The following is a 57,646-nucleotide window of genomic DNA, read 5'->3' on the forward strand; positions in this document are numbered from 1 at the left end:
GGTTCGCGGTCAGGTAAGACATGGCGTTGCAGCCGCCGGAGGCGATGGTGACGATGCGGTGTCCGGGTTCGATGGCAAGCGCTGCCATATCCACTTCCGGGTCTTCCCAAATCTGCGGATAGACCAGCCCCTTGAACAGCCAGGCAAACAACCTTTCCGAAAATCCGGCCTTCGAAAGGGCGCTGTTTCGGGTTACCGCACGCTTGAGAATTGTGCCGCCTGCTGCACCGTCTGTCATCAAAAAGTTCCCCTTTAGGACGAATCCCGACTTCAGTTTTGCGAAGTTAAACACCGTCCAATGACAGGGGCGTGACGAAATAATTGCGGTTTTTTAAACCTGCCGAATATGCCTTTAATCCTTTGATACTGCCGTTTTATTACGTTCGGTAAGACTAATTGAGAGAACTTTTCCGCCGTGTTGCCGTTTTCCTGTGTGACGGTCGAGGTCAACGGGATTCCTGTGCCGACAGACGACCGTAAAGGTGATTGGCCGGGCAAACCGGTCAGGCACGGAGAAACAGAGAGGCGCTTTGGCAATGTCGCCATTTGATGCCTGAAACCGGGTCACGGCCAAATGAGGCCGGATAGCCTGAACTAGGAAGGAGAGCCAACGTGAAGAAGTTTCTGATTGCTTCTGTCGCCGCCGTATCGCTTCTCGGTCTTGCAGCCTGCAACGACAAGAACGATGACACGACCAACGCACCGGCACCGTCCACGCCGGCGGCGCCGTCGAACAATGATACGATGACGACACCTGCACCGACCGATCCGGCACCGTCCACGCCAGACACTGGCACGACGCCTTCCAACTGACGTTACGAAGTCGTCGGGGGATATGTGCCGCGTCTATCGTTGATGGCGATCCGGTTTCCGGGTCGCCATTTCCGCCCTCGGACCAGTTAAGAACATGCCTGGAAGTTGTAGATCGAAATGAACGTGAACACAGCGAAGTTGGGAAAAGACGGGCATTCTGCGTTTTCCGTGTTTAAACGCAGGGTCGGTTCGGTTATGGCTTTTGTCATGAACCGCAACTTTCTGTTTTTCGTGTCCGCCATCGTGCTCGTTGCGCTTGCCGCATGTGGCAAGGGTGACGAGGAGACCGCTGCCACGACGACCGGTACCGAGACGACCAGCACCGACAAGGGGGCCGCCGTCTCGCCGCCCGCGCCGGTGGCCGACAACGGGAACGCCGAAAAGGGACCGGATCTGGTCAAGTCCCTTCGCGAAAATGCGGGCGTGACGGGCCCGGAAGAAAAAGCCGCCGCCATTGAGCGTGCGCGCGGCAATGCCGTTGCGGCGGCGAAGTCAGTCGGTCAGACGGACGAACAGGCGCAGGCTGCCGGGGAAGCGGCGGCGGCGACCGCGCAGCGTTCGTTCGAGGAACGCGAGCCACAATAAGCGCGCGATTTTTCAAGGGAGGCCAGCCGGGCGATGTTCGTCCGGCAAGATTATGAGGCTTCCTGCGCATTTCTTTCTAAATAATTGTTTTTTCGACTTTAGCGCGTCTGTATGGTTTTCAGCCCATTTGGAATTCTATAGAAAAGACCCATGTCGATTTGGGTTCGCATTGGTGAATTTGTCACTTACGTGGCGTCGAATGCCGTTACCGGCGTTATCGAAGCCGTGCGCACCGTTTTCGAGGGCGATGCCGATACCCGCCGGCGCGTCGCCTTTTCCATCGCAATGATTGCGCTTTCCGCGAAAATGGCCAAGGCGGATGGCGTTGTAACGCAGGACGAGATTCGCGCTTTCCAGGATATATTTGCCGTGCCGAAGGAAGAAGCGGCGCATGTCGCGCGGCTTTACGATCTCGCCAAACAGGACGTCGCGGGTTATGAATCCTATGCGCGTCAACTGGCTGGTCTGTGCAGCGAAGGGCAGACCGACTGCCATTTGCTGGAAGATATTCTGGATGGGCTTTTCCATATCGCCAAGGCCGATGGCTATGTTCACGAAAAAGAACTTTCCTTCCTCGCCAGTGTCGGAGACATTTTCGGCTTCGATGAGGTTCGTTTCGACCGGATAGCCCTTCGGCATATCCAGCGGGGCGAAGACGATCCCTATGCAATTCTTGGGCTTGAACGCGGTGTTCCCTTCGAGATTGCCCGCAAGCGCTATCGCTCGCTGGTCAAGGAGCACCACCCCGACCGGCTTGTGGCGGAAGGCCTTCCGCTGGAGTTCATAACGATTGCCAACAAGCGCCTTGCGGCCATAAATGCAGCCTGGGCAAGCATAGAGAAGAATCTGGAGGCTGCATGAGCGGCGTGAGCGAAATCGAAACCGGACCCTTTCCGGAGTTGATGCTGGAGCAGGCGGACCATGCAGGCGCATCGCTCGACCCGTCGCCGAATTTCGGTCCGCGCCGCGACGGCAAGGTACCGGCCTTCCTCATTCTTCATTATACGGGACTTCCGACAGCCGAAGAAGCGGTCGAGATTTTGAAGTCGCCTGATAGGGAGGTCTCGGCACATTATCTCGTTCATGAGGACGGGCGGATCGTGCAGATGGTTTCGGAAAAGGCGCGCGCATGGCACGCGGGCAAGAGTTTCTGGAAGGGCGAGACCGACATCAATTCCGCCTCCATCGGCATCGAGATCGTCAATCCCGGCGATCTTGAAGATTATCCGCCTTTCAAGGACAGGCAGATTGAGGCGGTCATCGGCTTGTGTCGCGATATATGCGAGCGCCATGCGATAAGGCCGGAAAATGTTCTGGCCCATTCGGATATTGCGCCAGCGCGCAAGACCGACCCCGGCCATAACTTTCCGTGGAAGCGGCTGCACGAGGCAGGTATCGGCCATTATATCGAGCCGACACCGATCCGCGGCGGTCGTTTTCTGGCGCTGGGCGAGCGTGGCCAACCGGTTGAGGCGCTGCAGTCAATGCTGGCACTTTACGGCTACGGAATAGAGGTCACCGGCGTCTTCGATGACAGTACCGAGACCGTGATCAAGGCCTTCCAGCGCCATTTTCGGCCACAAAAATTGGATGGCGTGGCCGACGTATCGACCATAGACAGCCTCTACCGGTTAATTTTTTCCTCGCAAAATGTTACCGCCTGACGGGACGTCTGCGGGTAAGTCCGCCATTCTGCACTGATTCGAATTTTAGTAATGGTTTCAGAAAAATAGATCGATCCAGCTGCAATGATCGCGGGTCTGGAAGGGAAACATCGCGCTTCCGCGCATATCGGAAATGTTGCAACCTGTAAGACTATTTTACTTTTTTTACCAATCTTCAGCTGCATTTTCCCGCCACTCCAACGCTCAATCCCAGTGGAGACGGGGCCGACGCAAACGGGCCTGATCATCCGAGCGGGGGCAAGAAAAACAGGATCGTCTCCCCAGGACGGGCGATCCGAAAAAGAAAAGTTTCAAGACGGTAGGTTATGAAAATAAAATTTGTTGTTGTTTGCGCCCTTGTCGGCGCGATGAGTTCGTTTGGTCTGAATCCTGCGCTGAGTGCTCCTTCGACTGAACCGACCAACCTCGCAGCCCTCTTCAAGGCACGCCAGCAGAACAAGACTGCCGAGGCAAAAAAATCCACCGCCGCGCCAAAGAAGGCATCGGTTATCACCCGCCGCGCAGCGCCTGCCCGGAAAGGTTCGACCGGCAAGCATTCGCACTCTAAGCGCAAGACCACCCGCAGTGTCAGCCACGGCGGCGCCTATTCCCGCATCATCAATCGTTATGCTGCGACCTACGGTGTGCCTTCCGCACTTGCTCATGCCGTGGTCCGTCATGAAAGCAATTTCCAGCCGAACGTGCGCGGCAGCGCCGGTGAAATCGGCCTGATGCAGATCAAGCTCTCGACGGCCCGGGGCCTCGGCTATACCGGTTCGGCCAAGGGACTTTACGAACCTTCCACGAACATCCAGTTCGGCATGAAATATCTTGCCATGGCACAGAAGCTCGGCGGCGGCAGCACCTGCGGCACGATCCTGAAATACAATGCCGGTCATGGTGCAAAGCGCATGAACCCGATCTCGGCAAAATATTGCAGCTCGGTCAAGGCCTATATGCGCGCCTTTTGAGTTTTCATGTTCGACCATTTGCATCGGCGGTCGCGTAGCGTAGAGGCCGTCTGATGTGAACGAAAAGCCGGTAGCGGTCTCGCCACCGGCTTTTCTGCTGTCTGGGCACAGTTTTTTTCGAATTTCGGTTCCACTGCCCTGTTATCGTTGCTATATGCGCGCTGTCAGTCGGTCGGGCAGCCGCGCCTGTCATAGGCCGAAAGGCGGCAGGTGAGGAAAGTCCGGGCTCCATGGAAACACGATGCCGGGTAACGCCCGGCGGGGGTAACCCCAGGGAAAGTGCCACAGAAAGCAGACCGCCCCGTCTTTCGTACCGTTTCGACCAAACGGCAGGGATGACGGGGTAAGGGTGAAAGGGTGGGGTAAGAGCCCACCGCGCCGGCAGCAATGCAGGCGGCACGGTAAACCCCATCGGGAGCAAAACCGAATAGGGACGGCGCGTCGGCTCGAAAGGGCTGGCAATCGGTTTCCGGATCAGCCGTCCGGGTGGGTTGCAAGAGGCGGGTGGCGACATCCGTCCCAGATGAATGGCTGCCACGCCGGGCGTAAGCCCGGCCATACAGAACCCGGCTTACAGACCGGCTGACAATTCTTCCATCTTGCCGGTGGCGATGCTTCAGATCGGCGCGCCGGTGGAGAAATCGTAGATCAGTTTCAGGTTCAGCACCACGATGATCGCCGCCGTAACGGCCGCGAGGATCGTGACCCAGCGTGCGGCGACCAGCGATCCCATCTTCTTTTTCTGCGCTGTGAAAATCACCAGCGGTATGATTGCGAAGGGAAGCTGGAGGCTCAGAACCACCTGGGAGAGAATGAGAAGCTCGGTCGTTCCCTGCGAGCCGTAAAGGATGGTGACGACGGCTGCGGGCACGATGGCGACAAAGCGCGTGATGGCGCGGCGCAGCCAGGGCTTCAGGCGGATATCGATGAAGCCTTCCATGACGATCTGTCCGGCCATGGTCGCGGTGATGGTCGAGTTCAGGCCGCAGCAGAGCAGGGCGATCGCGAAGAGTGTCGGGGCAAGGGCGGAGCCGAGCAACGGGTTCAGGAGGGCATGGGCCTTGTCCAGATCTTCGACGCCCACATGACCGGTCGCGTTAAAGCTTGCTCCCGCGAGAATGAGGATCGACGCATTGACCACCAGGGCAAACGTCAGAGCGATGGTGGAATCGAGCGTGGCATAGCGGATTGCCTCGCGCTTTTCGGCGGTTGTGTGGCCGAAGTCGCGGGTCTGTACGATACCCGAATGCAGGTAGAGATTATGCGGCATGACCGTCGCGCCGATGATGCCGAGCGCGATATACAGCATGTCCGGGTTGCGTACGATCTCGGTGGTGGGCGCAAAGCCCCTTATGACCTCGCCCCAGTTGGGCTGGGCCATCAATATCTGGATGAGAAAGCAAAGGGCGATGACGCCGAGAAGCGTGATGATGAGCGCTTCGACCCGACGAAAGCCCTTGTTCTGCAAATAGAGCACCAGAAGCACGTCGGCCGCGGTGATGATGACGCCGATCTCCAGCGGAATGCCGAACAGCAGGTTGAGGCCGATTGCGGTGCCGATGACTTCCGCAAGATCGGTAGCGCAAATGGCAAGTTCCGCCAATAGCCAGAGCGGCCAGGCGAGAATACGCGGATACGCGTCGCGGCAGGCCTGTGCCAGATCGCGGCCCGTCGCGACCGCAAGCCGGGCGCAAAGCGCCTGCAACAGAACCGCCATGATGTTGGAGAGCAGGACTACCGTGAGGAGGGCATAACCGAAACGGGAGCCGCCAGCGAGCGATGTCGCCCAGTTGCCGGGGTCCATATAGCCAACGGCGACAAGATAGCCGGGGCCGAAGAAGGACAGTGCACGGCGGAATTTCGAACTGGACCGGCTGACCCTGATGGAGCGGTGGACGTCCGACATGGAAGCTTCGCCGCGATCCCGCCGCCACCCTTCGAATGTAACTTCAGCGGTTTCGGAAGGGCCTGCTCCATGGGGCGTCATGATAAATGCCTTGGTTTCTTTATGCAGTTGCAAACTATTTGCATTAAATAATGGCTTCCGGACTGTGAGTCAACGGGGGGGAAGAAGGAGGGGAGTAAGGGAATAGGGGAATAGGGGAATAGGGGAATAGGGGAATAGGAAGGGAACTCCTGGCCGAAAAAATCTCTTGCGCGGAGCGAGTGGCCGGGATCACCCTCCCTTACTCATTTTCCCTAGTGTTCATGCAAAGGATAACGCTTCATTAAGCTTAATATCCGATAACTGGCGAACGAATCCGTCATGATGGCAAGTTGACGGCAAATGGCCGGAATCCACGTGCTTGAAACGAAATGATTAAAGCGCCAAGCGCTTTAGGTAACGGGCCGCGTACCCGAGAAAGGAACGGAATGATGGCAAGCCTCGGCGGGGACAATTCTCAAGCCGAAGGGGCTGAAGTCCGTCACGTTCCGGTGCTGATCGCCGAAGTGATCGATGCCCTGAAGCCGGTACCCGGTGCGGTGATCGTTGATGGCACGTTCGGCGCGGGCGGCTATACGCGCCGCATTCTGGAAGCGGGCGCGAATGTGATCGCAATCGACCGCGATCCGACCGCGATCGAGGCCGGACGGGCAATGGAAAAGCAGTTTCCGGGCAGGCTCACTCTGGTCGAAACCCGGTTTTCCGCGCTCGACGATGCGGTTTCGCAGGTCACGGGAGCGGGCAGCAAGGTGGACGGCGTCGTGCTGGATATTGGCGTTTCGTCGATGCAGATCGATGAAGCTGAGCGAGGATTTTCCTTCCAGAAGGACGGTCCGCTCGACATGCGCATGTCGAACAAGGGGGCGAGTGCCGCCGATGTGGTCAATCGCCTGAAAACCGGCGATCTGGCCCGCATCTTCAATTTTCTGGGCGAGGAGCGTCATGCGGGGCGTATCGCACGCATGATCGACAAGCGTCGCGTAGCGCAGCCCTTCACGCGAACGCTCGATCTTGCCAACGCCATCGAGGCGCTGGTCGGGCGCAATCCGAAGGACCGCATCCATCCGGCAACCCGCGTGTTTCAGGCGTTGCGCGTCTATGTGAATGAAGAATTGAGCGAACTGGCACGGGCGCTGCTCGCAGCCGAGCGTGTCCTGAAGCCCGGCGGTCGGCTGGTGGTGGTGACATTCCACTCGCTCGAAGACCGCATGGTGAAGCGCTATTTCGCCGACCGTGCTGGCGGCAGCGCCGGATCGCGCCATTTGCCGGCGGCGCATGTGCGCCTGCCGAGCTTCACGCCTGCCGTCAAGGGCGCGGTCGGCCCGACGCTCGAGGAAGAAGAACGCAATCCGCGCGCGCGCTCGGCGAAGCTGCGCGCCGGAATAAGGACGGATAATCCGCCACTGGAAGACGATTTATCGCTTTTCGGGTTGCCGAAGCTGCCCGAGACGAACGAACTGGCCCGGAGTTGAACGAGTGCTGCGTACTTTCGACATCATCATGATAGCGGCGATGCTGGTGGCGGCGACCGTCACCTACACGATCAAATATGACGCGGAAAAACAGATCGCCGTCATTGCCAAGCTGAAGCGCCAGATCGATTCCGAAAAAGACACGATCACGCTTCTGCGCGCCGACTGGGCCTTGATGACCCAGCCGGGCCGTCTGCAGAGCCTTGTTGGCGTCTATGAAAAGGAACTCAACCTTCAGCCGATCGAGGCCGAACAGCTTGTCATGGGCGTGGACGAAATTCCCGAACGCCCGATCGACGACATCCAGAAGATCATTTCCGGCAGCGACGAACTGCTCGCAAGCGGCGTGCTCGAAAGTGACGCGATCACCACCGGCAGCGTCAGGAAAAACGGGGCGAGGCACTGATCATGCGGCTGAAACTCGGACTCTCGGAAAAGAAGCACGCACAGGTGAACGGCAATGACGGGCCAGTCGGCGATGAAAAGCCTGCTGGCAACATGGCTTTTGTCGGCTCGCGCAAGAAGCACGGCAATCGCGCCCGCAACCGCCTATGGATGGCCATTGCCTGCTTTGTCGGCATTTATGGCGTTATCGGCGGCAAGCTCGTCTATTTCGGCGTTATAGGCGGCGAAAACCAGGATACGGCGGGCCCCGTTATCAATCAGCTTGCATCGCGCCCCGATATTCTCGACCGTAACGGCGAAATTCTCGCGACCGATATCAAGACTGCGTCGCTTTATGCCGAACCGCGCAAGATCGTGGACCCGGATGAAACCATCGAGATGCTGTCGACGGTGCTGCCGGATCTCGACTGGGAAGCGACCTACAAGCGCCTGAAGAGCGGCGCCGGGTTCGTCTGGATCAAACGCGGGCTGACGCCGAAGCAGCAGAGCCAGATCATGGCGCTCGGCGTGCCGGGCGTCGGTTTTCGTACGGAAAAACGTCGCTTCTATCCCGGTGGTCCTACCGCCTCGCATATTCTCGGTCTTGTCAATGTCGACAATCAGGGCATTGCGGGCATGGAGAAATATATCGACAGCCAGGGCCTGACCGATCTTCGCTCGGTCGGTCTTGCGACGGGGCAATCGCTGGAGCCTGTTCACCTTTCCATCGATATTCGCGTGCAGCACATCATGCGCGATGTACTGGTCAAGGCGATGGAACGCTACCGGGCGATTGCCGCCGGTGCGGTGGTGCTGAACGTCAAGACCGGCGAAGTGATCGCCATGTCGTCCGTGCCGGACTTCGATCCGAACAATCCGGTTCATGCGCTCGACAAGGATCGCCTGAACCGCATGTCGGCGGGCACTTATGAAATGGGCTCGACCATCAAGAGCTTCACGACGGCGATGGCGCTCGATTCCGGCAAGTTCAATCTGAATTCGCGTCTCGATGCGTCGCGTCCGCTGGTGTTCGGTCGCCAGACCATCCGCGATTTCCACGGCAAGGGTCGTGTGCTGACGCTGCCGGAAGTCTTTATTTTCTCGTCGAATATCGGTTCGGGCCGCGAGGCCGATGCCGTGGGCATTGAAGGCCATCGCGCCTTTCTGAAGAAGATCGGCCTTCTCGACCGGTTGCAGACGGAACTGCCGGAAGTGGCGCGCCCCGTCGAGCCGCGTGTCTGGAAGAAGGTTCATTCGATGACCATTTCGTTCGGTCACGGCATGATGACGACGCCGCTGCAAACGGCGGTTGGCGCCGCGGCCCTGATGAATGGCGGCAAGTTGATGCCGCCGACATTCCTGATGCGCACGCAGGCCGAAGCCAACAAGGTCGCCAGGCAGGTGGTTCATCCACAGGTCTCGGCGGATATGCGTTACCTCTATCGCTTGAACGCGACCGCACCGGGCGGGTCGGGCAAGCGCGCCAAGGTTCCGGGCTATCGCGTCGGCGGCAAGACAGGCACTGCGGAAAAGGTCGTCAATGGCCGCTATTCGAAGGACGTGCGCTTCAATGCATTTCTGGCATCGTTCCCGATGGACGATCCAACCTATGTCGTGCTGACGATCATCGATGAACCGAAGCCGGAAGAGGGCAAGTTCAGCGCTACCGCCGGTCTCAATGCCGCCCCCATGGTGGCAGAGATCATTCGCCGCTCGGCGTCGTTTCTGGGGGTTAGCCCTGACTTTCGGAAGGAAGCTTTGCCCGCAACGGTGGAAAATGTCAGCAGCAGGCCCGATTTTAAACAGGAAGTACCGCCAGCGATGGCTTCCAACGAATACGATTGATTCGCCCAAGGCAGTCTTTGTATTGACGCGCACGCAACTGAATCTGGATTTGGTATGACCATGAAACTGAAGGAAATCGCTCTTTTCAAGGAACTGGCCTCCGGCAAAGCCGGCGAGGTGGAGATTACCGGCGTCACGTCGGATTCCCGCAAGGTCGAACGCGGTTTTCTTTTCGCGGCGCTGAAAGGCGTGAAGGCGGATGGCGCGGCTTTTGCCGCCGATGCCGCCAGACGCGGTGCAAGCGCAATCGTTGCAGGCAAGGATACGATCATCGCCGATGCGGGCGTACCGGTTCTGCATGTTGACGACCCGCGCCATGCGCTGGCGATTGCATCGGCCCAGTTCTACGGCAAGCAGCCACAGATCATGGTCGCGGTCACAGGCACGAGCGGCAAGACATCGGTGGCGTCCTTCACTCGCCAGATATGGGCCTATGCAGGATTTCCCGCAGCCAATATCGGTACGACCGGCGTCTTCTCCCCGACCCGAAGCGACTATAATTCGCTGACCACACCCGACCCGGTGGAACTGCATCGCGTACTGGCCGAACTTGCAGACGAGGGCGTGACCCATGCGGCCATGGAAGCCTCGTCGCACGGCCTCGACCAGCGCCGCCTCGACGGTGTCCAACTGACCGCAGGCGCGTTCACCAATCTCGGCCGCGACCATATGGACTATCACGCCACCGTCGAAGAATATCTGGGTGCAAAGATGCGCCTGTTCGATACGCTTTTGCCCAAGGGCGCGCCCGCGATCATCTACGCCGACGATCATTTTTCGGCGCAGGCGATCGAAGCTGCGACGGCTGCCGGATGCGATGTGAAGACCGTTGGGCGCAAGGGAAATTTCATCGCGCTGAAGCGTGTGGAGCACGAGCGTTTCCGCCAGCATGTGGAAGTGCGCATCGGTGACGACATTTTCGAAATCGAACTGCCGCTTGCCGGTGATTTTCAGGTCGCAAATGCGTTGGTGGCGGCGGGGCTCGCCATGGTGACGGGCGTTCCCGCTGCTGCCGCCATGCGAGCGCTGGAGCGCCTGAAAGGCGCGCCGGGGCGTCTCGACCTGGTGGGGGCGACTGAAGACGGCGCACCAGCCTATGTCGACTACGCCCACAAGCCGGAAGCGCTTGAAAATGTACTGACCTCGGTCCGTCCATTCACGACGGGCCGCGTGATCGTGGTTTTCGGTTGCGGCGGCGACCGCGACAAGGGCAAGCGTCCGATCATGGGCGAAATCGCCTCGCGTCTGGCGGATGTGGCTATCGTCACCGACGACAATCCGCGCTCGGAAGTCCCCGCACATATCCGCGCCGAAATCATGGCTGCGGCACCGGGTGCGACGGAGATTGGCGACCGCCGCGAAGCCATTTTCACCGCCGTTTCCATGATGCAGCCCGGCGACACGCTGGTGGTCGCGGGCAAGGGACATGAAGAAGGGCAGATCGTCGGCAATATCACCCTGCCGTTTTCCGATCACGCGGAAGTTGCCGCCGCTCTTGTCGCCCGCCTTGAGGAGCCGCAGAAATGAGTGACTGGCTCTGGACATCCAACGACATGGTCGAAGCCATGGAAGGCAGGCCCTTCGGCTCGCTTCCAGATGGAATTACCGGCATTTCCATCGACAGCCGCACCCTGAAACCGGGCGAGGCTTTCTTCGCCATAAAGGGCGATCAGTTCGACGGGCATGATTTCGTCACCGCCGCCATGGCCGCACGCGCTGGCCTGCTCGTGGTGGCGGAACACCGTCTGCCCGCTTTCGGCAATTCCAAGGTGCCGATGATCGTGGTTGAGGATGTGCTTGAAGCCCTGACGAAGCTTGGCATCGCCTCGCGTACACGCTCCAGGGCGCAGATCATCGCCGTGACAGGTTCGGTCGGCAAGACGACGACCAAGGAAGCGCTGCGTCATGTGCTTTCGAATGTCGGTAAGGTTCACGCTTCGGTGGCGTCGTTCAACAATCACTGGGGAGTGCCGCTGACGCTGGCGCGTATGCCTGCCGATACCGACTACGGCATCTTCGAAATCGGCATGAATCATCATGACGAAATCCGTCCGCTGGTGAAGATGGTGCGTCCGCACGTGGCGCTGATCACATTGATCGCGCCCGCCCATCTCGGTCATTTCGCCAATCTGGAGGAAATCGCCGTCGCGAAGGCGGAAATTTTCGAGGGTATCGTGCCCGGCGGCTATGTGCTTTTGAACCGGGACGACAAGCGCTTCAAGCAGCTTGAAGAACTCGCGACGAAAGCGGGTGTCGAGCACATCGCGACTTTTGGCGAGAATGCGCGATCCGACTATCGTCTGCGCGAAGTGAAACTGCATCCGACCTGCTCCTGCATGACGGTGAAGATCGGGACGCATGAAGCGGCGGTCAAGGTCGGAATGCCGGGACGCCATATCGTGCAGAACATGCTGGCCGTCCTCGGCGCCGCCCATCTGGTGGGGGCGGACATTGCAAAGGTGACGATGGCGATGGCAACGGTTCCTGCCGAAGGCGGGCGCGGCGCGCGCCATGTGCTGCGGCACCCGGAGGGAACGTTCACGCTGATCGACGAGAGCTACAACGCCAATCCCACCTCCATGCGCGCGGCGCTGTCGCTGCTGCATTCGACGGTGCCGGAAGGATCGCGCGGCCGACGCATCGCGGTGCTTGGCGATATGCTGGAGCTTGGCCGCCAGTCGGGCAAGCTTCACGCCGACCTGGCGCGTCCGGTTGTCGATGCCGGGGTGAATGCGCTCTTTATCGGTGGACCGGACATGTCTGTGCTCAAAAATGCCTTGCCGGTTGAAATTCAGACCGAGTACAGGCAGGGCACCGACGAATTGTTGCCGCTGGTGGTCAAGGCGGTCCGTCCGGGCGATGTTATCATGGTGAAGTCGTCGAAGGGGATCGGCTTTTCCAGAATCGTCAAGGCGTTAATTAGCCAATTTCCGCCGGTGGAGCCGGCGGAGTAAGCGGTATTTGAGGGATTTTTCTCTACGATGTTGATGTTTCTCACCTTCTTCGCCGAACATATGACACCGCTCAATGTGTTCCGCTACATCACTTTCCGCACGGGCGGCGCGATGATTACATCGGCGTTGATCGTGTTTCTGTTCGGCCCGGCGATCATCAATTCGCTGCGTATGCGGCAGGGGAAAGGCCAGCCGATCCGCGCCGACGGTCCGCAGACTCATTTCAAGAAGGCCGGCACGCCCACCATGGGCGGTCTCATGATCATGACCGGCATTCTTGCCTCGTGCCTGCTGTGGGCCAACCTCTCCAGCGTCTATGTCTGGGTTGTGCTTCTGGTTACGGTGGGTTTTGGCGCTATCGGCTTCTACGATGACTATCTGAAAGTGACGAAGCAGTCCGACAAGGGGTTTTCGGGCAAGGCGCGTCTCGGCATCGAATTCCTGATCGCAGCAATCGCGGCCTTCACCATCATGCGGGCAGGGCAGGAGCCGTTCTCATCCTCGCTGACTTTCCCCTTCGCCAAGCAGTTTGTCATCAATCTCAGCTGGTTTTTCATTCCGGTCGCAGCCTTTGTCATGGTTGGCGCGGGCAATGCCGTAAACCTGACCGACGGTCTCGACGGGCTGGCCATCGTGCCGGTCATGGTGGCTGCCGCCTCTTTCGGCTTCATCGCCTATCTGTCCGGTAACGCGATCTTCGCCGATTATCTGCAGATTCACTTTGTGCCGGGCACAGGCGAACTGGCCGTCGTCCTGGGCGCGGTCATCGGGGCGGGCCTTGGCTTCCTGTGGTTCAACGCGCCGCCTGCCGCCATTTTCATGGGCGATACCGGTTCGCTGGCGCTCGGCGGAATGCTCGGCACGGTAGCCGTCGCCACCAAGCACGAGATCGTACTGGCCATCATCGGCGGTCTGTTCGTCGTGGAAGCACTTTCGGTCATCATTCAGGTCGGTTCGTTCAAGCTCACCGGCAAGCGCGTGTTCCTGATGGCCCCCATTCATCACCATTTCGAAAAGAAGGGCTGGACCGAGAGCCAGGTCGTGATCCGTTTCTGGATCGTTGCGATCATTCTCGCAATGATCGGCCTTTCCACATTGAAACTCAGATAGCAGGCACAGCGAATGATCCCGATCACTGCCCTTAAAGGTAAGACAATCGCCCTCTTCGGATTGGGCGGGTCGGGCATTGCCACCGCAAAGGCCATCGTTGCAGGTGGGGCGAAGATCATTGCCTGGGACGATAATCCCGACAGTGTGGCTCGCGCGCAAAGCGCGGGTATCGCCACAGGCGATCTGCGGCAGGCCGACTGGTCGGAGATCGGTAGCTTCGTGCTTTCTCCCGGCGTTCCGCTGACCCATCCCAAGCCGCATTGGACGGTGGAACTGGCGCGTGCCGCCGGTGTCGAGATCGTGGGCGATGTGGAACTGTTCGTTCGCGAGCGCAGCATGACTGCGCCCGATTGCCCGTTCATCGCCATCACGGGCACAAACGGCAAGTCGACCACCACGGCGCTCATCGCCCATATCATCAAGGCATCGGGCCGCGACATGCAGCTTGGCGGCAATATCGGTACTGCCATCCTTACGCTGGAGCCGCCGCGCGCTGACCGCTTCTATGTGGTTGAATGCTCATCCTATCAGATCGATCTGGCGCCGTCGCTCAATCCTTCGGCCGGCATTCTTCTGAACCTGACGCCCGACCATCTCGATCGCCATGGCTCGATGGAAAACTATGCCGCCATAAAGGAACGGCTGGTGGCTGCAAGCAGGACGGCAATTGTCGGCGTCGATGACGCTCACTGCGAAGCCATTGCAGACCGGCTGCATCGCGACGGTGTTCATGTCGCGCGGATTTCCAAGGAAAAACGTCTCGACAGGGGGTATTTCGCCGAAGGTGCGAAGCTGTTCTGGGCGCATGAGGAGGGGATTGACGAAATCGCCTCGCTGGATGGGATCGGCTCGCTGCGCGGGAGCCATAATGCGCAAAACGCGCTTGCAGCAATCGTGGCTTGCCTGTCGGTCGGCCTGAGCCTTGAAGAAATTCACGCGGGGTTGAAAAGCTTTCCCGGCCTTGCCCATCGCATGGAACAGGTGGGGCGTCGCGGCAAGGTTCTCTTCGTCAACGATTCGAAGGCCACCAATGCGGAAGCGACCGCGCCCGCCCTGTCTTCGTTCCCAGGAAACATCTACTGGATCGCGGGCGGTGTGCCGAAAGTGGGCGGGATCGCTTCGCTGGCAGGTTTCTTTCCGCGTATCGCGAAAGCCTATCTGATTGGTGAAGCCGCCGCGCAGTTTGCGGCGACGCTCGGCGACGCGGTGTCGTTCGAGATTTCCGACACGCTGGCCGTAGCAACCGAACATGCGGCGCGCGATGCCGGCAACGATGCCGCGCCGGAGCCGGTGGTGCTGCTGTCGCCTGCCTGCGCGAGCTTCGACCAATTCCAGAATTTCGAAAAACGCGGCGATGCGTTCCGCAGCGCTGTTCTGTCGCTTCCGGGCGTCGAGCCGATAGGAGGGAAAAGCTGATGGTAAGCCGTGCCGATCGCGGTCCTGTCGCCAACTGGTGGTGGACGATAGACCGCTTCTTCCTCGCCGCATGTCTGGCCCTGATGGGGCTTGGCATTCTTTTGTCCTTTGCGGCCAGCCCCGCCGTGGCGTCGCGCATCGGCCTCGACAGTTTCCATTTCGTCGAACGCCAGATCGTCTTCATGGTCCCCGCGGTCCTGGTGATGGTCGGCGTATCCTTCTTTTCGCCCCGGCAAATCCGGCGATTTGCGTTGATATTGCTCGGCGTCTCCATGGTATTGATGGTCGCCGCACTGTTCTTCGGCATCGAGGTCAAGGGCGCGCGGCGCTGGGTCAGCCTGGCAGGAATTTCCATTCAGCCATCGGAATTCATGAAGCCTGCTTTCGTGGTTGTGTGTGCGTGGCTTTTTTCGGAGCGTGAACGCGGCAGTGAAATGCCCGGCAATTTTCTCGCGATGCTACTGTTCGGAACCGTTGCGGCCCTGCTCGTTCTCCAGCCCGATCTTGGTCAGACCATGCTGACTACGGGAACCTGGGGCGCGATGTTCTTTCTTGCCGGTCTGCCGATGTTCTGGATTCTCGTGCTCGGCGGTCTTGCGGTGTGCGGCGGCGTTTCAGCCTACTTCATGTTCGATCACGTTGCCGGTCGTATCAACCGCTTCCTGACCGGTGAGGGCGACACATTTCAGGTCGATGCGGGCCGCGAAGCGATCCTGCGCGGCGGCTGGTTCGGACAGGGGCCGGGCGAAGGTACGGTCAAGCGGATCATCCCCGACAGCCATACGGACTTCATCTTTTCCGTAGCTGCCGAGGAATACGGGATCATTCTCTGTATCGTCATCATGCTGCTATTTGCCTTCATCGTCGTGCGCGGGCTTTCCATTGCGCTGAAGGAGCGCGATGCATTCACACGCCTTGCCGTGTCGGGCATCGTGATCCTGTTCGGCTTCCAGTCGATCATCAATATGGCGGTGAATCTCCACCTGATGCCTGCCAAGGGCATGACGCTGCCATTCATTTCCTATGGCGGTTCCTCGCTCGTGGCCATTGCAATCACGATGGGCATTCTGCTGGCGCTGACACGCCGCCGCCCGGAAGCGCGCATGACCCATACGTTGGGAATGGGCACGGAAATGGGCAAACGTATTCCTGCGCTGTGAGGGGTTGATGGGCAATCTGGCTAATCGGGGCGTAATCGTACTGGCCGCCGGTGGAACGGGCGGTCATCTGTTCCCGGCAGAAGCGCTGGCGCATGAATTGCAGGTGCGTGGCTGGGACGTGCATCTGGCCACCGATGCGCGCGCGCAGCGTTTTGCAGGGGCTTTCGCGCCAGATCATGTGCATGTGATCCGCTCGGCAACGATTGCGGGCCGCAACCCGATAGCGCTTTTGAAGACTTTCTGGTCGCTGTGGCAGGGCAATCTCGATTCCCGCAAATTGTTCCGTCGGCTGAAACCGAAACTCGTCGCGGGTTTTGGCGGTTATCCGACACTGCCGCCGCTCTATGCCGCGAGCAATATGCATATCCCGACCATGGTTCACGAGCAGAATGCCGTCATGGGCCGGGCCAACAAAGGACTTGCCGCGCGGGTGAAGGCGATCGCGGGCGGCTTTCTGCCTGAAACAGGCGGAGCTTATCCCGAAAAGACGGTGACAACCGGCAATCCGGTGCGCCCGCCGGTGCTGGAGGCTGCGAGCGCACCCTATAGCCCTGCGAAACCGGATGAGCGTTTCCGCCTGTTGGTTTTCGGCGGCAGTCAGGGCGCGCAGTTCTTTTCGGCTGCCATTCCCGCTGCCGTGGCTCTATTGCCGGAAAAGGAACGCGCCCGGCTGTTGATCACGCAGCAGGCGCGCAAGGAAGATGAAGCCGCCGTGCGCGAGGCTTATGAAAATCTCGGAGTTCCCGCCGATGTGGCTCCGTTCTTCAACGACATGCCCGCACGCATGGCCGATGCGCATTTCGTGATTTCGCGCTCCGGCGCGTCAACGGTTTCGGAAATTACCGTAATTGGCCGTCCGGCCATTCTGGTGCCGTTTCCCCATGCGCTGGATCACGACCAGGCGGCCAATGCAGCGGCGCTCGCCGCTGCGGGTGGCGGAGAAGTGGTGCGTCAGGCCGATCTTTCGCCCGAAAAACTGGCTCAGATATTGCAGGCGGCCATGAATGAGCCGGAACGGCTCGAAAAACAGGCGAAAGCTGCAAAAAGCGTCGGTAAGCCGGATGCAGCGCGGTTGCTTGCCGATCTGGCAGAGGCTATTGCATCCGCCAAAACCGTCCAGGAATTCAAAGAAGGAAACCGGCCATGAAAATGCCGCTGAACATCGGGCTTGTCCATTTTATTGGAATTGGCGGCATCGGCATGAGTGGTATCGCCGAGGCGCTGCATAGTCTGGGCTATAAGGTTCAGGGTTCCGATCAGTCGGATAGCGCCAATGTCCAGCGCCTGCGCGACAAGGGTATCGAGGTTTTTGTCGGCCACAAGGCAGAGAATCTTGGCGACGCCGAGGTGATCGTCGTCTCTACGGCCATCAAGAAGACCAATCCTGAATTTGTCGCGGCCCGTGAAAAACTCCTGCCCATCGTGCGTCGCGCTGAAATGCTGGCCGAACTGATGCGTTTCCGTCGCGCGGTCGCCATTGGCGGCACACATGGCAAGACGACGACCACCTCCATGGTGGCAGCGTTGCTCGACGCCGGTCATCTCGATCCGACCGTCATCAATGGCGGCATCATCAATGCCTATGGCACCAACGCCCGCATGGGCGATGGCGACTGGATGGTGGTGGAAGCCGACGAAAGCGACGGAACCTTCCTGAAACTGCCCGCCGACATTGCGGTCGTTACTAATATCGATCCTGAACATCTCGACCATTATGGCAGCTTCGACAACGTTCGTGCTGCGTTTGCGCAATTTGTGGAGAACGTGCCGTTTTACGGTTTCGGTGTGATGTGTCTCGATCACCCGGAAGTGCAGGCGCTGGTCGGCCGAATCGAGGATCGTCGCATCGTCACTTATGGCCAGAACCCGCAGGCGGACGTGCGCTTCATCAACCATCGCATGGAAGGGGCTACAAGCCTGTTCGACGTGGTGATCCGCTCACGCAAGGGCGAGACGACGGAAATCAGGGATATGCGTCTGCCCATGCCGGGCCAGCACAATGTTTCCAATGCGACGGCGGCTATCGCCGTCGCCCATGAGCTTGGCATCTCCGACGACGATATCCGTCGCGGTCTCGGAGCTTTCGGCGGCGTCAAGCGCCGCTTTACCCATACCGGTTCGTGGAACGGCGTCGAGGTGTTCGACGATTACGGCCATCATCCGGTGGAAATCCGCGCTGTGCTCAAAGCCGCGCGCGAGGCCACAAAAGGCCGTGTGGTCGCCATCGTGCAGCCGCATCGCTACACGCGTCTGGCGAGCCTGTTCGATGAATTTGCCGCATGTTTCAACGATGCCGATACGGTGATTGTCACGCCGGTCTATACGGCGGGCGAAGATCCTATCGAAGGCGTCAATTCCGAAGCACTTGTCTCACGCATAAAGACTGCGGGACATCGCGATGCACGCTATGCTGCCGGGGCGGAACTGCTTGCGCCTCTGGTCAGCTCGATTGCCGAACCCGGCGATTTCGTCGTCTGTCTCGGTGCGGGCAATATTACGCAGTGGGCCTATGCCTTGCCAAAGGAACTGGCGGAACAGGGTAAGAAATAATGATGGAAAGCGGCGAGGCGCTTCTGAAGAAGCTCGATGGCAGGCTGTCGGGCCTGCGCGGGCGGCTGACGCCCGATGCGGGCATGGACAAGATCACCTGGTTTCGCGCTGGCGGACCGGCGCAGGTGCTTTTCCAGCCAGCTGACGAGGAAGACCTCTCCGCATTCCTGAATGCCGTGCCGGAGGATATACCGCTCCTCGTGGTCGGTATCGGTTCCAATCTGCTTGTACGTGATGGCGGTGTGCCCGGCTTCGTGATCCGGCTTTCGGCAAAGGGCTTTGGCGAAGTCGAACAGGTTTCCGAGACGCGGTTGCGTGCAGGCGCGGCGACGCCTGACAAGCGTGTGGCCGCGGCGGCGCTGGAAGCGGAGCTGGCCGGGTTTCATTTCTACCACGGCATTCCCGGCGGCATTGGCGGCGCGCTGCGGATGAATGCGGGCGCAAACGGCGTGGAAACGCGTGAGCGTGTGGTGGAAATTCGCGCTCTCGACCGCAAGGGCGAAGTGCATGTGCTTTCCAATGCGGATATGGGCTATGCCTATCGTCACTCGTCCGCGTCGCCCGATCTGATCTTTACCTCGGTGCTGTTCGAGGGCGTGCCGGGCGAGCGTGAAGCCATCAAGCGGGCCATGGACGAGGTTCAGCATCATCGTGAGACGGTTCAGCCTGTGCGCGAGAAGACCGGAGGCTCGACCTTCAAGAATCCCGAAGGTACATCCGCCTGGAAGGAAATCGACAAGGCTGGTTGTCGTGGCCTGCGTGTTGGCGGCGCGCAGATGTCGGAGATGCATTGCAATTTCATGATCAATACCGGGACTGCGACCGGACACGATCTGGAAACGTTGGGCGAGACTGTTCGCGCAAAGGTTTTCGAAAATTCGGGCATTCGTCTCCATTGGGAGATCAAGCGTCTCGGTTTGTTCCGCGACGGAGAACCTGTCGAAGAGTTTCTCGGAAAATCCCAATAAAAAATTGGCTGGATTTCTGCCTGAAATTTCGGGCTTTTTTGACTCCGTGAGCGATGCGTAGCGCGAGTCCCTTCCTATAGGGGCTTGTCACGGAATCAATCCTCTGATTCTTTAGGGTTAACCACACAGTGATTTGATTCGGCAGGATTTTCCTGCCGCGGGTGCCTGCGGCCTGTGCTGCTGGGTCGCTCGGATTCTGTTTAATCGATGCGCAGGGGATTGCGCAGAGGGGATGCTAACATGACGGGAAAGCATGTTGCCGTTTTGATGGGCGGTTTCTCTTCGGAGCGCCCGGTCAGCCTGTCCTCTGGAGCGGCTTGCGCAGCGACACTTGAAGAGCGTGGCTATCGCGTGACGCGCGTCGATGTCGATCGCAATGTTGCGAGCGTTCTGACGGAATTGAAGCCTGATGTCGCGTTCAATGCGCTGCATGGCCCGTTCGGTGAAGATGGCGCCATTCAGGGTGTTCTTGAATATCTCCAGATTCCTTACACGCATTCGGGTGTGCTTGCTTCGGCGCTTGCCATGGATAAGGATCGCGCCAAAAAGGTCGCTGCTGCTGCTGGAGTGGCTGTTGCTCCTTCCCTTTTGCTTAATCGTTTTGAAATCGGTGCTGAGCACCCGATGGAGCCGCCTTATGTGGTCAAGCCGGTCCGTGAGGGCTCCAGCTTTGGTGTTGTGATCGTCAAGGAAGGCCAGGCTCATCCGCCGCAAATCATCAGTTCGGCTGAGTGGAATTATGGTGCTGAGGTTCTGGTTGAGAAATACATTGCCGGCCGGGAATTGACCTGTGCCGTGATCGGCGACCGTGCCATGGATGTCTGTGAGATCATTCCGGTCGGTCATCAGTTTTATGACTATGATTCAAAATATGTTGCAGGCGCATCAACTCACGTGTGTCCGGCAAAAATTTTACCAAATATTTACCAAAAAATACAAACAATGGCCCTTACGGCGCATCGGGCAATCGGGTGTCGGGGCGTAAGCCGGTCGGACTTCCGTTTCGATGACCGGTTTTCCGAAGAAGGTGAAGTTATCTGGCTGGAAGTCAATACACAGCCAGGGATGACTCCTACATCACTCGTGCCTGATATCGCCAAAGCGGCTGGTATCTCTTTCGGTGAATTGTTGAGTTGGATGGTGGAGGACGCGTCTTGTTTGCGTTGAACGGAAAATCGGACGGATACGGGCGCCCTGGCTCGATGCGCGACGCATCGGGGGCGATGGTTCTGCCACGTTTCCTGCGTAAGCCGTTCCGTTTCGCCGTCCGTCTCTTTCAGGGTAATGTCAATATTCCGCGCCATGCGGGTACTGTCGGCATGTTGGGTTTTCTCGGTGCGACGGGCCTTTATGGCATGGTGATCGGCGGTCATTCCTCCGAAGTGATCAAGGCGACCGCTTCGACGCTTGGTTTTGCCATTGAGGATGTGAAAGTCGTCGGCAACAGCGAAACATCCGATATCGATATTCTGGGTCAACTCGATCTGGATGGTGAAACTTCCCTCGTTGGCTTGAGTGCCGAAGAGGCTCGTCAGTCCATCGATAAATTGCCGTGGGTGGAAAGTGCGGAAGTGCGCAAGGTCTATCCGGGCACCATTCTGGTTTCGCTGCATGAGCGCAAGGCGTTTGCGATCTGGCAGAACGACAAGGAATTATCGCTGATCGATGCCGCCGGCGATACGATCGTTCCATTCCGCTCTGGCCGTTACAGTTCGCTGCCGCTTGTCGTGGGCGATGGCGCTGAAACGAAGGTCAAGGGTCTGGTGGACGAGGTTGCTGCTTATCCGATGCTGGCTGGAAAGGTTCGTGCCTATATTCGCGTCGGTGATCGCCGCTGGGATCTGCTTCTGGATAATGGTGTGCGCATCATGCTGCCGGAAAGCAACCCGTTGAAAGCGCTGGCGCAGGTCGAGAAACTCGATCAGGAAAAACATCTTCTGTCACGCGATATAGCAGCGGTCGATCTTCGTCTGGAAGATCGCGTGACCGTTCAGTTGACAGCAAGCGGTATGGAGCAGCGCCAGAAGTTTCTGGCGGAGCGAAAAAAAGAACTGGCCCGCACGGGGAAGCGCGTATGAGTATTCTGGGCGGTAAGGGACCATCACAACACGGAACGGCGGGGCGCAAGGTGCGCCTGTTGACGGTTCTGGATGTCGGGTCGAGCAAGGTTTCCTGCGTGATCGGGAGGCTGCGTCCGCATGAAGGCGGTACGCTGCTTCCGGGGCGTACGCATCGCATGGAAGTGCTCGGTATCGGTCATCAGCGTTCGCGCGGCGTGAAGTCCGGCGTCATCATCGATCTGGATGCCGCCGAACAGTCAATTCGCCTTGCGGTGGATGCTGCCGAACGCATGGCAGGTCTCACGGTCGATAGCCTCATTGTCAATATTTCCGCAGGACGCCTCAAAAGCGAGACCTTTACGGCAAGCGTCAATCTCGGCGGTCATGAAGTCGAGCAGGCCGATATTCGTCGTGTTCTGGCCGCAGGGGCAAAACAGGCGCTCGCCGCTGAACGACACCTCGTTCACTCGCTTCCGATCGGCTATACGCTCGATGGAGAACGCGGCATCCGCGACCCGCTCGGGATGCTCGGCGACAGCCTTGGCGTCGATATGCATGTTCTGACCGCAGACGCGGCGCCGCTGCGTAATCTGGAGCTTTGCATCAATCGCTGCCACCTGTCGGTGGAAGCCATCGTTGCCACGCCCTATGCGAGCGGCCTTGCTGCCCTGGTGGGGGACGAGGCCGAAATGGGGGCTGCCTGCATCGACATGGGCGGCGGCACCACCACGATATCGGTCTTCTCGGAAGGCAAATTCATTCACGCCGATGCGGTTGCCATCGGCGGCAATCACGTGACGATGGACGTGGCACGCGGCTTTTCCACCCGAATGGAAGACGCCGAACGCCTGAAGGTCATGTACGGCTCAGCCCTGCCGAGCGCTGCCGACGACCGCGATCTGATCTCCGTTCCGCCGATCGGCGACGACGAGCGTGATGTACCCAATCAATATCCGCGTTCGGTATTGACGCGGATTATCCGTGCAAGAGTGGAAGAGACGCTGGAACTGGTACGCGACAGGCTGAACCAGTCAGGTCTCGGACATATTGTCGGCAAGCGTGTGGTTCTGACCGGCGGCGCCAGCCAACTGCCAGGAATGCCAGAGGCTGCCCGGCGAATCCTTGCAAGAAATGTGCGAATCGGGCGTCCTCTAGGGATAGCGGGACTGCCTGAGGCGGCTAAGGGGGCAGCTTTTGCCGCGACTGTCGGACTTCTGATCTACCCGCAGGTGGCCGGGATAGAAGAACGGTCGGTAAAAGCGGCTTCCTCCGGTCTGATGACCGGTACGGGTGGGCGCATTCAACGTGTCAGCCAATGGCTGAGAGAGAGTTTTTGAGTACGCGGGCATTGAGTGCTGTTGAATATTTGGGGCGTGACCATCTGGGTAACAACCAATCCACACCGCGGCGGCGAAGCGGTGGTAAGGCTTAAGAGGAACAAGGACCTATGACTATCAATCTGCAAAAGCCGGATATTACCGAGCTCAAGCCCCGCATCACCGTATTCGGTGTCGGCGGTGGCGGTGGCAACGCGGTCAACAACATGATCAATGCCGGTCTGCGCGGCGTGGATTTTGTCGTGGCCAACACCGACGCTCAGGCTTTGACCATGTCGAAGTCGGAACGCATGATCCAGCTTGGCGCTGCTGTCACCGAGGGCCTTGGTGCCGGTTCCCAGCCGGAAGTCGGTCGTGCCGCGGCTGAAGAATGCATCGACGAAATCGTCGATCACCTGAACGGCACGCATATGTGCTTCGTTACCGCGGGCATGGGTGGCGGCACCGGTACGGGCGCGGCTCCCGTCGTTGCTCGCGCCGCTCGCGAGCGCGGCATCCTCACCGTCGGCGTCGTGACCAAGCCTTTCCACTTCGAAGGCGCCCGCCGCATGAAGACCGCCGACCTCGGCATCGAGGAACTGCAAAAGAATGTCGATACGCTCATCGTCATTCCGAACCAGAACCTCTTCCGCATCGCCAACGACAAGACCACCTTCGCCGATGCTTTCGCTATGGCCGATCAGGTGCTTTATTCGGGCGTTGCCTGCATCACCGACCTGATGGTCAAGGAAGGCCTCATCAATCTCGACTTCGCCGACGTCCGTTCGGTGATGCGCGAAATGGGCAAGGCCATGATGGGCACGGGCGAAGCTTCGGGCGAAGGCCGCGCAATGGCCGCCGCCGAAGCGGCAATCGCCAATCCGCTACTCGATGAAACCTCGATGCGCGGTGCAAAGGGTCTGTTGATCTCGATCACCGGCGGCCGCGACATGACCCTGTTCGAAGTCGATGAGGCTGCCACCCGTATTCGCGAGGAAGTCGATCCGGATGCGAACATCATCCTCGGCGCAACTTTCGACGAAGGTCTCGAAGGCGTTATCCGTGTTTCCGTCGTCGCTACAGGCATCGACAAGCAGATCGGAGACGCGGCGCCTGCGCCGCTGGAATTTCGCCAGCCGGTGAAACCAGCTACCCAGGCCAAGCCGATGGCCCCACACGGTGCGCTGCGCCCTCCGGTCGTCGAGCAGCCGCGTCAGGCTGATCCGGTTGCTCCGGCGAACCAGTCCGCCGAAGCGGAAACGCCAGCCGCATCTGCTGCTCCTGCCGCTTCCACTGAACCGGAATTCCGTCCGCAGAGCCGTATCTTCCAGGCTCCTGCACCGGAAGCCTTCGAACGCGCCCCGGTTGCCCGTGCACCGATGCCGCAGGCTCAGGCATCCCATCAGGCAGCGCAGGCTGCCCAGCCTCAGGCATATCAGCAGCCGCAGATGCATGAGCAGCCGGTACGCGAACCGCGTCCAGCTCCGCGTATGCCGGCCGTTTCGGATTTTCCGCCGGTTGCACAGGCCGAAATCAATGCCCGTCGCGCCCCGCAGCAGCCTGCGCAGGAAGAGCCTCGCGGCCCGATGAGCCTTCTGAAGCGCCTGACCCATGGTCTGTCGCGTCGTGAAGAGGATCAGCCGGCAGCCCGTCTTGAGCCTGCGCAGCATCGCGAACCGGGTATGCGCCCGGCCGAACGCCGTACACCGCAGCAGGACTCGTCGATCTACGCGCCGCGTCGCGGTCAGCTTGACGATCAGGGCCGTCCGCAGCCGCGCGCCGCTTCGGAAGAAGACCAGCTCGAAATCCCGGCCTTCCTGCGCCGTCAGTCGAACTGATCGGGTCCAAAGAATGGAAACAAGCCGCAGGTTCCGCCTGCGGCTTTTTTGTAGGTATGGATACTCTTCTCAAGCTGTTTCAAAACCGCCCGTAAGAAAGCGTGATTTTGCTCTTACGAGGCAAAATTGATACTTAGATTGCGGGGTGCGGGCGGGCCATGTCGATTGTGACGAGTTTGTGAAGCTACGCGCCTTTTCAGTCGCAATTTCAGCCTTATCTAACCATATAGATGCGGGAAGTTGTGAAACAGGGTTGTATCAAGTCTCCCATTTGATCAGCCCTTGTCGTTTTTGTTGAGCAGATTGGAACTGTCTTGAACGCATATCAAAAGACAATCGGTCGTGCGGTCACGCTGTCAGGCGTCGGCGTTCACGGCGGTGCACCGGCTTCGGCAATGTTTCTTCCAGCCGATGCGGACACGGGTATCGTATTCCAGCGTTCCGATCTGAAGGGCGAGGCACCGGAAGTGCGCGCTCACGTGTCGCAGATCGGTGCGACCGATCTATGTACGTCGCTCGGTTCGAAAGAATCCAGGATCGATACGGTAGAACATCTGATGGCGGCGGTTGCCGCTCTCGGTATCGACAATCTCATAGTGGAGGTCGACGGGCCGGAAGTTCCCATTCTGGACGGTACGTCCGCGCGCTTCATCGAAGCGTTCGATGAGGCTGGCATCGTTGTGCAGGAAGCGAAGCGTCGGTTCATTCGTATCCTGAAGACTGTTCGCGTGGAAGCAGGTGGGTCGTGGGGCGAATTCAGGCCTTTCGCGGGCACACGATTCGAAGTCGAAATCGACTTCGAATGTCCGCTGATCGGACGGCAGAAATTTGCCGACGATGTGAACGAGACGACTTTCCGCAAGGAATTGTCCACTGCGCGCACCTTCGGTTTCATGAAGGATGTGGAGCGTCTTTGGGCTTCCGGTCACGCGCTCGGTTCTTCCCTCGACAATTCGCTTGTGATCGGTGACGACAATTCGGTCATCAATCCGGGTGGGTTGCGTTTCAAGGACGAATTCGTCCGTCATAAGGCGCTTGATGCCGTTGGCGATCTGGCTCTGGCCGGTCTGCCCTTTATCGGCTGTTTCCGGTCTTATCGGAGCGGCCACAGGCTGAATGCGGAAACCGTCAAGGCGTTGCTGTCGGACAAGACCGCTTTCGATATTGTCGAGGCATCCGGTGTCCGCCGCAATTCCAAAGCCGCGGATTTCGTTGCCGTCAAACCGAATATCGCTGCCCCGTGGGCTATCTAGAAATATTTCGGGCAAGGGTTAAATTCGGGCAAGAGTTAAATATGCGGGGACCGGCATATGGCCTTAATTGGGCCGTGTTCGCCGGTTCACCTCATGATTGAGTCGGTGCACCGTTACGGTGGATTGATCGGAGAGCGTCTGTCCTGACAGACCTTATCCCGGGGATCATCCAGGCGGTTTCGGGTTTCGGCATGTTGTCCGATGCCGGTGCGGGCCAAATTTGGGCTATAGGTCAGCTAGACGATTGCCGATTGCGCTCGCATATGGTTTATGGACGGCCAAAACAGCGTTAGCTATGTTCGTATATTTGCTGAAGCTGAATCAATTCGATGGATGAAGCGATGGCGGAGTGCTAGAAGCGCACGCTGCTTCAAACGGGAAATTTGCTGCCAGAAGGCTGGAGACCGCATGACGAGTTTCAAATTCACGGGTATGACGAAAACCGCGCTGCTGACGGGCGCTATGGCCGTTCTTATCCCGCTCGCCGGTTGTGCCAGCAAGGACGACGATATCGATCTCACCAAATATGTCGAGACGATCGATCCTGCGGACAAACTCTATAATGAAGGCCTCGCCAATCTGGATGCTGGCCGCCTCGATGAAGCCGCGAAGAAATTTGCCGCTATCGACCGTCAGCACCCCTATACCGAATGGGCGCGCAAGGCGCTTGTGATGGCTGCCTTCACCAATTACCGCAAGGGCAATTACGAAGAAGCGATCTCGATGGCCAAGCGTTACAACACGCTGTACCCGACGTCGCCCGAATCCGCCTATGCCTATTACATCATCGGCCTGTCCTATTTCCGCCAGATCCCGGACGTGACGCGCGATCAGGCAGCAAGCCGCCGCGCCATTGCCGCGATGCAGGAAGTCGTCGATCGCTTCCCGGATTCCGAATATACGGATGATGCAAAGACGAAGATACGCTTTGCCCGCGACCAGCTTGCCGGCAAGGAAATGCAGATCGGCCGATACTATCTCGAACGCAAGGAATATCTGGCTGCGATCAAGCGGTTCCGCGGCGTGGTGGAAGAATATTCGAATACCCGCCAGGTGGAGGAAGCTCTCGCGCGTCTGGTTGAGGCCTATTACGCGCTTGGCCTGACCTCCGAAGCCCAGATGGCCGCTTCGGTTCTCGGCAAGAATTTCCCGGATAGCCAGTGGTACAAGGATAGCTACAAGCTTCTCCAGAGCGGTGGACTAGAGCCTCGTGAGAACGGCAATTCCTGGCTGGCCAAGGCCGGGGCGCTCATCACCGGCGGCAGCTCATAAGCTGATCCTCACATGCTGTCGCACCTGTCGATCCGCGATATTGTTCTGATTGAAAGGCTCGACATCGAGTTCAGGAGCGGCTTGTCCGTGCTTACCGGTGAAACCGGCGCAGGCAAGTCCATCCTGCTCGATTCGCTGTCGCTGGCGCTTGGCGCACGCGGTGATGCCTCGCTCGTTCGTCATGGCGCCGATCAGGGGCAGGTGACGGCGGTGTTCGATGTGTCGGGCAGCCATCCGGCACGACTGTTTCTGCGCGACAATGGTTTCGATGACGATGGCGACATCATTCTGCGTCGCTTGCAGATGGGGGATGGGCGTACGCGCGTTTTCATCAACGATCAGGCGGCAAGTGTCGCGCTTCTGCGTGATCTGGGGCGCAAGCTGGTGGAAATTCACGGCCAGCATGATGACCGGGCGCTGATCGACACCGATCTTCATCGCACATTACTGGATGCATTTGGCGGCCTTGAACAGGAGACCGCTCTGGTTCGCGAATGTCACAAGGCCTGGCGCGAGGCGGAAAGCGCGCTGGCCAGACATCGCGCCCGCGTGGAACAGGCCGAGCGGGAAGGCGATTATCTGCGCTCGTCGGTCGAGGAACTGACCAGGCTCGATCCGCAGCCGGGTGAGGAAGAAGACCTCGCCGAGCGTCGCGCCACCATGATGAAATCTGAAAAGATTGCCGGTGATGTGAATGAAGCTGGCGAGCTTTTGTCGGGGCAGGGATCGCCTGTGCCGACGCTGGCGAGCCTTGTGCGCCGCTTGGAGCGCAAGATTCCGGAAGCGCCGCATCTTCTGGAACCGGTTTGCAAGGCTATCGACGAGGCGCTTAACAGTCTGGCTCTGGCGCAGGATGGTATCGATTACGCGATGCGCGAGATCGATTTCGATCCGCGCGTGCTGGAGCAGGTGGAAGAACGGCTATTCGCTCTGCGCGCTGCCGCGCGCAAATATTCGGTAATGGTCGAAGGTCTGCCTGCATTGCGCGACAAGATGGATGCCGACCTCGCCGATCTCGATGCGGGAGCGGAAAAGCTTGTGCAGCTTGAAGGACAGGCGAGTGAATTGCGGTCAGCCTATGACGCGGCTGCGGGCAAGCTGTCGGCTTCACGCACGGAAACGGCGGAGCACCTGAAAGCCGCTGTAATGGCCGAATTGCCGGCGCTCAAACTGGAACGGGCCGAATTCATTGTCGAGATGACGACCGATCCAGAAGCCCGGGCGGCGGAAGGCATAGACACGGTCGAATATTGGGTGCGCACCAACCCGGGCACACGGGCGGGACCAATGATGAAAGTCGCCTCCGGGGGCGAGCTTTCGCGTTTCCTGTTGGCGCTGAAGGTGGCGCTTGCCGATCGTGGTTCTGCCCCGACGCTTGTGTTCGATGAAATCGACACCGGTGTGGGCGGCGCTGTGGCGGATGCTATCGGTCAGCGCCTTGCGCGGCTTTCCGGTCGTGTGCAGGTTCTTTCGGTCACACATGCGCCGCAGGTGGCAGCGCGTGCCTCGACACATTTCCTGATTGCCAAATCTGCAACCAACGAAGACCGGGTGGCGACCTCGATTCGATCTATCGGGGTGGACGAGCGGCAGGAAGAAATAGCCCGTATGCTGGCTGGCGCCAGTATCACCGATGAAGCGCGCGCAGCGGCGGAACGACTGCTTGCCGAGAATAGCGGACTCGTCTCCTGACACCATGCTGTCAGGGTATTTGCATGTTCGTAACATCGGGCCGGTGTAGGCGCGATGCCATTTCTTGGTTATGTTGAGCAAAATTGAATCAGCGGGTTTTGCTCCACCTATGTCCGATATTCCTGTCGAAAAACTGACCGAGCCTGAGGCCGCTTCCGAACTGGAACGGCTGGCGCGCGAAATTGCTCATCATGATGAGCTTTATCATGCCAATGACCGGCCGGAAATTTCGGATGCCGAGTATGACGCGTTGAAGCGGCGCAATGACGCGATTGAAGCGCGCTTTCCGCATCTGGTTCGAGCGGACAGTCCAACCTTGCGGGTTGGCACTGCACCGGCTTCTAAATTCGCTGAAATTGTCCATGCGCGGCCAATGCTGTCGCTTGGCAATGCGTTTTCCGACGAGGACGTGTGCGATTTTGTCGGGAGCGTCTATCGCTTCCTTGGGCAACTGCCCGATAATTCCATCGCGTTTACTGCCGAACCGAAGATCGACGGACTTTCCATGTCGATCCGATACGAGAACGGAATTCTGGTTAGCGGCGCGACGCGTGGAGACGGCACAACCGGCGAGAATGTGACGGCGAACATCCGCACCATTGCCGAAATTCCGAACAGGCTTCCTGCTGGAGTGCCTTCTGTCGTGGAAGTACGCGGTGAGGTCTATATGGCCAAGAGCGACTTCCTTGCGCTCAATGAGCAGATGGCAGCCGAAGGCAAGCAGACTTATGTGAACCCGCGCAACACGGCAGCAGGCTCGCTGCGTCAGCTTGATGCCAGGGTGACGGCAAGCCGCAAACTCAAATTCTTTGCCTATGCCTGGGGTGAAATGTCTGACATGCCTGCTGACACGCAGACGGGCATGGTCGAGAATTTCCGCGAATGGGGTTTCCCGGTCAATCCGCTGACGAAGCGGCTTCATAGCGCGGAAGAACTGCTTGCGCATTATCGTGCCATCGGTCTCGAACGCGCTCAGCTTGACTATGATATCGATGGCGTCGTCTACAAAGTTGACCGGCTCGATTTGCAGACGCGGCTTGGCTTTCGCTCGCGCAGTCCACGTTGGGCGATTGCACACAAGTTTCCGGCCGAGCAGGCGCTGACGATCCTGCGCGACATCGATATTCAGGTCGGGCGCACGGGCGCAATGACACCTGTTGCGCGACTGGAGCCGATCACTGTTGGCGGTGTGGTCGTGACCAATGCAACGCTGCACAACGAGGATTACATCAAGGGCGTCGGCCTCAAGGGCGAGCGCATTCGCGCGGACGAGCATGACATTCGCATCGGCGATACGGTCATCGTGCAGCGCGCGGGTGACGTTATTCCCCAGATTGTCGACGTTGTGCTGGAGAAGCGCCCGGCCGACGCCGTGCCATTCCGGTTTCCGCATGAATGTCCGGTTTGCCACAGCCACGCCGTACGTGAAGAAGGCGAGGCAGTCTATCGCTGTACTGGCGGTCTGACCTGCGCCGCGCAGGCGGTTGAGCGTATGCGCCATTTCGTGTCGCGTAACGCGTTCGATATTGAAGGCTTTGGCGAGAAGCAGGTCGAGTTTTTCTTCCATGCCGAAGATGAAAGCCTGAAGATCAAATCGCCTGCTGATATCTTCACACTCCAAAAACGGCAGGCTGATTCCCCCTTAAAGAAACTTGAAAACATCGAAGGCTTTGGCGCGACTTCCGTGAAGAAGCTTTATGACGCGATCAATGACCGGCGCGAGATTGCCCTGCATCGCTTTTTGTTTGGCTTGGGTATTCGTCACGTCGGCGAGGTGAATGCCAAGCGTTTTGCCCGTGCCTATCTGTCCTATGCAGCTTTTGAAAAAGCTGCGTTGGAGGCGGTGCCGCCGAAGGAGGGCGACCGTACCGACAAGGGCAACGAAGCTTGGCAGGAACTGATCGCGGTTGATGGTATCGGTTCAATTGTTGCTGAAGCGGTCGTGGACTTTTATGCGGAGCCGCATAACCGTGAAGTTCTGGCCGCACTCCTTGCCGAAGTGACGCCGCTTGATGAGGAGGCGCGCGTCGCCACCGGCTCACCGGTCGAGGGCAAGACGGTGGTGTTTACCGGCAGTCTGGAACGCATGTCGCGAGACGAGGCCAAGGCCATGGCTGAACGTTATGGAGCAAAGACGGCTGGATCGGTCTCGAAGAAAACCGATCTCGTTGTGGCTGGACCGGGGGCGGGTTCCAAACTCGCCAAGGCATCGGAACTGGGCATCGAAGTTATTGATGAAGACGCCTGGTTCACACTGGTTGGAGAGGAATGATGGCATCTTTCAACGGCTTTGGCGACAAGGCGATCCAGTTCTTGAAAGCTCTGGATTTCCACCAGAACAGGGAATGGTTCGTCGAGAACAAGGATCTCTTCGAGCGGCAGTTGAAGGAGCCGCTTGGCGATCTTGTCGAGGAACTGACGGGACGCTTCGAAAAGGCTGGACTGCCATTCAAAGGCGATCGCGTGAAATCGCAGTTCCGCATCAAGCGCGACACGCGGTTTTCCAAGGACAAGGCACCTTACAACCGGCATCTGTCCGCGCTCCTGTCCCAGTCTGGCACGAAATGGGATGAAAGTGGCTGCTTCTATGTCTGCATCGGCCTGCCGGGCGTACGCGACTGTTATGCCTGCGTTGCTTGGTGGGGGCCGAAAGCGCCGCTCCTGCTCGCTATACGCAAAGCCATTGCCGAGAAGCCGGCCGAGTTCCGTTCCATGGTGACGAAACTGAAGAAAAATGGCTTGAAAATCAGCGATTACGACCGGCTGAAGCGGACGCCGCGCGGTTTCGAAAATGTGACGGACGCGGATCTCCTTGAAGCCATTCGCAACCGGCATTTTGCCGTCAGGATGGAGATCGATCCCGATACGATCACACGGCCCGACCTTGCGGATCGTCTCATCGACTTTACGGAACGGTCCCGCCCGCTCGTGGATTGGATACGGAAGATCGAAAAGACAGTGCCGCAACAATCATGATCCGTCATGAAATCATCAGCGGAACTTATGAGTGATGCTCAAATGCTGCGTCTGACAGCTATCGTCAGCTAATTGTATGATTTTTCAGAAGGTCATATTCCAAGACGCATGAGAATTTCCTAATCACTCCTTATTCGGAGGAGTGAACAGCCGTGGATCAGACTTTCAGGCCCAGCCGGGCTTCCGTGCGTACCGATATCATCGACGGTGTCCAGCGCGGACTTCCGCTTGTTCTGGCGGGCGCGCCTTTCGGTTTGCTTTTTGGGGCGCTGGCGGTCGATAACGGCCTGTCGCTTGCCGAAACCGTATTCATGAGCGCCGTCATCTATGCAGGTGCAAGCCAGATGGTCGGGCTCGATCTTTTTGGCCAGAACGTCGCGCCGTGGATGATCGTCATGTCTATTTTCGCGGTCAATTTTCGCAATGTTCTCTATTCGGCATCCACGGGGCGCCGTATCCGCCACTTCAAGCCGTGGCAAAAGGTTCTCGCCTTTTTCGTTCTGGTCGATATCCAGTATGCGGAGGTTGAACAACGCGCTGAAGCGGGGAGGCCGGTCACCTTCGTCTGGTATATGGCGCTCGGGCTTACATTCTATGTGACATGGGTGCTGGAGGCGCTGATTGGCGGTCTTTTCGGCAATCTCATTCCCGATCCCCATGCATTCGGCATCGACTTCCTGTTGCCGATTTATTTTCTCGGCATGGTCATGAGCTTCCGGCACCGTCAGAACTGGCTGCCGATTGTCATCGTCAGCGCGATTTCAGCCGTGGCCGCCTACAAGTTCGTCGGCTCGCCCTGGCACGTAACACTGGGGGCGTTGGGCGGCGTAGCCCTTGCGGCCTTAATCGCCAAGCCGCGGGAAGGGGAGGCCTAAATGTCCACGACGATCTGGATCATTTTGGCGGGTGCGCTCTGCACCTATCTGACCCGCGTTGGCGGTCATTTGGTGCTGTCACGCTTCAGCCGGGTGCATTATCGGGTTGAAGCAGCGCTCAATGCCGTGCCTGCGGCCGTTCTGACCGCTATCGTTGCCGCTCCTGCGTCGGACCATGGCTGGCGGGAACTGTTCGTGCTTGCGGTCTGCACCCTGTTATCGCTGCGGCTCAGCATGATGACAATGTTCTTTGCCGGCGTAGCGCTCTTGATAGCGCTACGCAATTTCGCGGTTTGAGAATTCAGAGCGGTGCGGTAGCCGCTTCGAGCCACTTGCATTCGGCAGCGCCCAGATGGCCTGACAATTTCTCACGCACACCTGCGTGATAATTGTCGAGCCAGTCTATTTCCTCCTGCGTAAGCAGCGATTTGTCTATCAACCGCCGGTCTATCGGGCAGAAAGTCAGCGTCTCGAAGCTCATCATCGGAATATCGCCGCCTTCGGGTATTTTCGGCTCGGTGACGACGATGAGGTTTTCGATACGGATGCCGAACGAGCCTGGCTTGTAATAGCCCGGCTCGTTGGAAAGGATCATGCCCGGCAGCAGTTCCTGAACGCCTTTCCTGGAAATACTCTGCGGGCCTTCATGCACCGAGAGGTATGAGCCGACGCCGTGGCCGGTGCCGTGCGCATAATCGAAACCGTGCTTCCACAATGCGATGCGCGCAAGGGCATCGATATCCTGCCCGCGTGTGCCTTTCGGGAAGCGGGCGGTGGTGATGGCGATCACGCCTTTCAGTACAAGCGTGAATGCCTTGACGGTTTCCGGGCCAACTTTCCCAACCGGCACGGTTCGGGTGATGTCGGTGGTGCCGTCGCGATACTGCGCGCCCGAATCGACCAGATAGAGCTCACCATCCTGCAACATGCGGCTGGTATCGGTATTGACCCGGTAATGAATGATGGCGCCATTCGGCCCGGCACCGGAAATCGTGTCGAAGGAAAGGTCCTCAAGCGGCATCTGGAAATCGCGCCCCGCATTGGCGCGCGATTCTTCGAGTTTCTTTGCCGCACTGATTTCATCGATCGTGCCGGGTTTCTGCGCATCGATCCATGAGAGGAAATTGACCATGGCGACGCCGTCGCGCTCGTGCGCCGCGCGCGAGCCTTCAAGCTCCGCCGCGTTCTTGATCGCACGCGGAATGCGTGCCGGGTCCTTGCCCTCGATCACGCTTCCGCCCGCACCGGTGACGATGAGGCGCAGTTTCTCGGCAGCAAGGTTTGGATCGAGCAGGATGGCTTCGCCTTTTGCCGCGCGGGCGCTCAGGCGGCTCTCGAGTTCTGCGGGTGCCGACAGTTTTGCAAGCTGGGTCAGATAGGCGCGAGGCTCGATTGAAAGTTTGCGCTCATCGATGAACAGCTCCGGTTCGCCTTTCGCGGGAACGATGGCGAAACTCAGGGGAAGCGGCGTGTTGGACACATCCTTGCCGCGAATGTTGAAGACCCATGCGACAGAAGAAGGATCGGTCAGAACCGTGGCGCTTGCGCTACTTGCAGCGACAGCAGCCTGCATCTCCCTGATCTTGTCTCGGGCTTCGTGACCGGAGAAACGGGCAGGCTGGATAGTGACATCCGCTGTCGGCGCTTCCGGTTGGTCGTCCCAGACTGCGTCGACCAGATTGATTTCGACCGGAACAAGCTGACCGCCCTGTTTTTCAAGCGCGACACGCAGGGCCTCAGCTTCCGAAATGGTGTGAAGCCACGGGTCGAAGCCGATATTCAGTCCCTTGCCGTTTTCCGCCAGCCATGAGGCGGGCGGGTTGCTGACGAGGCTCTCATAGGAAAAGACCTGCGGGTCCGTCTGGGTGCGGACCTGCAGTTCGTAGCGCCCGTCGACGAAAATATAGGCACTCTTCCTGAGGATCAGCGCGGCGCCAGCCGATCCGGTGAACCCGGTCAGCCAGCCAAGGCGCTGCGCACGAGGTGGCACATATTCGCCCTGATGTTCGTCGGCGCGCGGGACAAGAAAACCGTCGAGCCCGAGCTCGGCCATTTTTTCACGCAGTTTAGCGACGCGCGGGGCGCCGTTGGCCGGATTGGTGGTAACGTCGAAACTCTGAAAAGCCATAGCTGTAACTCGCTCAAAACAGGAATGCGCCGCTGTCCCAACGGCCTGTTATTTCAGGTGAATCGCCACCCAGCCTTCGCGGTGGAGGGTTTTCTGATGGGTCAGGCCCTGAGCCTGATAGGCAGCGAGCACCGCATCGTGCTGGCTGTCAAGTATCCCGGAAAGGATGATGGAGCCACCGGACGCCATATGTTCCTTGATGGAAGGCGCAAGTTCGATCAGCGGATTGGCGAGAATGTTGGCGACGATCAGGTCGAACGGCGAATAGGAACGGAAAACCGGGTGGCCGAAGCCCTCTGCCGTTGCGGTTACGATATGTTCCGCGACACCGTTCTTGGCGGTGTTTTCTGCGGCTACCGTTACGGCAATGGGATCGATATCCGTCGCCAGAACAGGAATGGGAGCGAGCTTGGCAATGGCAATGGCGAGAACCGCACTGCCCGTGCCTAGATCGAGCGCATTGGTCGGATGTTCGGTTTTGACAGTTTCCTCGATAAGCTCAAGGCATCCTGCCGTGGTTCCGTGATGCCCGGTGCCAAAGGCCAGTCCCGCATCGATTTCTATCGGAATGTCGCCTGCTTCGATCTTGTCGCGATCATGCGAACCATGGACGAAGAAGCGTCCGGCGCGTACGGGTTTCAGGCCTTCCAGCGAATGCGTGACCCAGTCGATATCCGGCAGTTCCTCAACGGCGAAAAGGCCAGCGCCGACCAGCGCGTCAATCCGCTCCCCAACGTTCTCGGGGCTGTCCTCGACATAGACCGACACTTCGAAAATCTGCCGGTCTTCATCAATCTCGGTGATAGCGATGGGAAAGCCGTCATCCTCGAACGCCTGTTCGAGGAGATTGTAGACGCGTTCGGCTTCCGCCTTGTCCGCCGAAAAGAAAAGTCGTGACTGGGCCATGAGGGTAAAAAGCTCTCTGCTCAAAATGCTTCGGAGCTTCTCCTTAGCTGTTTGCGGCACCTTTGGCCAGATTCTTCAACTTTTCCAGAGCTGTATCGGGGTTTTCCTGATAGGCGATGGTGCTGCGGAAACGCCCGCCCTTATCGAGCAGGAACACCGATGCGGTATGATCCATCGTGTATTCACCGTCTTCGCCGGGAACTTTCTTGGCATAGACGTGGTAGGACTTGATCACGTCCTCGATATTCTGCGGCGTGCCGGTAACGCCGACGATGCGGTCGGAAACGTTGCTGACATAAGTCTTCATAACCTCCTGCGTATCGCGTTCCGGATCAACTGTGATGAAATAAGCCTTGATGTCACCGGCTGCGGGGCCGAGCTGTTTCAGCCATCCATCCAGTTCATAAAGCGTGGTCGGGCAGACGTCGGGGCAATGGGTGAAACCGAAGAAGATCGCCGCCGGGGTTGCACGCAGGTCCTTTTCCGTGAAAGCTTTGCCGTCCATCGTCACCAGGTTCACCGGACCGCCGAAAGGCTCTTTGGCCGCCTGCTTGTCCCGGAAAAGATTGAGGCCCGCCGCGCCGACAATGACGACGACGAAAGCGAGTATGAAGATGGGCAGGAATTTTTTCATGTCCAGTCGTCCTTGAATTGCCGAGCGCGTCCTTCTTGCTGCTCGATACATTATCTTTTCTTTATGTCGGGCGGAACGGTCGATTTGGCCGCAATCCGCCATCATGAAGAGCTTGGCGGTAATGTACGGCCATTTGCCCAATTTACAATAATTTCTGAAATGTTTGACAGGCGATCGGGCGCGTCATTCTGTCTTGATGGTGACGGGTGGTTTCAGGAGGGTATATGAGCTTTCCCTCATTCGATACGCCAGCAAAGTTGATGATCGATTTGTAATCTTTGGTTTTGCAGGCCGCACGGAATGTTGTATTTCCGTCATGAAATTGCAATTTTTCAAGAGAGCCGTGGTGGAAGTCGATTACGTAATCGCATGGGTCGATGGGCAGGATCCTGCACATATGGCGGCCAGACAAGAGTTCGCACCGAATTCCGGTCGCACACATTTCGAAGCAGTCACGACCGAACGTTATCTCGACAATGGCGAGATTTATTACAACATCGCATCGGTCATCAAATTCGCGCCTTTCGTCAGGCGGATTTTCATCATTACAGACAACCAGAAGCCCCGGTTACTGGATGCTTTCAAGGATGAGAGCAAATGCGATGGTTCTCTCATCCAGGTCGTATCGCACGACGATATTTTTGAAGGCCTCCCCGCCGCTCGTCCTTCCTTCAACGCGCGCGCCATAGAAGGTGCGATGTGGCGTATTCCCGGCCTGTCGGAACATTTCGTTTATTCCAACGATGATTTCTTCGTGAATGCACCTCTGAGCGAGGTCGATCTTTTCGAGAACAGGCGACCGGTGCTGCACGGCGATTGGGAACGGCCGGAAAACACGCGCTGGAAATACAAGCTGCGTCACCTGTTCGGTAAGATATCGGGGCATGAATATACATTCCCGAAGTTTCGAATGGCGCAATGGAAGGGTGCCGTCGCGGCGGGCGTGACGGATCGTTTCGTATCGATCCACCATCATCCCCACCCATTGCGACGTAGCACCCTCCCGTCATTTTTTGCCGAGAATCCTGAGGTTTTGAACCGTCAGGTCGGTTTCCGTTATCGCGATATCGAGCAGTTCAATACGGTTTCCTTGGCCAACCATCTTGAAATCTTTCGGCACAATGCTTCCGTGCGACCCGCCAGAGACCTTGCCTATCTCGATTTCGTGCAGCCCAAGCGCTGGGCTGAAGAATTCGACAAGATCAGCACCGGCTCGGCACCCTTTGGATGCGTTCAGGGATTTGAACGTTTTACTCCGGAGTTTCGGGCGCGGATTCACCAGACCCTGATTGCTAAGTTTGACGATGTCCTGCCGGATGCTATCAAGGCCTATCTCTCCGGCGATAAAAACGGTTCGCGACAGGCGGCCTGAAGTCCGTGGGCGATAACAGGGCGGAAAAATTACAAAAGGGCTTCAAATGTCGTCGTCTGACGATCTTCGCTTCCAGAACAACGAGCCGCGCATTCACTCAACGGCGCAGCTCAAGTCCGTCAAGCTGGGCCGCTATGCCGATATTGGCGAACGGGTGATCCTGCGCGAAGTGACGGTGGGCGACTTTACCTATTTTGAGCGGAATGGAGAGGGAATTTATGCCGAGATCGGCAAGTTTTGCTCGATTGCCGCCAATGTCCGCATCAATGCGTTGGAACATCCCATGGAGCGGCTCACCACGCACAAGATGAGCTACCGTCCGAATGAATATTTTCGTTATCTGGGCGTGGACAGCGATTTTCGCGCCCGGCGACAGGAAAAGCGGGTCGTCATTGGCAATGATGTCTGGATTGGCCATGGCGCAGTCATCACGCCGGGCGTCACCATCGGACATGGCGCGGTGATCGGCGCCAACGCGGTGGTAACGAAGGATGTCGCGCCCTATTGCGTGGTGGGTGGCGTTCCGGCACAGTTGATCCGCAAGCGTTTCGACGATGCGCTCATTGAGCGGCTGCTGGCGTTATGCTGGTGGGACTGGCCGGTCGAAAAGCTCTATGAGGCCATTCCCGATATACAGAAGCTCGTGCTCGATGATTTCCTCGATAAATGGGAAGAAATAAATCAGGCAGGCTGAACGAAACTGTCGAGAACGCGTTTCTGTCCGGCCTTGTCGAAGTCGATGGTCAGCTTGTTGCCGTCGATGACGGTCACCGTCCCGTTGCCGAATTTGATATGGAACACGCGGTCGCCGGTCTTGAAGGCGGATGGCTTGTCAGCCACCGACTTTGCCACCAGTTCTCCGTCGATGGTGCGACCCTTGACCGAACCGCGTCCCGCGCCGAAGCCGGAATCGGTTTCGCCATAACCGATGCGCTCAACACGGCTACCGGAACGTGAACCCCAATTGTTGCGTGTGGCGTCGGAGCGGTTTTGTTGCGCCCGCTGCCAGCCCGGCGTCGAATAGGAATTCTGGAACGGATCGGCCTTATCGAAGCGCGACTGCCCGTAGCCACCGCCGTAACCGCCGTAATTACCTTCAAGTTCGGCCACTTCCACATGCGCATCGGGAAGCTCTTCCAGAAAGCGCGACGGGATAGTCGACTGCCACATGCCATGGATGCGGCGATTCGAGACGAACCAGATATGCAGGTTTTTCTTGGCGCGGGTGACGCCGACATAGGCGAGGCGACGTTCCTCCTCCAGTCCGGAGCGCCCGCCCTCGTCCAGCGCGCGCTGGTGCGGAAACAGGCCCTCTTCCCAGCCGGGCAGGAACACGGTCTCGAATTCCAGCCCCTTGGCCGAATGCAGCGTCATGATGTTGACGGCATCCATGTCCTCGTTTTTCTCGGCATCCATCACCAGTGCGACGTGTTCGAGGAACCCGCGCAGGCTTTCATAATCCTCCATGGAACGGATCAGTTCCTTGAGGTTTTCCAGCCGTCCCGGTGCTTCCGCCGATTTGTCGTTCTGCCACATGGCCGTGTAGCCGGATTCGTCGAGAATCGTCTGGGCCAGTTCCGTATGCGATGTATTGTCGAGCAACGACTGCCAGCGCAGGAAATTCTGCACCACGTCCCGCAGCGCGGCGCGGGGCTTCGGCTTCAACTCTTCCGTTTCGACCAGATCGCAGGCGGCTGCGAACATGGAAATGTCGCGCGCGCGGGCATAGTCGTGCACCTGACGGATGGCGGCTTCGCCAAGGCCGCGTTTCGGCGTGTTGATGATGCGTTCCAGCGCCAGATCGTCAGCCGGTTGCGCCACGACGCGGAGGTAAGCCATGGCATCGCGGATTTCGAGGCGCTCATAAAAGCGCGGGCCACCGATAACGCGGTAATTGAGGCCGAGCGTGACAAAACGGTCTTCAAACTCGCGCATCTGGAAGGACGCGCGCACGAGGATCGCCATATTGTTGAGGAGGTGTCCCTGACGCTGGGCCTGTTCGATGGCTTCGCCAACCGCGCGGGCCTCTTCTTCCGAATCCCATGCGGCGTGGACTTTGACACGCGGGTCGTCGGGATCGGGCGCTTCGGTAAACAGCGTCTTGCCCAGACGCCCTTCATTATGCGCGATCAGATGGGCGGCAGCGCCCAGAATATGCGCCGTCGAGCGATAATTGCGTTCCAGCTTGATGACGACTGCGCCCGGAAAATCCTTCTCGAAGCGCAGGATATTGTCCACTTCCGCCCCGCGCCAGCCATAAATCGACTGGTCATCGTCGCCCACGCAGCACAGATTGACTTTGTTTTCGCTCACGCCGAGTTCGCTGCGCTCACCGGCTCCGCGGGGGCCTTCGGACGCCCTAGCGGGCTGTATGGGCGCATTTCCGCCCTGTGTGGCTGGTGTAGAATTGCGTGGCTGCGGCCTTTGCGCGAGCAGGCGCAGCCAGAGATATTGCGCGGTGTTGGTATCCTGATATTCGTCCACCAGAATATAGCGGAATTTCGCGTGATATTCGCGGAGGATATCCGGGTGATTGCGGAAGATGCGGATCGGATGCAACAGAAGATCGCCGAAATCGCAGGCATTCAGGGTGCGCAGCCGGTCCTGATAGGCCTGATAGAGTTCGCGTCCCTTGCCATTGGCAAAAGAGCGCGCATCGCCCTCGGGAATATCGGAGGGGCCAAAGCCCTTATTCTTCCAGCCGTCGATCATGTTGGCGAAAGTGCGCGCCGGCCAGCGCTTGTCGTCCAGACCTTCGGCCTGGATAAGCTGCTTGATCAGCCGGATCACGTCATCAGTGTCGAGGATCGTGAAATCCGAAGTCAGGTTCACCAGTTCCGCATGGCGGCGAAGAAGCTTGACGCCAATCGAGTGGAATGTGCCAAGCCACGGCATCCCTTCCACCGCGCCGCCCACCAGATGACCGATACGCTCCTTCATTTCGCGCGCGGCCTTGTTGGTAAAGGTCACGGCGAGAATCTGGCTCGGATAAGCACGACCGGTCGTCAGGATATGCGCGATGCGGGTGGTGAGCACACGTGTCTTGCCGGTGCCCGCACCAGCGAGAACCAGAACGGGACCTTCGGTGGTCAGAACCGCCTGACGCTGTTCCGGGTTCAGACCTTTGAGGTAATCGGGTTCGCCGCGCTGCTGGTTGCGCGCGGCCATGGCGCGAGCGGCAATACCTCCGGAAGCAGGCGCGCGGCCAGCCGGTGCGTCATCGCCGAAAAACGGCATATCGTCGGGAAAATCGGACATCTGACCCGAATGTAATGATTCGTGGCTGAAAGACCAGCGAAAGGGTTAAAATATTCGACTACTCTAATTGAGTAACGCGTCGGTCGGTGAAGTTCAGCCGATGCGCTGCCAGGGCCTCCACAAGCCCGCGCATTTGTGGTTCACGTTGCAGAAGATCGTCCAGTTCCGTCATCTGGTTCATGGCGATCAGCCGCAATATGTCGTCGCGGATCGCGCCATCGGCGCGGCGCGGCAGATGGGCAACAGGCTGGATCAGTTCGACCTTTTGCCCCTTGAGGCGCGTGCGCAGGCTCTTTTCATCGGCATTCAGCGTTTCCACGAAGGCATAGATGCCGACGCCTTTTGCAGGCAGAGAGTAGAGCGTCAGCGCCACATCCTTCACGCGCGGATCGGATTTCAGGGCGGCGAGAATTGCCGGGCCTTCATTATCGATCCGGTCGCCGGTGCCTTCGCCGTCGGACCAACTGAAAATACCGCGTGTTATAAAATTATAGACCTTCTTGCCGGTCGCAAGCCAGATACGCGAGGGCAGGGAGCGGCGGGCCAGAATGCGCTTTTCGGTCGGTGTCATCAGTTCTTTCGCGAAGGCGCGTTTCTGCTTGATGAGATGACGGAAATCCTCATAGGCCATCAGGCGATAAAGTGCGCCGCGACGACGGTGAACGCTCGCGAGCTGAAAATCGATGACGGCGGCTTCGCCTTCCGGCGTCATCAGCCAGTTCTGCGGCTTGGCAAGGTCGTTATGGGTCACGCCGAGGCGACGCATGTCGCGCAGGATGCGGTGTGCCGTGCGATACCATTTCGGATCGGTGGGGCGGGCGAGATGAAGCGGTGTGCCGTCCGTCCATGAACGGTAAAGTCCGTCCTTGTCGGTGGCGAGAAGTTGCGGCACACCTTCGATGCCGCGCACGGTCTTGAGGCCGCGGATTTCGCGGCGTGCCAGAATCCACGCCAGCGGCCTTGACCACCAGGGCGCGGCGCTGACCACGCGGCGGATGATGCGAGTTTCTGGGTCGCCTGCGAAATAGCCTGCGCGCGTTTCGGAAAACACGTCGCGCTTGAACACGGCGGTCTCAACGAATTCCGGTATCCGGTCGCCTTCTAGTGGCGCATCTATATTGGGGTTCTGAACCATAAGGCTCCACTAGCCGCTTGTGTGCGATCAATCAAGTTTGATGGTGCTCTCGCTTATTGCAATCACGTGATCGAAGGCGCACAAGAAACGCACAGATTTCATGAAAGCCGCCGAGGGATTGCAGAAAATGGCACAGAGTGACGACATCAAGCAGATGATCGATCAGATCGTTCGACAGGAACAGGCACTGATTTTTCCTTCCTTCGATGAAAACGAGGCTTTCGCACTCGGCCACCGCATCCGTGATATTGCGGTGAATGAAAAGCTTGGCATCGCCATCGAGATTTCACTGTGGGACCGGCAATTGTTCTATGCGACCACCGCCGGAAGCACGGGGGACAATCAGGAATGGCTGCGCCGCAAGTTCAACGTCGTGCGTCGCTTTCATGCATCTACCTACCGCCTCGTTCTGGAACAGAATCGCGAAGACCGCATGTTCGCGCCCCACAAGGCGCTGAATGTCGAGGACTATGCGCTTGCAGGCGGCGGTTTTCCGATCCGTGTTTCCGGCGCTGGCGTGATCGGAGCGGTCATCGTCTCGGGATTGCCGCAGCGCGAGGACCACAATCTGGTTGTTCGGGCAGTTGCCGGACATCTTGGGCAGGATCCTGTTGCGCTTGCGCTTGCCGCCGTTTGACTGTTGAATTTCGGAGAATGAAAAATGTCGCTTGAAAATGTTGTCGCGCTTGCTCGCAACGAGGAGGGCATAGCCGCAGCAGTTGGTATTCTCAAGCAGCAGTTCGGTGAACGCGCGCAAACCGGCCGGGCAATCCGCGAACAGCATGGCCATACGACCACCTATGTGCCGACGCAGGCGCCGGATATCGTTATCTTTGCTGAAAATGCGCAGGAAGTGCAGGATGTCGTCCGCATCTGCGCCGAACATCGCGTGCCGGTTATCGCATTCGGTGCGGGGTCGTCGCTGGAAGGGCAGGTCAATGCGCCTGCCGGCGGCGTTTCGCTCGATATGACCCGTATGAACCGGATTGTCGCCGTTCATGCGGAGGATTTGGACTGCGTGGTGGAGCCGGGTGTTACGAGACGCGAACTCAACGAATATCTGCGCGATACCGGGTTGTTTTTCCCGATCGATCCGGGTGCCAATGCCACGCTTGGCGGTATGGCTTCCACCCGTGCTTCAGGCACGAATGCCGTGCGTTACGGCACGATGCGTGAGAACGTGCTGGCGCTCAAGGCGGTGATGCCCGACGGGCGGTTGATCGAGACTTCCAAGCGCGTAAAGAAAACCGCCGCAGGTTACGATCTGACAAGATTGCTGGTCGGCGCGGAGGGTACGCTTGGCATCATTACCGAACTTACCCTGAAGCTTCAGGGTATTCCGCAGGCGATTTCTGGCGGCATCTGTCCTTTCCCGGATGTGGACTCGGCGTGTCGGGCGGTGATCGAAACGATCCAGATGGGGATTCCCGTGGCGCGTATCGAACTCGTCAACACGCTCCAGATGGAAGCGATGATCCTGCATTCCAGGCTGCCTTACAAGGCGCAGCCATATCTGTTCGTGGAATTTCATGGGACGGAAAGCGGTGTTGCGGAACAGGCGGAACTCTTCGGAGAAATCGCTGCAAGCAATGGCGGCGGCGATTTCCAGTGGACGAATGACGCCGAGGAGCGCGACCGGCTGTGGCGGGCGCGTCACGATGCCTATCTGGCTTCATTCCTTCTGCGTCCGGGTTGCAAGGGTGTTTCCACCGATGTCTGCGTACCGATCTCACGTCTGGCCGACTGTATAGGCGAGACGGAAAAAGATCTGGCCGAAACGGGCCTGATCGCACCCGTCGTCGGGCATGTCGGTGACGGGAATTTTCATCTTCTTCTGCTTCTCGATACGGACGATGAGGCCGAGATGGAACAGGCGGAAGCCTTCATGGATCGTCTGGCCAAACGGGCCATTGCCATGGAAGGTACATGCACCGGCGAACATGGCATCGGGCAGGGCAAGATGAAATATCTCGCCATGGAACTGGGCGATACCACCGAATATATGCGTACGATCAAGAAAGCGATCGATCCGGACAATATCCTGAACCCGGGGAAGATACTGGTTTTGTGATTCAAAACAGGCATTTGGGCGACTTTCCCGACAAGTCGATTCAAATGGACGTGCATATAGATCCAGCGACAATGTAATTTGCCTTGTTGTCGCCGGATCGATGTCGTTATGTTGCGCGGATAAAGATAGCGTGATTCACCCTTTGTTTCACGTTATCTCGCAATCTGTAGTTTGACCGGAGCTTGTTCTTGGGCCGCATATTCGTCATCGTTGGCGGGCTTCTCGTGCTGCTGTTGACGGCAGCGCTCATTGTGCCGCCTTTTGTTGACTGGAGCGGCTACCGTGCCGATTTCGAGCGTGAGGCGACCCGTATTCTGGGGCGTCCCGTCAAGGTGGCTGGCGATGTCAGTGCGCGTCTTCTGCCATTTCCTTCCGTGGCTTTTTCAGACGTGCGCGTGGGCGCCGACGCGACCCATCCGGTTATGACCGTCGATACGTTTTCGATGGATGCCGAACTTATGCCGTTTCTGCGTGGCCAGCTTCTGATTTTCGATATGCGCGTGGACCGGCCCCGCGCGACGATTTCCCTTGATAAAAACGGCAAGATCGACTGGGCGATCCGTCCCTCGACACCGCTTGACCCGACGAAGATCAGGGTAGAACGCCTCTCCATCAAGGACGGTGAGATCACGCTTCGTGAGGACGCAAGCGGGCGCAGCCATACGGCGAGCGAAATCAACACGGTGATGTCCGCGAACAGTCTGGCGGGACCATGGCAGGCAAATGGAACCCTGACGGTGCAGGGCAAGAAGCTTGCTTTTGATCTGGCAAGCGGCGAGGCGAAGGCGGACGGTTCCCTGCGCGTACGAGCGCGGATTTCGCCGGATGCCATCCCCGCATCGTTCGAGACAGATGGCGACGTGACCGTCAGCGATGGCCAGATCGGCTATGCCGGTGAGTTTTCGCTTCGTTCTTCCGATGTGGATGCCAAGACCGGCAGGGATCAGAAGACAGCTACGGAAAAGCCTTTTTTCAGCGATTTGCGTGTGACAGGCAAGTTCACGGCCGATCGCAATCGCTTCGATGCGAGCGAATTTCGCATAGAGCAGGGGCCTGCGGACAATCCTTACGTCGTCGATGGCAAAGCCTTCATCGATTATGGCGATAAGCCGCATTTCGAGGTCAGTGCCGACGGGCAGCAGCTTTTCTGGGGTGCGAACGAAACGACAAGTGACGAACAATCCGGTTCGGCCATGCCGCTTGCCGATCGTATCGCGATAGCCCGCCGCGTTCTTGAGCAGATGCCGATCCCTTCCATACCCGGCAATGTGGATCTGCGCCTGCCTGCGGTCATCGCGGGCGGCACGACCATTCGATCGGTGACAGTCAGTGCCGAACCGGACGGCAGGGACTGGAATATACGTCAGTTTGCCGCTGATCTTCCGGGGCGGACAAAGGTGGAAGCCAAGGGGAAACTCTCCGTTGGACGGGACTTCGGCTTCAAGGGCGACATGCTTGTCGCCTCCCGCCAGCCATCGGGCCTGGCGGGCTGGCTTAACGAGACGGTAGACGATTCCGTCCGCAAGCTCGACGGCGCCGGTTTTTCCGGAAAGGTTGATCTGCGCGAAGGAATGCAAAGGATCGACAATCTCGAAATTGCTCTCGGGCAGACGTCGCTCAAAGGCTCGCTCGTTCGCGAGGTGAAAGGGCTTGCGCAGCCTGCAATCGCGCTTGAGTTGAATGGGGGCGCAGTGAAAAGCGATGCCCTGCAAGCTTTCATCGCTTTTTTTTCCGGCGGTGACGGACTGTCTTTTCTTGATGGTCAGTCGCTGAACCTTGCCTTCAAGGCCGGGCCGGTCCGATATCAGGATATGGATGCCGGCAATGTCGATATTGCGGTCAGGCTGCATGACGGGCGCTTCGATTTCGATCGCCTGCTTGTCGCCGACGTGGCGGGAACGACACTGACTGCGACAGGCATTTACGAGCCCTTCGCGAATACACCGTCCGGATCGCTCGACGCAACGATCCTGTCCGGCGATCTCACGCGTTTTCTGTCACTGATGGCCAATCGCTATCCGCAATTGCCGCTGTTTCGCGCGCTTTCGATGCGGGCAGCGGGTTTCCCCGGCTTGTTCGAGGATAGCGAGATCAATGTCGTTGCGAATGCCGTTGCACCATCGGTTTCACAGGCAGAAACATCGCCTGCCAGAAGCGGAGCTTCCAAGGAAAAGAGTGCAAGGCCTGCCGAAGCCAAGAACAGGATATCTCCGGGCGTAGGGGAGTTTTCTTTTAGCGTTACCGGTAAGACGGGCGGTATGAAGCTGGACCTTTCAGGAACCGCGAGCGGCGGTGAGGGCGAAAGCGAACCGTTGCAGATGCAGCTGAACGGTACTGCCACGTCGAAGCAAGGCGAAACTGTCCTTGCGTTGATCGGCCTGCCGTCCTTGCCGCTTGGGCTGGCGGGCGAACTTACCGCCGACCTCAGTATGCAGGGTGCGCCGAGCGCAGGTATGCGAACATTGCTCAAACTGACGGCTCTGGACGGATCGGCGGTGGCTGACGGCGTGATCTCGCTGGTTGGCGGCGATATTGCCGCCAGCGGCAAGGCGCAGCTGAAATCTGCCGATCTGCAACCGTTCATTGTGACCGCCGGTTACGCCTTGCCGGGTTTCGGTGAAGGGCTTTCAGCTGACCTTGCAAGCGATTTCCAGTTTGCGAAGGGAATTTTGCGCTTTCCCAATCTGGCCGGGAAGCTTGATGGAGAAGACGTATCGGCGCGGCTGGAGGCAAATTTTGCCGATAGCGGCCTGCCGCAATTGAAGGGTGAGGCAAAGCTCGCCACGCTTGAAGTCGACAGTCTTGCCGCGATCATGCTGGGGCAGGATGCCTTCGATCCGGCGAAGCCCACCGCGAAGACGATCTGGCCGCATGGGGCGTTTGCCGTTCGTCCGTCATTGCCGCTGCTTCTGGATATGAAGCTCAATGTCGCGCAGGCGCGTATGGACGGTTTCGGCACTGCAACGGAATTCTCCACGCGACTCCAGAAGACCATGGACGGTATGGAACTCGGCGAGTTGACCGCCAACTGGGCAGGGGGATACCTGGTCGGCGATGTCTCGCTGCGCAATAGCGACAGGAATGCGCTTCTGTCCGCCGATCTGAAATGGAGTGGAGCGGACCTCAAGCATTTTTATCGGTTGGAAAATGGTGCCGCGCCACTGGGCGGCGTGGCCAAAGCGACCGTCAATCTGAATGGAAGCGGAGACAGCGTTGCGTCTCTCATCGCGTCGCTGGCAGGGACGGCGATTCTCGACGTTGAAAATTTCACTGTCAACGGTGTGGACGGAACGGCATTGCCTGCGATGATCGCGGCGGCAGACGCGACCGGCGATCAACCTTCCGATGCCGGGAAGCTCGCTTCGAAACAGTTTATCGGCATCGCAGAGCGAGCCACCGGGCAGGGTACATTTGCGCCGGGCAATGCACGGTTCGACTTTACGATCAGCGGCGGCGTTGCGCGTATGGCGGCGGCTAATCTGAACGATGGAAATGCTGCTCTTCTCAGCGACATGCAGTTCGATCTTTCGACATTGGGCGTTGGAGGAAACGGCACTCTGACATTCCAGAACGGTAGCGGCGCCGATACGGGGATTGCCCCGCAGGTGACATTCATGCTTGGCGGAACCTTTGATGCGCCGAGCGTGTCATTCGACCGCCAGCCGCTCGTGCAGTTCCTGACGCAGCGAGCGCTTCAGCGCGAGCAGGAACGCGTCGAATCCATGCAGGCAGGACTGATGGAAAAGCAGCGCCTTCGCCGCCAGTTGGGGCTGTTTGAGGCGGATGAGGCTGAACGTGACCGTTTGCAGCGCGCGGAAGAGGCAAGGCGGCGAGCCGATGCGAGCGCAAGGGATGCTGCGGAGAAAAAGGCCGAAGAAGCCAGGCGGCTGGAGGCTGTAAGGTCGCGGGCCGACCAGCCTGCCGTTGACGCGGAAGCGCCATTCAGTTCGCCGGAGGGAGGGCAATCCCTGAACGAGTTTCTGAAAAGTCTGGAGCAGACTTCGCCGACGCCCGTTCCTCAGCCGTGAGGCGTTCTGGATTTAAGCCAGTCCAATACATGCAGACGGAGCGCTGAAGACAGATTGACCGATCTGTCGCGTTTGCTGTCCACCTCGGCGACAAGCGCGGCGACAGAAAGTTCGCACGCCGCTGCGATCTCTTCGATCATCTCGAAGAAGGGATCTTCGAGCGTGTAGCTGGTGGCATGTCCGCGAATGCTGACGGAATGTTTACGTAATCCTGCCGAGCCGCTCACTTTTCCGCGTCCGGCTCATCGCGTTTTTCGAGACGGTTGTCATCGAGAAAACCTTCGGTCTTCTTTTCTTCCCGACGTGCAAAATCCTTTTCAACCTTGGTTCGTCCGTGAAGAATGCGGTTTTGCTCCGCCTGTTTTTCTCTGCTTTCACGGATTTTCTGTTTTCTGAACTGCCGAAGGTTGACGATATCGTTCATGGGACCACGTGGAATATGTGCGCCGAATGATAATGATCAGGATGTGAGAGACGCACTTCACGTGAAAATCTAACGTGCTTAGGCGCGGTGGTGCAAGGGGCTATTGGTCTGTAATAGGTCAGGCTAATTTCGCGGGTTCTTGGGATTGGTGAACCACCAGATCGCCAGCGAAACCAGAATGAGCAGTACCAGCCCGACCGTCATTTGAAGGAGAGGGAAGTTCGGCTCGTCTTTCGCGACGAAAAACGCCGCAACAATGCCGCTGACCCATAATACTGCCTGAGCGATTACCCGGAGCATCGAGCTTGATCCTGATCTGGTTGCCGTCGCGGGAGAAGATAGAACATCCGTACGATTTCCGCCATTGATTGCAGTCAAATGGCGGAAAGGATCCAACCCGGATTCGAAAGAGTGGCTACGAATTATTTCTTGCGGAACGAATCCAGCGAAACGACATCTGCCGAAGGCTTTGTTTCCTTGGCATTGTCATCATTATCGTCTCCTGAGGCGGCATCGTTTTTCTCCGCCGCGCTCTTGCGGGACTTTGCCTTGGGCTTTTCGGCCTTTTCCACCTGCGTTTCCGTCGGTAGAATCTCGATGGGTGCAATATTGCCGTCTTCGTCATTGTCGCTGGCAGGTTGAGCGACCGCGACATCGAATTCCAGTTCGAAATTTACGGACGGATCGTAAAAGCCGCGAACGGCAGAAAAGGGGACCGTGAGCTTTTCCGGGATGTCACCAAATGACAGTCCGACCTCGAACAACTGGTCCGTAACCTGCATATCCCAGAACTGGTGCTGCAGGACGATTGTCATCTGCTCGGGATATTTCTCCTTCAGGCGCGAGGAAATACGCACTCCAGGCGCTCCGGTCAGGAACGTGATGAAGAAATGGTGGTTCCCCGGCAAGCCAGCTTTAGCGACTTCCGCAAGAACCTTGCGAATGACGCCGCGCAGGGCTTCCTGAGCGAGAATATCGTAACGGATCAGGTCTTGTACCATGGTTTGCTTATCCCACGGATTCGGAGGTCGATGTCAAGTTCGTTCTGACCGGAGATCATGATATATGACACGAAAACGCTGGAAGCACGCCATCGCGGTTCCAGATGTTCCTTTTTTGCACGTATGCTTCAGAAGGAATAATCGTTGCCGAAAGCCATCAGAAAGGTGCGCACGCCATTGACTGCGCTCTGCTCTATAATGGCGTCATCGATATTCTGACCGGTCAGCATGTGATAATACGTATCGGCATTGATCAGCGCCATGAAATGGCGCGCTGCCAGGTCGGGATCGTCAATACGCAGATGCTCGTCCATGGCCAGTCGTGCAAGGCGCGCCGCGATGGCGGGAATCGCTTGCGCCGGACCTTTGGTGCTGCAGATATTGGCGACGAGCGGCTGGCTTGTTTCGTTCCCCTGCATCAGCTTGCGCAGAAATACACCTGATGAATCGTAAATGCAGTTGCGGCTCATGCGGACGGAAAAGGCGACAAGCTCTTTTTCCAGATTTTCGCCCGTTTGGGGAAAAGTGGCAAGAACCGCGAAAAGGCTTGCACTCATGCGGGCGAGTGAATCTTCCACGACAGCGGCCAGCAGGGCCTCCTTGTCACGATAATGATTATAGATCGTCTGCCGGGAAACGCCGGCTTCATTGGCGATCAGGTCTATGCTCGCGCCCTGAAATCCGTCCCGATAGAAAACGCGTGCTGCCGAGCACAAGATGAAGTCGCGCTTCATGCATTGTCCGGGCTTCATTGGCGCGGAACCCAGGCCCTTCTCGGTGACGGCTCGCTTATCGGGCAGGATGGCCATGTCGCTCATGTCAGTAGGTTTCATGTTTACAACATAAGATAGCTTGACGTTTTGGACAATGGCGTCTAATTTTACACCAATGTCAAATCTGTTTTGACGCCAAGTCTACATTATCTTCCGCTTCAGAGCTTTCGACCTTCAGCCATTCTGAAATAGGGGCTGGTCAAGTCGAGCTAGGGCGGGAATTTGTAACGGATACAATCGATTGTCCGCCCTGCGCCGATTTTGCGAGCTCGATGGAGCCATCCTCCCAGGCAAAATCTGAGTCCCGAAATCGGTGTGGAAACCTCACGAAACATTGATGAAAGCGCGTCCCCCATGGCTTCCAGTCTTGTGCGCAATGCCATTGTTCTTGGTCTTCTTTCCGCGATTGGCCCTTTCGCGATCGACATGTATCTACCCGCCTTGCCAACCATAGCTTCCGATTTGCAGGCGGAAACGGGTGCGGTGCAGATGAGCCTTCTGGCCTTTTTCATAGCGCTCGCGATAGCGCAGCTGTTCTGCGGACCGCTCTCCGACATGGTCGGGAGAAAACTGCCGCTCTATGGCGGCCTCGTATTGTTCGGTATAGGTAGTATTGGTTCGGCGCTCGCAACGAATATCGACATACTCGTGCTCTTCCGCTTCGTGCAGGGGTTGGGTGCCGCCGCCGGTATGGTCATTCCACGCGCTATTGTGCGTGATCTTCACACCGGCATTGAGGCGGCGCGCCTCATGTCGCTTTTGATGCTGGTATTTTCCATCTCTCCGATTCTCGCGCCGCTGACCGGTTCGGTCATCATCAGCTTTTTCGGCTGGCGCGGTGTTTTCTGGGCGGTTCTGGTTGCTGCCGCCATCGGTGTCGTTCTGGTTGCGACGGCGCAGAAGGAAACGCGAACGGTCGAAGCACGTCTTGAGAGCAATCTGGGCACAGCCTTGCGTGGTTACGGTCGGCTGCTGAAAGATCGTTGTTTCCTCGGTCTCGTATTTGTTGGCGGCTTCGGGATCGCTTCGTTCTTTGTCTACCTCGCCAATTCGTCCTTTGTCCTGATTGACCATTACGGCCTGACCCCGACGCAATATGCCATGGCATTTTCGGCCAATGCGGTGTCTTTCTTCGGCGTTTCGCAACTGAATGGCTGGCTTGGTTCGCGCTTCGGGCTTCGCCGCGTCATGCGATTCGCTGTGTCTGGCTTCGCCGCAGCAATGCTTGCCATGTTCGCGGCCGCATATCTGGGACATCAGTCGCTCTGGCTGATCGCCGGTTTCCTGTTTGTGGGCTACGGCTTCCTCGGTTTGGTGATCCCGACGACCGCGGTTCTGGCGCTTGAAGACCATGGTCAGATTGCCGGTACGGCTTCGGCCCTGATGGGGACGCTGCATTTCATCATTGGTGGTGTGGCGATGGGGGTTACCGGCTCGTTCTTCGACGGATCGGCATTGCCGATGGTGGGCGGGATTGCCGGGTGTGCGCTGACGGCCTTCGTGCTGACGCAGATCGTCCTTTCGCGCAAGGCGAACGAACTCGAGACTGAAGCGGCAACCGCCTGATTTATTGGAAACGAAGTGGAGGCTTCCGGTTAATGGGAGCTTACCACTTGAAAATAAAGAGAATACGTTTTCCAGCGAAGATACGCTAAATCGTGAACAAGATCGGAACAAACCGAGTTATTGTAAAACGGATTTCGACCACTTAGGCGCGTCGGACGCTGTTCGCACAGCCGCGCTTTGGTACTGCCAAAACCATCACTCCCGCGCCGGTCCCTTTATTCCCTTTCTGAGAGAGACATTTGCCCTGACGGCTCTTGAAGCCATCAGGGCGATGCAGCTTGGTCGCAAGATGGCAAGCGAGGCCCGCCATGGCTGAGCCTCACTCCGGTAACGATTTCCCGCGCTCCCGACAGATATGGATTGATCAGGCTGGAAATGACCACGAATTGCCTCCGATGGCTTTCAAGGTTGCGCACCACCTTAGCCACTACTTTAACCGCGACCAGTTTCTTGAAACCGGATGCCTGAATGCATGGCCTTCCTATGAGGTTTTGGCAGGGAAATGCGGCTGCGGTGTCAGCACGGTAAAGCGATCTGTCAACGAACTTCGCAAGCAGGGTCATATCAGAACGACAGGCGGGCGCGGTCGTTCTCAATCCCTCCAGTATCAAGCCGTAATTAAACCAAGAGTTGTGCATTCGGCTGATAAAAGTGCCGAAAATACACCCAATAAAACCGGTCAGAATTGGACTGTTAATGAGAAAAAACAGGTCAAACCTGTATCAGAAAACAGGTCAAATCTGCACGAAAAAGAGGTCAGAAATGACCTACAACCTTTATTGAATAAATATAAATATAAACACGCGGGCGCACGCGAGGATTATAATCCCGTTACGCATCACTCCCAATCAGTCGAAGATCAGTGCGAGCCTTACAACCCGGAATGGGCTTTGGTTGTATTCGATGGGCTTTCGAAAGGTCCGGGCGATCTGCCGAGGCCAGCGACAGCATTTCTCAGGAAGCTGATCGAGGTAGACCGCAGCCCATTGCAGATACTCGACCATCAGGCAAAGCACGGCTGGCCTGAGATCAATCGCATGTTCGAATGGCCGAAGGCGCTAGACCTTGCGAGTGTACCGCTTGAGGTCCGCCCGATGGCTTCGGAAATGGAGCCAGTCAGGTCAGGCACCGCCCTTTGGTTTGAATGGCGCGCCGAGTTTGAGGCGAGAGGATGGCCGTTCCCCCGCGAAGCGCCGCTTATGTCGTTTCCACGCGGTGGGCCGCGAGCCTTGCCGGGATTTCTTGTTGCGATGCAAACCCGGCGATGGGGTTATCCCGACAAGGTTGTCTCGATCATGTCGCGAGCGGCGAACGGGTGAGGGGGAGGGTGAAAATGTTTCGACACTCGTTTCTCGACCGGCGGCCTCACACCCAAAAAGTCGGCGCGATATTTTCGGCGAATAAAAATTTTTCTGGTACCTTTTGGGAGGCTGTCAGCCATGGCTAAGCGCGGGAAAGCTGGCGATTTTGGATTTCATGTGGATGTTCGGGCGGGGTCGGTGCCGATAGTCGGTGATTTGTTCGATGCCGCCGGTCTTGGGCAGAAACCAGTCATCAAAACCCGTTTGGAATTTTCCGAACCGACCGCCTGCGGCCATTGCGGTCAGTTGTTTGCCGCGATTGCGGGAAATGGCAGGCCGATACGGTTCTGCTCGGAGCCTTGTCGCGAAGCGCATCGCCTGTTTCAGCAAAAATCGTGGAATCAAAAGCCTTCGAGCGAGCAACCTAAATCCTGCCAAGGTTGTGGAAAACCATTCCCGCCTCGCAAAGTCTCAGCTGGAAGATTTCGCCGGTTTTGCTCGCCAAATTGCCGTGTGAACAGCCGCCGCGCCGAAATTCGGCAACGTGCGGTAAGCCAACAGACCGGATTTTGGCCGAAAGATTTTTCGTCGGTGCGCTTGCCTTCTGGAAAAACCTCTCGTAGCCTCTGTGCATTGTCGGGTGATTTGGCTGATGGCCGCATCTCCCCTGCAATCCTTCCGAACGGCGAAGCTGATGGCTGAGCGCGTCGGGCAAAGCAACTGGATTTAACCCCAATGTTGCGGCGCTCACGTGTGCTCGTGCTGTTGCCGCCGAATAGGAAGCTTAAAAATGAGAATCTCCACAAATCACCTGATCGCCCTGCGCAAACACGCGCTTGCTGCCGTCCGCAAGCTGGACCTCAAAGGCGAGGAAGTCCGCGTTCATCAGCTTGATTGGAAGGCGCTTAATGCGCTCGAAAAGGATCTGGGCCAGCAAGCGCGGTTGACGGTCGAGAAAATCACTGAAACCACGCAGGAAGCCGAGGCGCGTTCGATAAACGACGCCGTGGATTGCCTGATGGAAATACGTGGTGCCATCGGAGCAGAGAAAGACATTCGCAACGCGATTGGTAGCCGCGAAGCGCGCGAAGAGGAACATGATACAAGCGGTCGCCCGAACCTTGGCGATTCGGAAACGCGCGGTGCAGACTATCCTGATGACTGCGACGATCTCGACTTTTCCGGTTTCGATCATCGAGATAATCCATCGAACGGCGAAATCGCTTATGCTCTCCGTTCTTCGGATACGCTTGTCGGCTATGTGGCCCGTTCGGGTCAGGTGCGCGACCAGTACAAGGGCTTGACGGAAGGTGCCTTTCTTCGCTCCATGGTCATTGGTGCACGAACACCAATCGAAAAACGTGCTCTGGCGGAGGGTTCGGATTCGGCAGGCGGTTATACCGTTCCGGATATTCTCGCCGCTCGCATGATCGATCGCCTCCGGGCTAAGTCGGTTGTGTTTCAGGCGGGTGCACAGACTGTGCCGCTGCTTTCCGACAAAAACAGCATTGCAAAAGTCGCCACGGATCCAGTTCCGGCGTGGCGCGTGGAAAACTCCGAAGTAGCCGAAAGCGATTCGACATTTGCAAAGGTCGAGTTGCAGCCAAAGAGCCTTGCTGTTCTTGTGAAGATCAGCCGTGAACTGCTTGAGGATTCGATCAATCTGGAAACTGCGTTGCCGGAAATCCTCGCTGCCTCGATGGCAGGCGAGCTGGACCGGGTTGCGTTGTTTGGCAGTGGAACCGCCCCAGAACCGCGCGGTGTGTCGAATTTTGCAGGCCTGACTGCCGGTGTGGCTGTTAGCGGCCCGCTTACGAGCTACGGCCCGCTTTTGCGTGTCAGAACCGCGTTGCGAACCGCAAACTCTGATGTGTCCGCCTACATCATGCATCCGCGAGATGAAGGTGCTCTTGCGGAACTGACCGATAACACGGGCCAGCCACTCAATATTCCGCCGGCTCTCGCAAAAGTGTCAATGCTGACTACCACGAAAGTGCCGATCAACCTTGGAACCGGAACGGATGAATCCATGATCCTTGCCGGTAATTGGTCAAATCTGATCGTAGGCGTTCGCACATCGATTCGTATTGAAATCCTGCGCGAGCGTTTCGCGGATAATCTCCAATACGGCTTCCTTGCGCATCTTCGTGCGGACGTTGCAGCGGAGCATGAAGCGTCTTTCTCGAAGATAACCGCCATCACTGCCGAGGCTTGATATGGCAGGCGCGGCGGAAATCGAAAAGCGGTCGGTCGCGGGTGAGATTGAAACCCGCGCCACTGGCAAAAGATCGACAGTGGCAGGCTATGCCGCTGTCTTCGGAGAGAGTGCCAATATCGGTGATAGTTTCTATGAGACGATTGCGCCTGGTGCTTTCACCAACACGCTTAAGACTGCCGACGTCAGGGCGTATTACGGGCACGATAGCCGCCGGTTGCTGGGCCGGACTTCTGCGGGAACCTTGCGCCTGAAACAGGATGGCAAGGGCCTCGCAGTGGAAATTGATCTGCCAGACACAACGGACGGACGCGACGTGCGCGAATTGATTGATCGTGGCGACATAACCGGCATGTCGTTCGGCTTTCAAGTGCTGAAAGAAACGTGGGATGAAACCGGCAATATGAGCCATCGGACGATTCATGAAGTTGAATTGATCGAGGTCTCTGTTGTGGCGAGCCCAGCATATCAAGGCACATCTGTTGCGTTGCGGTCGCTCGAAAAAACTCGGTCGCAAGGTGAAGGCAGCTTCGACCCGATCTCATATCGGCTCAAGTTACAAGCCAAACTGAACATTCGAATTGCTGGGATAGGGTAACGAGTTGTTTCAGCAAAATTCTTCGGGCGCAGGCATTTGAGGCCTCTTAGCCAAGGCCAATAACGGAAATCCGACCTCCCCGCGCCCTCTATGAAAACCACGAGGGGACAAGGTTGGAAAGGCGAAAGGCGGGTCCGCAAATTTGCGGACCCGCCTAATCGTTTATTGCCAAAATGGCAAATCTCGCCAGGTTTCCGGGAAACCCATATCGCTTGCGTCGGCAAGGGGATGCGCATCGATCAATGAAATGAGATTTTGGCGCCACTCGGAATCCGGGGCAACGATCTTTATCAGATAGCCAAGCGCAACGAGCGAGTTGTAAAGCCGTCTCTTCTCTGTGGAGTTCATTGCAAGTTTTAGTGATGCTGGCGAGTTTGGAACCGACATTGTTACTGTGAACTGTTTGTTCCAAAGCCTGCCGTGGTGCGCGCAGATGTTGCGAACATACGCAAGATGATGGACTGCAGACACCATTGCCTTTTCGTCAAGGCCGTAAGTTTTTGCGATAGCTTGCCGGTCGGCACGGTGCTTCAAATTGCTGTACCATTTCGACAGTTGTCCGAGAGATAATATTTCGGCGGTCATCCAAACTGGCGGCTGGGCCGGGTCATCATACTTGGTTTTGTAATGGACGATGAACGTATCCTTGGACTTGGATATTTCCTCGAGGAGCGATGAAAACGCCTTCGCGTAATAGTCTGCTCGTGCGTAAATAGTTCCATCAAGGTAGCCGTGCGGACCGTATTTCATGGCAAGATGATGTGCCCACGCGCCGCGCAATGAGACTTCGATTCTTTCAATTGCGTCCATTACGTGCAGACGTAATTGCCTGTCGAAAACATATAACGATAGAGCGTCATCAAACGAAGTGCCGGTTACAAATGCATGATCATCCGCATTGGATGCTGGAAGCTCAAATGGAAGCCAATATGCGCGCAAGCGATAATAGCTAACATGTGTGAGGTAATGTCGGGCCTGCAGCTCATTCCCGACGATCATGCCACGCGCACGCAAGCGCTCGATCGTAACCGCCCGATTGTTACCGTGGGGAATATGTCTTGACACGTTCGACGACTTCCTGGTCGTCGACAAAGCATTCGAGGAATTCTTGCCATTT

49 protein-coding genes, 1 other RNA gene and 1 pseudogene (1 of these 51 only partly in view) are annotated in these 57,646 nt (G+C 57.9%); 38 read left to right on the top strand and 13 right to left on the bottom strand.

The annotated features are described in order from the left end of the window. A protein-coding gene (locus FHS76_RS12405) for a DUF3419 family protein (RefSeq protein WP_183652837.1) crosses the window boundary here: on the bottom strand, positions 1 to 238 show its beginning. Its footprint begins 998 nt before the window's first position; 238 of the gene's 1,236 nt are visible here — the first part of the coding sequence; the start codon lies at positions 236 to 238; its stop codon lies off the left edge, out of view. A 374-nt stretch (positions 239 to 612) separates the two neighbouring features. Here FHS76_RS12405 and FHS76_RS12410 point away from each other — a divergent pair, with 374 nt between their 5' ends. From FHS76_RS12410 to rnpB, 6 genes and pseudogenes are all read left to right on the top strand, one after another. Further along, entirely contained in the window at positions 613 to 813 is a 201-nt protein-coding gene (locus tag FHS76_RS12410; RefSeq protein WP_183652839.1) for a hypothetical protein, read from the top strand. Between the two features lie 157 nt (positions 814 to 970). Then, a pseudogene (locus tag FHS76_RS12415) lies at positions 971 to 1,398 on the top strand (hypothetical protein). A 150-nt stretch (positions 1,399 to 1,548) separates the two neighbouring features. Further along, entirely contained in the window at positions 1,549 to 2,259 is a 711-nt protein-coding gene (locus tag FHS76_RS12420) for a J domain-containing protein (RefSeq protein WP_183652846.1), read from the top strand. Next, the gene (locus FHS76_RS12425) at positions 2,256 to 3,062 is read left to right on the top strand and encodes an N-acetylmuramoyl-L-alanine amidase (RefSeq protein WP_183652850.1); all 807 of its coding nucleotides are present in this window, start codon (positions 2,256 to 2,258) and stop codon (positions 3,060 to 3,062) included. The genes FHS76_RS12420 and FHS76_RS12425 overlap by 4 nt, the downstream gene beginning before the upstream one ends. 326 nt (positions 3,063 to 3,388) lie before the next feature. Continuing rightward, positions 3,389 to 4,033, top strand: a complete 645-nt coding sequence (locus FHS76_RS12430) for a lytic transglycosylase domain-containing protein (protein ID WP_183652853.1) — start codon at positions 3,389 to 3,391, stop codon at positions 4,031 to 4,033. A 164-nt stretch (positions 4,034 to 4,197) separates the two neighbouring features. Then, positions 4,198 to 4,623, top strand: an RNA gene (gene rnpB / locus FHS76_RS12435) — RNase P RNA component class A. Between the two features lie 26 nt (positions 4,624 to 4,649). Here rnpB and FHS76_RS12440 read toward each other — a convergent pair. After that, complete coding sequence (locus FHS76_RS12440; RefSeq protein ID WP_183652856.1) at positions 4,650 to 6,020, bottom strand: Nramp family divalent metal transporter; 1,371 nt, start codon at positions 6,018 to 6,020, stop codon at positions 4,650 to 4,652. Positions 6,021 to 6,406: 386 nt separating this feature from the next. Between FHS76_RS12440 and rsmH the strand changes: the two genes are divergently transcribed. The 22 genes from rsmH to FHS76_RS12550 all read left to right on the top strand — a co-directional run bounded on the left by rsmH (position 6,407) and on the right by FHS76_RS12550 (position 33,416). Continuing rightward, the gene (rsmH, locus tag FHS76_RS12445) at positions 6,407 to 7,450 is read left to right on the top strand and encodes a 16S rRNA (cytosine(1402)-N(4))-methyltransferase RsmH (RefSeq protein ID WP_183652860.1); all 1,044 of its coding nucleotides are present in this window, start codon (positions 6,407 to 6,409) and stop codon (positions 7,448 to 7,450) included. Between the two features lie 4 nt (positions 7,451 to 7,454). Further along, positions 7,455 to 7,856, top strand: a complete 402-nt coding sequence (gene ftsL / locus FHS76_RS12450; protein ID WP_183652862.1) for a cell division protein FtsL — start codon at positions 7,455 to 7,457, stop codon at positions 7,854 to 7,856. A gap of 2 nt (positions 7,857 to 7,858) precedes the next feature. Then, positions 7,859 to 9,679, top strand: coding sequence for a peptidoglycan D,D-transpeptidase FtsI family protein (locus FHS76_RS12455; RefSeq protein ID WP_183652865.1), 1,821 nt, complete (start codon positions 7,859 to 7,861; stop codon positions 9,677 to 9,679). A 54-nt stretch (positions 9,680 to 9,733) separates the two neighbouring features. Beyond that, positions 9,734 to 11,206 (top strand): UDP-N-acetylmuramoyl-L-alanyl-D-glutamate--2,6-diaminopimelate ligase, encoded by a 1,473-nt coding sequence (locus FHS76_RS12460; RefSeq protein ID WP_183652868.1) that lies wholly within the window; start codon positions 9,734 to 9,736, stop codon positions 11,204 to 11,206. Then, entirely contained in the window at positions 11,203 to 12,633 is a 1,431-nt protein-coding gene (locus tag FHS76_RS12465) for a UDP-N-acetylmuramoylalanyl-D-glutamyl-2,6-diaminopimelate--D-alanyl-D-alanine ligase (RefSeq protein WP_183652871.1), read from the top strand. The genes FHS76_RS12460 and FHS76_RS12465 overlap by 4 nt, the downstream gene beginning before the upstream one ends. Before the next feature lie 27 nt (positions 12,634 to 12,660). Continuing rightward, a complete protein-coding gene (gene mraY, locus FHS76_RS12470) occupies positions 12,661 to 13,743 on the top strand; it encodes a phospho-N-acetylmuramoyl-pentapeptide-transferase (RefSeq protein ID WP_183652874.1) in 1,083 nt (360 codons plus the stop codon). 12 nt (positions 13,744 to 13,755) lie between these two features. Next, complete coding sequence (gene murD / locus FHS76_RS12475) at positions 13,756 to 15,159, top strand: UDP-N-acetylmuramoyl-L-alanine--D-glutamate ligase (RefSeq protein WP_183652878.1); 1,404 nt, start codon at positions 13,756 to 13,758, stop codon at positions 15,157 to 15,159. Then, complete coding sequence (gene ftsW, locus FHS76_RS12480) at positions 15,159 to 16,319, top strand: putative lipid II flippase FtsW (RefSeq protein ID WP_183652882.1); 1,161 nt, start codon at positions 15,159 to 15,161, stop codon at positions 16,317 to 16,319. The genes murD and ftsW overlap by 1 nt, the downstream gene beginning before the upstream one ends. A gap of 7 nt (positions 16,320 to 16,326) precedes the next feature. Next, a complete protein-coding gene (gene murG / locus FHS76_RS12485; RefSeq protein ID WP_183652885.1) occupies positions 16,327 to 17,466 on the top strand; it encodes an undecaprenyldiphospho-muramoylpentapeptide beta-N-acetylglucosaminyltransferase in 1,140 nt (379 codons plus the stop codon). Then, a complete protein-coding gene (murC, locus tag FHS76_RS12490; protein WP_183652887.1) occupies positions 17,463 to 18,869 on the top strand; it encodes a UDP-N-acetylmuramate--L-alanine ligase in 1,407 nt (468 codons plus the stop codon). The genes murG and murC overlap by 4 nt, the downstream gene beginning before the upstream one ends. Beyond that, positions 18,869 to 19,837, top strand: coding sequence for a UDP-N-acetylmuramate dehydrogenase (gene murB, locus FHS76_RS12495; protein WP_183652890.1), 969 nt, complete (start codon positions 18,869 to 18,871; stop codon positions 19,835 to 19,837). The genes murC and murB overlap by 1 nt, the downstream gene beginning before the upstream one ends. A 240-nt stretch (positions 19,838 to 20,077) precedes the next feature. After that, a complete protein-coding gene (locus FHS76_RS12500) occupies positions 20,078 to 21,004 on the top strand; it encodes a D-alanine--D-alanine ligase (RefSeq protein WP_183652893.1) in 927 nt (308 codons plus the stop codon). Next, positions 20,992 to 21,915, top strand: coding sequence for a cell division protein FtsQ/DivIB (locus tag FHS76_RS12505; RefSeq protein WP_183652896.1), 924 nt, complete (start codon positions 20,992 to 20,994; stop codon positions 21,913 to 21,915). The genes FHS76_RS12500 and FHS76_RS12505 overlap by 13 nt, the downstream gene beginning before the upstream one ends. Next, complete coding sequence (ftsA, locus tag FHS76_RS12510) at positions 21,912 to 23,234, top strand: cell division protein FtsA (RefSeq protein ID WP_183652899.1); 1,323 nt, start codon at positions 21,912 to 21,914, stop codon at positions 23,232 to 23,234. The genes FHS76_RS12505 and ftsA overlap by 4 nt, the downstream gene beginning before the upstream one ends. Positions 23,235 to 23,344: 110 nt before the next feature. Next, positions 23,345 to 25,051 carry a cell division protein FtsZ gene (ftsZ, locus tag FHS76_RS12515; RefSeq protein WP_183652901.1) on the top strand — a complete coding sequence of 569 codons (1,707 nt, stop codon included), beginning with the start codon at positions 23,345 to 23,347 and terminating at the stop codon, positions 25,049 to 25,051. 314 nt (positions 25,052 to 25,365) lie between these two features. Further along, positions 25,366 to 26,304 (top strand): UDP-3-O-acyl-N-acetylglucosamine deacetylase, encoded by a 939-nt coding sequence (gene lpxC / locus FHS76_RS12520; protein WP_183652903.1) that lies wholly within the window; start codon positions 25,366 to 25,368, stop codon positions 26,302 to 26,304. Positions 26,305 to 26,712: 408 nt separating this feature from the next. Continuing rightward, positions 26,713 to 27,576, top strand: a complete 864-nt coding sequence (locus FHS76_RS12525; RefSeq protein ID WP_183652905.1) for an outer membrane protein assembly factor BamD — start codon at positions 26,713 to 26,715, stop codon at positions 27,574 to 27,576. Positions 27,577 to 27,588: 12 nt separating this feature from the next. Continuing rightward, the gene (gene recN / locus FHS76_RS12530; RefSeq protein ID WP_183652907.1) at positions 27,589 to 29,268 is read left to right on the top strand and encodes a DNA repair protein RecN; all 1,680 of its coding nucleotides are present in this window, start codon (positions 27,589 to 27,591) and stop codon (positions 29,266 to 29,268) included. A 109-nt stretch (positions 29,269 to 29,377) separates the two neighbouring features. Further along, positions 29,378 to 31,540 carry an NAD-dependent DNA ligase LigA gene (gene ligA / locus FHS76_RS12535; RefSeq protein ID WP_183652909.1) on the top strand — a complete coding sequence of 721 codons (2,163 nt, stop codon included), beginning with the start codon at positions 29,378 to 29,380 and terminating at the stop codon, positions 31,538 to 31,540. Continuing rightward, positions 31,540 to 32,244: a DUF2461 domain-containing protein gene (locus tag FHS76_RS12540; RefSeq protein ID WP_183652912.1), complete on the top strand. Its 705-nt coding sequence runs from the start codon at positions 31,540 to 31,542 to the stop codon at positions 32,242 to 32,244. Before ligA ends, FHS76_RS12540 begins: the two co-directional genes overlap by 1 nt. Before the next feature lie 152 nt (positions 32,245 to 32,396). Further along, a complete protein-coding gene (locus tag FHS76_RS12545) occupies positions 32,397 to 33,119 on the top strand; it encodes an AzlC family ABC transporter permease (RefSeq protein ID WP_183652914.1) in 723 nt (240 codons plus the stop codon). Beyond that, positions 33,120 to 33,416: an AzlD family protein gene (locus tag FHS76_RS12550; RefSeq protein ID WP_183652917.1), complete on the top strand. Its 297-nt coding sequence runs from the start codon at positions 33,120 to 33,122 to the stop codon at positions 33,414 to 33,416. Positions 33,417 to 33,420: 4 nt separating this feature from the next. Here FHS76_RS12550 and FHS76_RS12555 read toward each other — a convergent pair whose 3' ends face one another. Genes FHS76_RS12555 through FHS76_RS12565 form a run of 3 tightly spaced genes read right to left on the bottom strand, consistent with a single transcriptional unit; the run spans position 33,421 to position 36,787 of the window. Next, on the bottom strand, positions 33,421 to 35,247 hold the full coding sequence (locus tag FHS76_RS12555; RefSeq protein WP_183652920.1) for an aminopeptidase P family protein: 1,827 nt from the start codon (positions 35,245 to 35,247) through the stop codon (positions 33,421 to 33,423). A gap of 48 nt (positions 35,248 to 35,295) precedes the next feature. After that, complete coding sequence (locus tag FHS76_RS12560) at positions 35,296 to 36,153, bottom strand: 50S ribosomal protein L11 methyltransferase (protein WP_183652992.1); 858 nt, start codon at positions 36,151 to 36,153, stop codon at positions 35,296 to 35,298. Positions 36,154 to 36,196: 43 nt separating this feature from the next. After that, entirely contained in the window at positions 36,197 to 36,787 is a 591-nt protein-coding gene (locus FHS76_RS12565; protein WP_183652923.1) for an SCO family protein, read from the bottom strand. A 316-nt stretch (positions 36,788 to 37,103) separates the two neighbouring features. Between FHS76_RS12565 and FHS76_RS12570 the strand changes: the two genes are divergently transcribed. Together FHS76_RS12570 and FHS76_RS12575 are read left to right on the top strand one after the other, a co-directional pair. Further along, complete coding sequence (locus FHS76_RS12570; RefSeq protein WP_235992650.1) at positions 37,104 to 38,159, top strand: hypothetical protein; 1,056 nt, start codon at positions 37,104 to 37,106, stop codon at positions 38,157 to 38,159. Positions 38,160 to 38,205: 46 nt separating this feature from the next. Continuing rightward, positions 38,206 to 38,853: a DapH/DapD/GlmU-related protein gene (locus FHS76_RS12575; RefSeq protein ID WP_183652926.1), complete on the top strand. Its 648-nt coding sequence runs from the start codon at positions 38,206 to 38,208 to the stop codon at positions 38,851 to 38,853. Here FHS76_RS12575 and FHS76_RS12580 read toward each other — a convergent pair. Both FHS76_RS12580 and FHS76_RS12585 read right to left on the bottom strand, forming a co-directional pair. After that, positions 38,841 to 41,417, bottom strand: coding sequence for an ATP-dependent helicase (locus FHS76_RS12580; protein ID WP_183652929.1), 2,577 nt, complete (start codon positions 41,415 to 41,417; stop codon positions 38,841 to 38,843). The two genes, FHS76_RS12575 and FHS76_RS12580, sit on opposite strands and share 13 nt — an antisense overlap. A gap of 58 nt (positions 41,418 to 41,475) precedes the next feature. Then, on the bottom strand, positions 41,476 to 42,552 hold the full coding sequence (locus FHS76_RS12585) for a serine/threonine protein kinase (RefSeq protein ID WP_183652932.1): 1,077 nt from the start codon (positions 42,550 to 42,552) through the stop codon (positions 41,476 to 41,478). A 127-nt stretch (positions 42,553 to 42,679) separates the two neighbouring features. Between FHS76_RS12585 and FHS76_RS12590 the strand changes: the two genes are divergently transcribed. The 3 genes from FHS76_RS12590 to FHS76_RS12600 all read left to right on the top strand — a co-directional run bounded on the left by FHS76_RS12590 (position 42,680) and on the right by FHS76_RS12600 (position 48,651). Next, positions 42,680 to 43,189: a heme-degrading domain-containing protein gene (locus FHS76_RS12590; RefSeq protein WP_183652936.1), complete on the top strand. Its 510-nt coding sequence runs from the start codon at positions 42,680 to 42,682 to the stop codon at positions 43,187 to 43,189. Between the two features lie 24 nt (positions 43,190 to 43,213). Then, complete coding sequence (locus FHS76_RS12595; protein WP_183652939.1) at positions 43,214 to 44,623, top strand: FAD-binding oxidoreductase; 1,410 nt, start codon at positions 43,214 to 43,216, stop codon at positions 44,621 to 44,623. A 188-nt stretch (positions 44,624 to 44,811) separates the two neighbouring features. Then, complete coding sequence (locus FHS76_RS12600) at positions 44,812 to 48,651, top strand: AsmA family protein (RefSeq protein WP_183652942.1); 3,840 nt, start codon at positions 44,812 to 44,814, stop codon at positions 48,649 to 48,651. Here FHS76_RS12600 and FHS76_RS12605 read toward each other — a convergent pair. The 5 genes from FHS76_RS12605 to FHS76_RS12625 form a co-directional block, all read right to left on the bottom strand. Beyond that, positions 48,642 to 48,878: a ribbon-helix-helix domain-containing protein gene (locus tag FHS76_RS12605; protein ID WP_183652945.1), complete on the bottom strand. Its 237-nt coding sequence runs from the start codon at positions 48,876 to 48,878 to the stop codon at positions 48,642 to 48,644. The two genes, FHS76_RS12600 and FHS76_RS12605, sit on opposite strands and share 10 nt — an antisense overlap. Then, positions 48,875 to 49,075, bottom strand: a complete 201-nt coding sequence (locus FHS76_RS12610) for a DUF4169 family protein (protein WP_183652948.1) — start codon at positions 49,073 to 49,075, stop codon at positions 48,875 to 48,877. Before FHS76_RS12610 ends, FHS76_RS12605 begins: the two co-directional genes overlap by 4 nt. Positions 49,076 to 49,198: 123 nt before the next feature. Further along, positions 49,199 to 49,375, bottom strand: a complete 177-nt coding sequence (locus FHS76_RS12615) for a hypothetical protein (RefSeq protein WP_183652951.1) — start codon at positions 49,373 to 49,375, stop codon at positions 49,199 to 49,201. A gap of 122 nt (positions 49,376 to 49,497) precedes the next feature. Continuing rightward, complete coding sequence (locus FHS76_RS12620) at positions 49,498 to 50,076, bottom strand: SspB family protein (protein ID WP_183652954.1); 579 nt, start codon at positions 50,074 to 50,076, stop codon at positions 49,498 to 49,500. Between the two features lie 128 nt (positions 50,077 to 50,204). Next, on the bottom strand, positions 50,205 to 50,909 hold the full coding sequence (locus tag FHS76_RS12625) for a TetR/AcrR family transcriptional regulator (RefSeq protein ID WP_183652956.1): 705 nt from the start codon (positions 50,907 to 50,909) through the stop codon (positions 50,205 to 50,207). 294 nt (positions 50,910 to 51,203) lie between these two features. Here FHS76_RS12625 and FHS76_RS12630 point away from each other — a divergent pair, with 294 nt between their 5' ends. The 5 genes from FHS76_RS12630 to FHS76_RS12650 all read left to right on the top strand — a co-directional run bounded on the left by FHS76_RS12630 (position 51,204) and on the right by FHS76_RS12650 (position 56,529). Then, positions 51,204 to 52,415, top strand: a complete 1,212-nt coding sequence (locus FHS76_RS12630; protein ID WP_183652959.1) for a multidrug effflux MFS transporter — start codon at positions 51,204 to 51,206, stop codon at positions 52,413 to 52,415. Between the two features lie 308 nt (positions 52,416 to 52,723). After that, positions 52,724 to 53,734 carry a helix-turn-helix domain-containing protein gene (locus tag FHS76_RS12635; RefSeq protein WP_183652962.1) on the top strand — a complete coding sequence of 337 codons (1,011 nt, stop codon included), beginning with the start codon at positions 52,724 to 52,726 and terminating at the stop codon, positions 53,732 to 53,734. A gap of 120 nt (positions 53,735 to 53,854) precedes the next feature. Further along, complete coding sequence (locus FHS76_RS12640) at positions 53,855 to 54,418, top strand: hypothetical protein (protein WP_183652965.1); 564 nt, start codon at positions 53,855 to 53,857, stop codon at positions 54,416 to 54,418. Between the two features lie 88 nt (positions 54,419 to 54,506). Continuing rightward, positions 54,507 to 55,931 carry a phage major capsid protein gene (locus FHS76_RS12645; protein ID WP_183652968.1) on the top strand — a complete coding sequence of 475 codons (1,425 nt, stop codon included), beginning with the start codon at positions 54,507 to 54,509 and terminating at the stop codon, positions 55,929 to 55,931. Position 55,932: 1 nt separating this feature from the next. Then, positions 55,933 to 56,529, top strand: coding sequence for an HK97 family phage prohead protease (locus tag FHS76_RS12650; RefSeq protein ID WP_183652971.1), 597 nt, complete (start codon positions 55,933 to 55,935; stop codon positions 56,527 to 56,529). Positions 56,530 to 56,691: 162 nt separating this feature from the next. On the opposite strand, the gene FHS76_RS12655 is transcribed toward FHS76_RS12650, so the two are convergent. Further along, positions 56,692 to 57,646 (bottom strand): Abi family protein (locus tag FHS76_RS12655; protein ID WP_328700494.1); only part of this gene is annotated, 955 nt, incomplete at its 5' end.

This window comes from Brucella daejeonensis (assembly GCF_014199265.1).
Classification (GTDB): domain Bacteria; phylum Pseudomonadota; class Alphaproteobacteria; order Rhizobiales; family Rhizobiaceae; genus Brucella; species Brucella daejeonensis.

Coding starts and splice junctions, on each gene's coding strand:
- FHS76_RS12420 (WP_183652846.1), top strand. CDS start 1,549: ATGTCGATTTGGGTTCGCATTGGTGAATTTGTCACTTACGTGGCGTCG.
- FHS76_RS12425 (WP_183652850.1), top strand. CDS start 2,256: ATGAGCGGCGTGAGCGAAATCGAAACCGGACCCTTTCCGGAGTTGATG.
- FHS76_RS12430 (WP_183652853.1), top strand. CDS start 3,389: ATGAAAATAAAATTTGTTGTTGTTTGCGCCCTTGTCGGCGCGATGAGT.
- FHS76_RS12440 (WP_183652856.1), bottom strand. CDS start 6,020: ATGACGCCCCATGGAGCAGGCCCTTCCGAAACCGCTGAAGTTACATTC.
- rsmH (WP_183652860.1), top strand. CDS start 6,407: ATGATGGCAAGCCTCGGCGGGGACAATTCTCAAGCCGAAGGGGCTGAA.
- FHS76_RS12455 (WP_183652865.1), top strand. CDS start 7,859: ATGCGGCTGAAACTCGGACTCTCGGAAAAGAAGCACGCACAGGTGAAC.
- FHS76_RS12460 (WP_183652868.1), top strand. CDS start 9,734: ATGACCATGAAACTGAAGGAAATCGCTCTTTTCAAGGAACTGGCCTCC.
- FHS76_RS12465 (WP_183652871.1), top strand. CDS start 11,203: ATGAGTGACTGGCTCTGGACATCCAACGACATGGTCGAAGCCATGGAA.
- mraY (WP_183652874.1), top strand. CDS start 12,661: ATGTTGATGTTTCTCACCTTCTTCGCCGAACATATGACACCGCTCAAT.
- murD (WP_183652878.1), top strand. CDS start 13,756: ATGATCCCGATCACTGCCCTTAAAGGTAAGACAATCGCCCTCTTCGGA.
- ftsW (WP_183652882.1), top strand. CDS start 15,159: ATGGTAAGCCGTGCCGATCGCGGTCCTGTCGCCAACTGGTGGTGGACG.
- murG (WP_183652885.1), top strand. CDS start 16,327: ATGGGCAATCTGGCTAATCGGGGCGTAATCGTACTGGCCGCCGGTGGA.
- murC (WP_183652887.1), top strand. CDS start 17,463: ATGAAAATGCCGCTGAACATCGGGCTTGTCCATTTTATTGGAATTGGC.
- murB (WP_183652890.1), top strand. CDS start 18,869: ATGATGGAAAGCGGCGAGGCGCTTCTGAAGAAGCTCGATGGCAGGCTG.
- FHS76_RS12500 (WP_183652893.1), top strand. CDS start 20,078: ATGACGGGAAAGCATGTTGCCGTTTTGATGGGCGGTTTCTCTTCGGAG.
- ftsA (WP_183652899.1), top strand. CDS start 21,912: ATGAGTATTCTGGGCGGTAAGGGACCATCACAACACGGAACGGCGGGG.
- ftsZ (WP_183652901.1), top strand. CDS start 23,345: ATGACTATCAATCTGCAAAAGCCGGATATTACCGAGCTCAAGCCCCGC.
- FHS76_RS12525 (WP_183652905.1), top strand. CDS start 26,713: ATGACGAGTTTCAAATTCACGGGTATGACGAAAACCGCGCTGCTGACG.
- recN (WP_183652907.1), top strand. CDS start 27,589: ATGCTGTCGCACCTGTCGATCCGCGATATTGTTCTGATTGAAAGGCTC.
- ligA (WP_183652909.1), top strand. CDS start 29,378: ATGTCCGATATTCCTGTCGAAAAACTGACCGAGCCTGAGGCCGCTTCC.
- FHS76_RS12540 (WP_183652912.1), top strand. CDS start 31,540: ATGGCATCTTTCAACGGCTTTGGCGACAAGGCGATCCAGTTCTTGAAA.
- FHS76_RS12550 (WP_183652917.1), top strand. CDS start 33,120: ATGTCCACGACGATCTGGATCATTTTGGCGGGTGCGCTCTGCACCTAT.
- FHS76_RS12555 (WP_183652920.1), bottom strand. CDS start 35,247: ATGGCTTTTCAGAGTTTCGACGTTACCACCAATCCGGCCAACGGCGCC.
- FHS76_RS12560 (WP_183652992.1), bottom strand. CDS start 36,153: ATGGCCCAGTCACGACTTTTCTTTTCGGCGGACAAGGCGGAAGCCGAA.
- FHS76_RS12565 (WP_183652923.1), bottom strand. CDS start 36,787: ATGAAAAAATTCCTGCCCATCTTCATACTCGCTTTCGTCGTCGTCATT.
- FHS76_RS12570 (WP_235992650.1), top strand. CDS start 37,104: ATGAAATTGCAATTTTTCAAGAGAGCCGTGGTGGAAGTCGATTACGTA.
- FHS76_RS12575 (WP_183652926.1), top strand. CDS start 38,206: ATGTCGTCGTCTGACGATCTTCGCTTCCAGAACAACGAGCCGCGCATT.
- FHS76_RS12580 (WP_183652929.1), bottom strand. CDS start 41,417: ATGTCCGATTTTCCCGACGATATGCCGTTTTTCGGCGATGACGCACCG.
- FHS76_RS12585 (WP_183652932.1), bottom strand. CDS start 42,552: ATGGTTCAGAACCCCAATATAGATGCGCCACTAGAAGGCGACCGGATA.
- FHS76_RS12590 (WP_183652936.1), top strand. CDS start 42,680: ATGGCACAGAGTGACGACATCAAGCAGATGATCGATCAGATCGTTCGA.
- FHS76_RS12595 (WP_183652939.1), top strand. CDS start 43,214: ATGTCGCTTGAAAATGTTGTCGCGCTTGCTCGCAACGAGGAGGGCATA.
- FHS76_RS12610 (WP_183652948.1), bottom strand. CDS start 49,075: ATGAACGATATCGTCAACCTTCGGCAGTTCAGAAAACAGAAAATCCGT.
- FHS76_RS12615 (WP_183652951.1), bottom strand. CDS start 49,375: ATGCTCCGGGTAATCGCTCAGGCAGTATTATGGGTCAGCGGCATTGTT.
- FHS76_RS12620 (WP_183652954.1), bottom strand. CDS start 50,076: ATGGTACAAGACCTGATCCGTTACGATATTCTCGCTCAGGAAGCCCTG.
- FHS76_RS12625 (WP_183652956.1), bottom strand. CDS start 50,909: ATGAAACCTACTGACATGAGCGACATGGCCATCCTGCCCGATAAGCGA.
- FHS76_RS12630 (WP_183652959.1), top strand. CDS start 51,204: ATGGCTTCCAGTCTTGTGCGCAATGCCATTGTTCTTGGTCTTCTTTCC.
- FHS76_RS12635 (WP_183652962.1), top strand. CDS start 52,724: ATGGCTGAGCCTCACTCCGGTAACGATTTCCCGCGCTCCCGACAGATA.
- FHS76_RS12640 (WP_183652965.1), top strand. CDS start 53,855: ATGGCTAAGCGCGGGAAAGCTGGCGATTTTGGATTTCATGTGGATGTT.
- FHS76_RS12645 (WP_183652968.1), top strand. CDS start 54,507: ATGAGAATCTCCACAAATCACCTGATCGCCCTGCGCAAACACGCGCTT.
- FHS76_RS12650 (WP_183652971.1), top strand. CDS start 55,933: ATGGCAGGCGCGGCGGAAATCGAAAAGCGGTCGGTCGCGGGTGAGATT.